Origin of the sequence: Nocardia sp. CWNU-33, assembly GCF_046764895.1 — a bacterium.
GTDB lineage: Bacteria > Actinomycetota > Actinomycetes > Mycobacteriales > Mycobacteriaceae > Nocardia.
The window spans coordinates 61346-117020 of sequence record NZ_JBKOQN010000017.1; the positions used below are offsets into that span (position 1 = coordinate 61346).

The window sequence follows — 55675 nt, forward strand, 5'->3', positions numbered from 1 at the left end:
TGTGTCGACTGGTGGTGGGTCCGATGTGCCTGTGTCGGGTGTGGTGAGTGCTGGTGTTGGGCCTGTCGTACCGAGTGTCGATGCTGGAGCTGTGTCTGCGTTTGGTGTGTCGACTGGTGGTGGGTCCGATGTGCCTGTGTCGGGTGTGGTGAGTGCTGGTGTTGGGCCTGTCGTACCGAGTGTCGATGCTGGAGCTGTGTCTGCGTTTGGTGTGTCGACTGGTGGTGGGTCCGACGTGTCTGCGCCGCGCCTGCCGAGCCCTGATGCCGGAGTCCGGCATGCGCTCGACCTACCGAATACTGATGCCACTGACGTGTCTGCGCCCCCTAAGCCGAGCACCGGCGCGACCGTTGTGCCCGCGCCACGGCGTCGTTGGCGGGCCAGATCTCGTCACCACGATTCCGTGATATCGCGACGACCGACCAGCGCCGGGACCGATGACGCGATGCGAATCGCCCGCGAGATGGCGGCTAAACACGATCTGGAGATCATCGGGTTCGACACGGCCGGCATCTCTGAACCCACCATTCGCGAAATCGCGGTTGCTGTCGACGACATGCTTGCGAAATATCCGATTCCACTGCGCGGCATCGAGATCACCGAAACGCATGACGGCACGCCGTCACGCCTGGTGCGGGAGCAAGTTTCTGAGGGGGAGCAACCGGGGCCCCCAGCGAACTGGATCGTCCTCGACAGGGTCTCCGTCGCGAATCCGATCCGTGCGGCCGGGGCGGTGGCCTCGGCAACCCGGACTCGCGCCGATCGGCACGATTACGACGAGCGGCCGGTGTACGTGACGATCGTTCGCGAATTCGGTCGAGCACTCGATACCGCCGGCAATTTCCGTGCGCACCAAGAAGCGCAGCGAACACTGATCACCGAGAGTTTGCGTGGTGGAGGAAGTTTCGGTCACGGCTTGCTCGACCCCGGCACGGCATTGGTCGAAGGGTTCACCGAGGTCGTGTTGCGGGGAGAAAAGGCAGGAGGGGTGGCGACAGCGCTGCATGGAGCGCTGGTGCAAATGGCAAAGGCCATCTCCGTCGACCCCGATGAACCGTAACCATTGCATTCGAAAACTCGGAATTCCAGTTCACCCATTGATTCTCGGTGATCGCAATATTGCGAAGTCTGTGCAGGCCGAGCTTCTCGAACACCCTGGCCACCGCCGGACCGATCCGCCGGGACACCGATCCGATCGCAAAGATTCAAACCCTCGTGCCGACCGGATAACGGTGCTGGAGTAGAAGGAGCGCCGGGTGCTCGGCCGTGCCCGGCCTCCGATCGACGGGTTCCCCCGACAACATTGGAGCAGCAGCTATGACCACTGTCGATGCCGCGACCGACGGTGTGTCGGGCGGCGATGCACCCGAAGTGGTGGCGCACGCGTCGCTCGCGGTCGCCACGGCCGATGTGCTGTCCGACCGAGCCGCCAACGAAGTGTCGGCTGCGCTGTTCGAGGTGGGTGGAACACGCAGCGTCGCAACGGATCTGAATCTGCACCACTTCTGGCGCAATGCGCGCACGCACACGCTGCACGACCCGATTCGGTGGAAGTACCAGCACATCGGCCGAGCATTGCTGCACGACAAGCCACCACCGCTGCACGGGGTGATCTGACCCCAACCATCAGCCGAAAGTGCCAGAGCGAGACAAGGATACGAAAGTGACAGTGACGGTCGTCGTCGGAAACCCCAAACCCGCCTCTCGAACCCTGACCGCGGCCGCCCTCGTCGCGAAGAGGCTGCGCCCGGACACCGAGCCCGTGGTGATCGACCTCGTCTCCTTCGGTGCGGGCCTGCTGTCGTGGGGCGACCCCGCGGTCGCCGCGGCGGTACGCGCCGTCGCGGCCTCGGAGCTGGTCGTGTTCGCCAGCCCCACCTTCAAGGCCACCTACACCGGCCTGCTGAAGCTGTTCCTCGAACAATTCGACGGCGGCACCGGACTAGCCGATGTCGTCGCTGTCCCGGTCATGCTTGGCGCAGGTCCCGTCCATGCGCTGGCGCCGGATCTGCTGCTGAAGCCGGTACTCGTCGAACTCGGCGCGACAGCGGCCCTGCCAGGCCTCTACCTCTCGGACCGCACATTCCAGGAAGACGGTGTGATCGAGCGCTACGCCGATCGGTGGCGTGCCGTCGCGCAGGCACTAGGCACAAGGACCGCGAATCATGCATGACCTCTTCGAGTTTCCCGCCGACGGCGCGGGCCTGCGCCGCGCCTTCGCCAGCTTCCCCAGCGGCGTGGTCGCGGTATGCGCCGAGATAGATGGCGTCCGGCACGGCCTGGCAGTGAGCACCTTCGTCCCTGTCTCGCTCGACCCGCCCCTGGTTTCGTTCTGCGTGCAGAACAGTTCGGCGACCTGGCCGAAGCTGAGCCGCGCGACCCACCTCGGCCTGAGCCTGCTCGGCACCCATCAGGAAGACGCGGCCCGAGCACTGAGCACCCGCAATGGCAATCGCTTCCACAATGTCGACCTCTACCGTGGCGCTACCGACGCGATTTTCGTCGACGGCGCCTCCGCCTGGATCGAAGGCGTCGTCGAGGTCCAGGTGCCCGCGGGCGACCACGCCGTAGTTCTGCTCCGCATCAACCGCCTCGCCGCCCCCGGCGAGGTCGACCCACTTGTCTTCCACGGCAGCAAGTTCCGCACGCTGCATCCGCACAACGAAGTCAGCGAGATAGCCGGCTGACAGACAGGATCCCCTGATACTCCGAGAACGCCGAAAACAGACCCATGGGTACGACACTCGCATTGTGCGGCCGGGGATTCTGTCGCGCTGGTGAACACTTGCGCAACTGATTGACGGACACGCATGTTCGGGTTTCTAATGAATGGTGGCGCAATTCGTGCGCCGGGATCAACCACACGAAGCGGGGTGAGCGGCAGATGCCGGATGACAGTATCGACGTTTACAGCCGGGCTGCTCTCGCGAAACGGGTTGTGCCCGCTCGTCGTTGACCTGTGCGCGTCGTCCGTGGCCGCGAGTCGTCGGCAGCGACACACATCCAGCAAACCTCTCGACCCGACAGGCCGGTGCCTCGGACCTTCCGAGCGCCCGGTCTATTGCGTTCGGTACGGCCTGGCGAATCTCGCTGTGGTCGGCCGATACCCGGGTGCGGCTCGATGCTGCGCGCAGCCACATCAAGACGACGGCAAGTATTGGAGCCCTACCATGGCTACCCTGTTCGACAAGGTCGAACCACCACATCGCGCACCGAATCTGGAGCGCCAGGCGATCTGGTTCACGATCGGCCTCTATCTGCTGATCAGTGCGGCCCTGCTGACGATGCACTATGTGCATGTGCAACAGTCGGTCGGCGCGTCGTCGGTCTCACCCGCACACTCCTCCTACGGTCAGTAGCCGATGACAACGACCGCCGCGGCCGTGCTCACCGACCGATTCGACACCGAAGTTCTACAGCAGCACTGGATTCCACTCTCCGCCACCGACTCCGACACCGCGGCGGTGCTGCGGGAGCGGCTCGGTGTCGATTTCGCGACGGCGAGGAATCGAGTATGGGAGACGGACGATTTCGTCTACTTGCCGGTCGTCGTCAACCACAAACGTGGCGAAACCATCGAACGCGACACGATCATGTTCGCCCTCGGCAGCGACTTCCTGGTGACGTTGCAACCGGACGGTCCCTTCACCCTGTTCGATAAGGCCGTCGCCAAGATGCGCCGCAATCCGGCGCTTACCGGCTCCCCGCACGGCGTGATGTACGCGCTGCTATGGGCGCTGAACGAGGAATCGGAGCGGGTGATCCACTACGCAAGCGACGCACTCGAAGCGATGAACGACGACATCGAAATGGCCACCAACGGCTACGACCGCCGCGGCCGCGAGATCGGCGTTGCGGACATGCGCGGCACTATGTCCCGGATGAACGCGGCCGAGCAGATTGTCTCGCGCGTCCAGGAGACCCAACTGCAACTGGCCCGCGCTGCCCGCCACCTGATGGCCGACACGCGTGTCGGCGACCTCGAAAGCTTGATCGCCATCCTGATCGCCGATATGGACGGCGTAAAGCAACACGCGGGTTTCGAGCACGACAAGGTGCGCTATCTGCAACAGTCGGTGATGACCTGGCTGGATGTGAAGCAGAATCAGATCGTCAAGGTGTTCACGATCATTACCGCCGTCTTTCTGCCGCCGACGCTGATCGCGACGTTCTACGGCATGAATTTCACCTGGATGCCGGAACTGGAATGGCAGCACGGCCTCCTGGCCACCACAGTGATGACCCTGGTGGCGGCGGTGATTCCGTTGGTCTATATCAAACGGAAGGGATGGTTGCGCTGAACGTTCAGCTCGTGATGACGCCGAACCATGCGGAGGCGGCGATGAGGATCAGCGCGATCCCGATGGCAGCGTGAGTGGTGTAGGCGTGACGCACGGCGACCCCTTCAGGAGAAGTTGAAGCGCTCGGTGTGGACATTCCCAGGGACTCCCACGGCAGATATGTATGCGGATGTTGCGATCGCTGACAACACGCTACTTTTCCGCGCACGCAGCGGGGCGTATTTCGCGCGCGGTGTCGTCGCGGAATCGAAGAATTGTTATCCGTTCGCAGCTGGTGACGGGCGTCGGCTCGGCGTCACGATCGGGATCGGAAGTATGAGCGGTCGGGCGTGATGTGATCGGCGTCGACGAGGACGGCAAATGCGGCCGCTTTGCGGGCACAGCGACGAGTCCGGCAATTCATGTGCTGCTGCATCACCGTGTGCGCTTGGTCGATTGTGAGGGAGGTTTCGGGGGCGGTGTGGGCATTCGCCCGTACCGCGGGAATCGACGATTTGTTATCACGACGAGGACTTTTGTCTCGGCGAGGCGGCGGCGAAGATGGCAGGAAAATGAGCGGTCGATGGAGCAGGGACGGGTGCCAAACGACTACGGTTGCGAACGTAGTCACGACAGTGACCAGGGAAATGTGGAGTGGGGTCATCGAATCGACCGCCTGTCTTGCGGGTGACAAAAACCAGACCGGGTAGCAGGACACCGGGTGGGAGTGCATCGCACTCGGCCGCGGTATCACTGTTGCCAGCACCTGCTCGGTACCGACCGAGACTCCAGCAGGGCCGATCAGTGTGTACGACCAAGAGAGCCGATTGTGTTTGTCAGGCTATGACAGCGTCTGCGCTGCCGCTCTTGTGGAGCGGCCGGCATCCTCGCAGCGTACGCGGATACCAGCCATTGATATGACAATTTGGATATTCCGTTCACAATTGTGTAACCGCCAGGACAACAGACTGTCGGTCGTGCAGTCATCGGTAAGGGGGACTCGAAGGGTAGGCAGGCACCGGTGGCCGGCACGGATTACGGTTCGCCCATGACTACTGACGAGCCTGCCGATCGACCTGTCCGCCACCTGCGGCTGCGGGGCTGGATCGCCCCGATCGCCGTGGTCACGCTGCTCATGGCGCTGTTGGCGACGATGTATCTCGCGTACGTGGTCAATCCCACGAAGAACCTGCACGATTTCCCGGTCGCGCTCGTCAATCAGGACGACGGCGACGTCCTCGGTGACAAGCCGGCCAACGTGGGCAACCAGATCACCGAGGCACTGGTCGCGAACCTGCCATCCGACAAGATCGACCTGCATGTCGTCGGATTCGCCGAAGCCCAGCGGCAGCTACGGCAGGGGCATGCTTACGGCGCCATCGTCATACCCAGTGATTTCACCAAACGGCTGGCAATTCTCGGCGCCGCCGGTGTCGTGCCGGGAGCCGTCGAGCAGCCCGTGATCACCGTGCACACGAACCCGCGCGCCGGCAGCTTCGCCACCGCGGTCATGCAGCGCATTGCCGACGAAGCATTGAGCCGGGTCGACGAAACAGTCGGCAAGCAGCTCATCAATACCGTGCACGCCAAGTTGCAGCCGAGTCCAGGCACGCCCGGGACCGAGCTTGCGGGCGCCAGCCAACTGATGCTCGCCCATCCGATCGAGGTGGTGGTCGCGCCGTATCGTCCGCTGCCCGACGGCACCGGACAGGGTCTGTCCGCGTTCTTCTACACGCTGCTGGTCTTGCTCGCGGGCTTCACCGGCGCGATGACGATCCACTCGATGACCGATTCCGCATTGGGATTCGCGCCGACCGAATACGGGCCGTGGTATGTGCACTATCCGTCGGCCCCGATATCCCGGTTCCGAACCCTGCTGCTGAAGTGGGCGATCCTGGCCATCACCGCACCCATTGTCTCGGCACTTTTCCTCGGCGTCGCCACGCTGTTGGATGTGCCGCTGGACCACCCGTTGGCCCTGTTCCTCTACTGCGTGCTCGCGATTATGGCCGTCGGCGTCACCGCGCTGTCGGTGCTCGCCGCTTTCGGCACCGCGGGCCTGCTGGTCAACCTCATCTTGTTCATCGTCCTGGGCCTGCCGTCTTCCGGTGGCACCGTCCCCATCGAAGCCACACCGGAATACTTCGCCTGGCTGGCTACTTTCGAGCCGATGCACCAGGTCTTCCTCGGCGTCCGGTCGATTCTGTACTTCAACGCCAACGGTGCGGCCGGGTTGTACCGAGGCACCGGGATGGCGATGCTCGGCTTGGCCATCGGGCTGTTGGGGGGCGCTGTGGTCACGCGCTTCTACGACCGAAAGGGGTTGCAGCGCAAACCTGCTATGGCCGCACAGTCCGGTCGTTGACGGACTCCCTCACGAGCCGCCCGCGGCCTCGGCGTAGTACGGCGATAGTCGGAGCATCGCGCGTTCGGCGAACGGGCGACTCAGCGGCATCAAGTGGCGCTTCCAGCCGAGTGTCGCGGCGATATCGGCGGTGATGGTGTCGAAGTCGCAGCGCTGATACCAGAGCATCCGCTGGCTCGCCTCGGTGTCGAGCCAGTCGGTGGCGTAGGTCTTGTCGCTGAACGCCGACTCCGGCAACATCCGCAGCCCCAACGCACGGAGGACACCGGCGACGTACTGTCGGTAGGTGACCTGGCACGCGGTGCCGCCGCCGATAAACATCGTTGTGCCCCAGACCAGTTCGGTCTCCAATGCGTTGGCCATGGCCAACGCGGCGTCTGCGGGGTGGAGCACCTCGATCCGGTTGTCGAGGCCGATCTCGAACATGATCGGCTCTGCCCTGCGCACGCCGATGATCGGCACGTCGGCGAAACGCGGGATGAACCAGGTCAGTCCGCTGCGCCGCACCAGCGCCTCGCCCTCGATCTTGTGTCGGCTGTAGGCATCGGTGGCCCGTAGCGGATCCTCGACGTGGCGCGGCGGCGGCTTGTCCAGCGTGCGACCGTGCACGTCGAAGGTAGACGCGAAGATCAGCCGGGGCGATTTCGACTGTGCGCGGCAGGCGGCGATCACGTTGGCGGTGCCCTCGACATTGACCTGCCTGGCGTACTCGGGATCGTCATCGCTGGCCGGTGGAATCACTGCCGCGAAATGCAGCACCACCTCGACACCGGCCACCGCATCGGCGACCGCGTCCGCGTCACGGATGTCTACCCAGCGGACATCGGTGACGGACACGAATCGCGCCGCACGTCGCTCGTCCGCGGGCGTGCGCGCGGCCAAGCAACGGACCTCATGTTTGCGCCGCAGCAGCTCGGCGAGCACATGTGAGCCGATATTGCCGAACGCTCCGGTGAGCAACAGTTTCACTACCGCACCACATTCTCGCGGGACTGTCTTTCCTGCCACGGTATCTGCTCCGACCTGTCGATGGCCGCTCGCGGCATGGTCGGTTGCCTGTCGGATCAATATTGCAGTTTGTGAAATATTGCAGATCATGCTAAATTCTCTGACATGTCTCAGGCGAAGCGCGACGCGCCACCGATGGGTCTGCGCGAGCAGAAGAAGCGCAGGACCCTCCTCGACCTCAGCCTCGCCGCGCGGCGTTTGGCGGTCGAGCATGGGCTCGACGCGACGACCGTCGATGGCATTGCGAAGGCGGTCGGGGTCTCGCCGCGCACGTTCTTCAACTACTACGAGACGAAGATGGACGCGGTGGTCGGCCCGGTCGGCGAGATCGGCACACCGGAACTGCGGGAGCAGTTCATCGCGGGCGGTCCGACCGGCGTCCTCATCGACGATCTCACCTGGCTGTTCGCCTGGGGATTCGAGCCGGAAAGCGAAGTGCGCGAAGGAATCTCGTTGGTGACAGAGATCATCAAGACCGAGCCGAGGGTGTTAGCGGCCTTCGTCGCCTCCGGTGTCCGGCTGGAGGCCGCCATCGGCGAACTTCTGACGGCGCGGATGGGTGCTGCGGCAACACCCGAATTCGCCGCGCTCACAGCGGGACTCGTGACGACCATCACCTCCAGGGCGGTGATGTCCTTGGCTGATGACCCAACCGGGTCACTGGCGACTGCAATACGCGATCACTGTGCAATGGCTGCTCGGTTGTTCGACCAGCCGGCCGGCTCGAAAAGGAGACATGTCGATGACCACGACGGCTGCTGATTCGCCGCCTACCCCCATTGTCCTGACCCAGAAGCGGATCTGGCTGATCTTCTCCGCGCTGATCGCGGGGATGTTCCTGGCCAGCCTCGATCAGATGATCGTCGGCACCGCGATGCCGACCATCGTCGGCGATCTGGGCGGCATCTCCCACATGGCCTGGACCGCCACGTCGTATCTGCTCGCCACCACCATCGTGATGCCGATCTACGGCAAATTCGGCGATATGTTCGGCAGGCGTTGGCTTTTTCTGTTCGCGATCACAGCGTTCACCGCCGCCTCGATCGGTGCGGCCGCCTCGACGGGCTTCTGGGAGTTCATCGTTTTCCGCGGGCTGCAGGGTGTCGGTGGTGGCGGCCTGATGATCCTGGCGCAGGCCATCATCGCGGATGTCGTGCCTGCCAAGGATCGTGGCAAGTACATGGCTCCGATGGGCGCTGTGTTCGGCATCACTTCGGTCGCGGGCCCGCTGCTCGGCGGCCTCTTCGCCGACCATATCGACTGGCGCTGGTGCTTCTGGATCAACGTGCCGATCGGAATCGCGGCGCTGGTCATCGCATTCCGCTATCTGAACATCCCCAGCCACCGGCCCGAAAGCCGGCCCGACTATCTCGGTGTCGTGTTGATGTCGTCGGCGACCACGCTGCTGATCCTGATCACCGATTGGGGTGGCAAGCAGTACGCCTGGGGTTCGACGGTGATCGTGACGATGATGGCCGCGCTCGTGGTCGTGGTCGCTGCGTTCGTGATGGTGGAGGCGCGCGCCGAGGAGCCGATGCTGCCGCTATGGCTGTTCCGTAACCGGACCTTCGTGCTGACCTCGGTGATCGGATTCCTGGTCGGTCTCGTGATGTTCGCGGCGCTCGCCTTCATCCCGACCTACCTGCAGATGGCTACCGGCGCCTCCGCGTCGGTCTCCGGCCTGCTGTTGATACCGATGATGGTCGGGCTGATGCTCACCCTGATGACGTCGATGGCCGCGATTACCAGGACCGGCCGATACCGGGCCTACCCGCCGCTGGGTGCGGCGCTGATCGCCCTCGACATGCTGTGGTTGACCCGCTTGGACGCGAATACCGCGATGTGGGTTGTTTCGGCGATGCTGTTCGTGATGGGCGCCGGACTCGGCTTGCTCATGCAGATCATCGTGCTCGTCGTACAGAATGCCGTGGCGCCCAATCAGATCGGCACCGCAACCAGTGCCAACAACTACTTCCGGGAAATGGGCGGGGCGCTCGGGGTAGCGATCTTCGGCTCCATCTTCACCAGTCGGCTGACCGCCGGCCTCACCGAGGTGTTCGTAGCGCACGGGCCGGAGGCGGCGGCGTCGAAACTCGATCCGGGCGCGCTGGTGCCGTCGGTGGTCAAGCACTTGCCGGACAACCTGCACGACGCGATCGTCGGTGCGTACGTCGACGCGCTCGTACCCGGCTTCTGGTACCTGATCCCCGGCGCGTTGCTCGCCTTGCTGCTCGCGTTGTTCATTCCGCACCTGAAACTCTCCGATGAGGCGGGCATGGTCGCCCGCGGCGAAGCGGTGATGGCGGAGGCCGACGATCGTGAGCCGGACCCGGAGCTGGTAGCCGAACGCTGAGATCACCTGCGCGACACCGCCATCGGATACGACAATGTCGTGCTCGATGGCGGTGTCTGCCAGTGTCTGCCGCACCTACCCGGGCGCGCGCTGAATCATTACCTCCGGCGTAATCGACTCGCCGACCGGAACCGGGCATGGTTGAGGCATCCGGTTCGAGCAATCGAACTGGAGGACCAAAACCGTTACGACAGAGGAGAATTCAGCATGTCGCAGTATGAGGATGCGGTGGGCCGGTATTTCACGGCGTGGAATGCCACCGACGACGAGGCACGCGCCGCGGCGGTCGCCGCCGCATGGACCGAGGACGGGTCCTACACCGATCCGCTTGCCGACGTCAGCGGGCATGGGGATCTGGCCGCGGCGATCGGGGGCGTGCAGCAGCAGTTCCCCGGTTTCGAGTTCCGTGTGGTCGGCGCTGTGGACGGGCATCATGACACCGCTCGGTTCTCGTGGGAGTTGGTCTCGGTGGCCGACGGGAGCGCGCCGGTCGCCGGGTCGGATGTGATCACGCTGGCACCGGACGGGCGCATTGTCGGTGTATACGGCTTCCTGGACCGTGTGCCGTCGGCGTAATCGGATCCCGATCCGCAGCACGAGGGCGCGGCGGAGTCACCCTGGCATCGACGATGACTTGCGCCATATGGTGCAAGCGCGGGCACAACGACACAGGGCCCGCCGCTGACCGCACCCCTGCTCGAGCGTGCCGAGCAGGGTTTCGCCGCGTGTTGCACGGATCGGCGTTGACCTCGTCCGGCGGCCCCGATTTGCGCCGGCGGCGAACAGGGTGCGCAATCGGCTGCGAAAGGCGCATCCTGGTGAGGGCAGGTTATGAGTCGGGCAGCAGGATGGGGGCCGTCGTGGACGACGAGTCGATTCGGTCCTCGGCAGAACGGGCGGAAAATGCTGCGATGGACGCCTATTCGCGGACAGTGATCGCGGTCGCGGCATCGGTGACGCCGCACGTGGCGAGCGTGCGGACGCGGCGGGGGTCCGGGTCGGCGGTGGTGTTCACCGACGACGGCTTCCTCTTGACCAACGCGCACGTAGTCGGCTCGGCCAGTAATGGCGAGGTGGTCTTCGCCGACGGAGTGGAATCGCGGATCGACGTTGTCGGCATCGATCCGCTGTCGGATCTCGCGGTGCTGCGGGCCCGTGGCGGAGCGCCCGGCGCGGTCGTTCTCGGCGACGCCGACAAGCTGGTCGTCGGCCAGCTGGTGGTTGCGGTAGGAAGTCCCCTGGGGTTGGCGGGCTCGGTCACCGCGGGCGTGATCAGTGCGCTCGGCCGTGCCGTGCCGGTCGCGTCGCGGCGGGCGGGGCGGGTGATCGAGGACGTGATCCAGACCGACGCCGCACTGAATCCCGGCAATTCCGGTGGTGCGCTGGCAGATTCGTCGGGTCGAGTGGTCGGGGTGAATACCGCGGTGGCGGGCGTCGGCCTCGGCCTTGCGATTCCGATCAACACGACGACCCGGCGCATCATCAGCACCTTGCTCAGCGAGGGGCGGGTGCGCCGGGCCTACCTCGGTCTGGTCGGGGTGCCCGCGCCGCTGCCGGCGAATGTCGCCGCGCGTACCGGGCAGCCTGCGGGCGTGCGCGTTGTGGAGGTGGTACGCGGCGGTCCCGCCGACCATGCCGGATTGCGCCGCGGTGATCTGGTGCTCAGCGTGGCGCGCTCGGAAGTGCGTGATGCGCAAGGCATTCAACGTCAACTGTTCGCCGAAGCGATCGGGGTCTCGTTACCGGTGACGGTGCTGCGCAACGGAGCGATGGTGGACGTGTTCGCGGTGCCGATCGAGCTGACCGTGGACTGACGCGCTGTGCCGTCGTCGGTGCCCTACTCGGACACCGAGACCTGCGTGGTGGCAGCCGCTGCGGGGGCGGATTCGTGGGTCTGCGGCCATCGCGCATCGATGACGAGGCCGACGATCCCGACGGCAATACAGACGGCCGACACCACGAACATGGCGGGATGGGTGCCGCCGGTGAGCGCGTCGCCGAGGATGACGGTGCCCACGGTGCCGGGCAGGATGCCGGCGACGGTGGCGACCAGGTAGGGCCAGAACCGGATCGAGGACAGCCCGCAGCAATAGTTGATCACGGAGAACGGTGCGAACGCGATCAGCCGCAGCGAACCGACGGCCAGCCAGCCGCGGCGTTCCAGACGATCGTCGATGGCGCGCACGGCCGGGTGGGTGAGGTGCGCAGCCACTCGGTCCCGATCGAGCGCGCGCACGAGCAGGATCGCCAGGGCGGCGCTGACGGTGGTGGCCGAGACCGCGAGCGCGATGCCGAGTGCGGGACCGAAGAGCACCCCGGCGCTCACCGTCAACACCGTGCGCGGCACCGGCGCTACGGTGACCAGTGCGTGCACCACGAAGAACAGCAGTGGAAAGAGCGGACCGACCGTGCTCGCCCATTGCTGCATCTGCTGCGGGCTCGGTAGCGGGACCAGCATCGCCGCGACGAATAGCACGCCGCTACCGACGAGCAGCGCGACGATACGCGGGTCACGGATCAATCTGGTCACCCGTGCGAGGTTACCGGTTGGTAGTGGCAGCCACGCTCAACCGACCGGATACCTCCCGCTAGCATCAAAGGAAACGGGACGAATGCTCGTTAACCTAAGTGCTCGCTGAGCTGGGCGAATACGACGGTATCGGGCGCACACAATGGGTGCGCCCGTAATCGAGTGGAAGAGGAAAAGCAGTTATGGCGATTGCTTCAGATCCGACGGCGGATCCGGTGCCCGAATACGCCGCATGGCGCAAGGGCGTGGCCGGGGTGCTGGCGAAGGCCCGCAAGATCGACCCCGCCGATCTTCCCGACGACCCCGAGCGGCTGCTCGCGGAAACCACCTACGACGGGCTGACGGTCAACCCGCTCTACACCCGCCGTGACGAGCGGCCCGAACAGCCGCTGCCCGGTGCCTTCCCGTTCGTGCGTGGCCGGGATGCGACCCGTGACGTGAACCGTGGCTGGTACGTGAGCGCCTACGTAGGCGCACACGATGCCGCGGCGGCGAACCGCGAGATCATGTTCGGTCTGGCGAATGGCATCAGCGCGGTGTGGCTCGGCGTCGCTGAGCGTGGCGTGCCGGTGGCCGAACTGCCCGCGGCCCTGTCGGGGATGCTGTTCGAGCTGGCTCCGCTGACGTTGGACGCCGGTGATGCGGCTACCGCCGCTGCCACGCAGATCTTCACTGTTCTCGATGGCTACGCGCTGTCCGCGCGCGCGGACATCCAGGTCGGACTCGGGGCGGCCCCGCTCACCAGCCGTTTCGCGTCGACCGCCGATGTCGACCTGGCCGAGGCGCTCGGCCTGGCCGGGCAGGCAATCGCTCGGGCCGAGACCGTCCGCGCAATCACCGTGGACGGCACCGTCTTCCACGATGCGGGCGCCTCGGACGCTCAGGAACTCGGCGCCGCGGTGGCAGCCGGTGTGGAGTATCTGCGTGCCCTCACCGAGACGCAGGACATCGCGGATGCGCTGGGTCAGCTCGAGTTCCGCTTCGCCGCGACCGACGACCAGTTCGCCACCATTGCGAAACTCCGTGCGGCCCGCCAGCTCTGGGCCCGTGTCGCGCATGTCTGCGGCGAGCCCGCCTTCGGTGGTGCGCCCCAGCATGCCGTGACCTCCGCGGCGATGATGACCCAGCGCGACCCGTGGGTGAATATGCTGCGCACCACGCTCGCGGCGTTCGGCGCGGGTGTCGGTGGTGCGGACACGGTGACGGTGCTGCCGTTCGATTCGGCCCTGCCCGCGGGCGAGCTCGGCGTCTCCAAGCCGTTCGCCGACCGCATGGCTCGCAACACGCAGCTGCTGTTGCTCGAGGAATCACGCATCGGTCATGTGCAGGATCCGGGCGCCGGTTCCTGGTACGTCGAAGATCTTACCGCCGCGCTCGCCGCGAAGGCGTGGGAGTTCATGCAGGAACTCGAGGCCGCGGGCGGCTACCGGACCGCGCTGGACTCCGGTCTGCTCGCCGAGCGGATCGCCGCGACAAGGGCGGCACGGGATTCCGATGTCGCGCACCGCAAGACCGCTGTCACCGGGGTGAACGAGTTCCCGAACCTGGCCGAGCAGCCGCTGTCGGAGGCCGCGCGTCAGGAATCGCCGATCGCCCGCTACGGAGCCAGGTTCGAGGCGCTGCGCAATCGCTCGGACGCTTACCTGGCGGCCGAGGGCTCCCGACCGCGTGCGCTGCTCGTGCCGCTCGGCTCGGTGGCCGAGCACAATGTGCGGGTCACCTTCATCGCCAACCTGCTGGCCTCCGGCGGCATCGAGTCGATCAATCCCGGTCCGCTGGCAGCAGACGGAATCGGTACGGCGGCAACGGATTCCGGTGCCACGATTGCGGTGCTGTGTGGTTCGGACAAGCGCTACGGCACCGATGCGGGCGCGGCGGTCGAGGCATTGCGTGCGGCCGGCGTCGAGACGGTGTTACTGGCAGGCTCGCAGCAGGCAGTCGCGGAACTGAGCGGCGCGCAGCGCCCGGACGGTTACCTCGCGGCCCGTATCGACGCGGTCGCTGCCCTATCCGGCCTGCTGGAGAAAGTAGGAGCCTGATGACCACTCGCGAAATCAAGCACGCGATCGGCAGTTTCGCCGATGTGCCGCTGGCCGAGCATCCCGCGGAACCCGCCGCGGTGGTCGCCCCGCAGGTCGATGCCTTCGTTCAGGGGGCGGCCGAGGCGAACAACTACGCCCCCGAGCAGCTGGTGTGGTCGACGCCGGAAGGCATCGAGGTACCACCGGTGTTCACCAAAGCCGATCGGGATGCCGTTGCGGCGGAAGGGTATCCGCTCGACAGCGTGCCTGGTATCGCACCGTTCCTACGCGGCCCGTACCCGACGATGTACGTCAACCAGCCTTGGACCATTCGGCAGTATGCAGGCTTCTCCACCGCCGCCGACTCGAATGCCTTCTACCGCCGCAACCTGCAGGCCGGGCAGAAGGGGTTGTCGGTCGCCTTCGACCTGGCGACCCACCGTGGCTACGACTCCGACCATCCACGCGTCCAGGGTGACGTCGGAATGGCGGGCGTCGCCATCGATTCCATCCTCGACATGCGTCAGCTGTTCGATCACATTCCGCTCGACCAGGTCAGCGTCTCGATGACCATGAACGGTGCGGTGCTGCCGATCCTCGCGCTGTATGTCGTGGCGGCGGAAGAACAGGGCGTGACACCGGAACAGCTGGCCGGAACCATTCAGAACGACATTCTGAAGGAGTTCATGGTCCGCAATACCTACATCTATCCACCCAAGCCCTCGATGCGGATCATCTCCGACATCTTCGCCTATACGAGCGCGAAGATGCCGAAGTTCAACTCGATCTCCATCTCCGGCTACCACATTCAGGAAGCGGGCGCGACCGCCGACCTGGAGTTGGCCTACACCCTCGCCGACGGTGTCGAGTACATCCGCGCCGGAATCGCGGCGGGCATGGAGGTCGACAAGTTCGCGCCGCGGCTGTCGTTCTTCTGGGCCATCGGCATGAACTTCTTCATGGAGGTCGCCAAGCTGCGGGCCGGACGTCTGCTGTGGAGCGAGCTGGTCGCGAAGTTCGAGCCGAAGAGCGCGAAATCGCTGTCGTTGCGCACCCATTCGCAGACCTCGGGCTGGTCGCTCACCGCGCAGGACGCCTACAACAATGTGGCGCGTACCTGCATCGAGGCGATGGCCGCGACCCAGGGGCACACTCAGTCGCTGCACACCAATGCCCTCGACGAGGCGCTCGCGCTGCCGACGGACTTCTCCGCCCGCATCGCACGCAACACCCAGCTGCTGATTCAGCAGGAGTCCAACACGACCCGGCCGATCGACCCGTGGGGCGGCTCGTACTACGTCGAGTGGCTCACCCATCAGCTGGCCAACCGGGCCCGTGCCCATATCGCCGAAGTGGAAGCACACGGCGGCATGGCGCAGGCCATCGGCGAGGGCATCCCGAAGCTGCGCATCGAGGAAGCCGCCGCCCGCACCCAGGCGCGTATCGACACCGGCCAGCAGCCGGTGATCGGTGTCAACAAGTACCAGGTCGAAGAGGACCAGCAGGTCGAGGTGCTCAAGGTCGAGAACTCGCGGGTGCGCGCCGAGCAGATCGAGAAGCTGCAACGGCTACGCGCCGAACGCGATTCGGCGGAGGTCCAGCGGGCGCTGGCCGAATTGACCCGTGCGGCAGCCTCCTCCGAGGGCGGCATGGAGAACAACCTGCTCGCGCTGGCCATCGACGCGGCGCGCGCCAAGGCCACCGTCGGCGAAATCTCCGACGCACTGGAGCAGGTGTACGGTCGCCACCAGGCCGAAATCCGTACGCTCTCTGGTGTGTACCGCGACGAGGCTGGGAAGGTGACCAACATCAGCAAGGCGATCGATCTGGTCGAGGAGTTCGCCGAGGCGGAAGGCCGTCGCCCCCGCATCCTGGTCGCGAAAATGGGCCAGGACGGGCACGACCGAGGTCAGAAGGTGATCGCAACGGCCTTCGCCGACCTCGGCTTCGACGTCGATGTGGGTCCGCTGTTCCAGACTCCGGAAGAGGTGGCGCAGCAGGCGGCCGACAACGACGTGCATGTGGTCGGTGTGTCCTCGCTCGCGGCAGGCCACCTCACGCTGGTGCCCGCCCTGCGGCAGGCACTGGCCGATGTCGGGCGGCCCGACATCATGGTCATCGTCGGCGGCGTCATCCCGCCCGGCGACTTCGACGAGCTGTACGAGGCAGGCGCGGCGGCCATCTTCCCGCCGGGCACCGTCATCGCCGACGCGGCGATCGGTCTGTTGAAGAAGCTCGCTACCGAGCTCGGACACGAGATCGGTAGCGGCGCTGTGGACTCCACCAGCGCCGAATGAGCAGACGCGTCATCGACGTCGACGCACTCGCCGAGGCGGTCCGCAACAACGAGCGGGCCGCCGTGGCGCGGGCGATCACGTTGGTCGAATCGACACGGGCCGATCATCGGGCCCTGGCGCAGCAACTGCTGCTGCTGCTGACTCCCGAGGCCGGCTCCGAGAACGTCGTGGTGTCGAATCGTGTCGGTATCACCGGTGTTCCGGGTGTCGGCAAGTCGACCTTCATCGACGCGCTCGGCATGGATCTGATCGGCAAGGGGCACCGCGTCGCGGTACTGGCGGTCGACCCGTCCTCCACCCGGACCGGCGGCTCCATCCTCGGCGACAAGACCCGCATGGCACGACTGTCGTTGGAGCGCAATGCCTATATCCGCCCGTCACCGACGGCGGGCACCCTCGGCGGCGTCGCCAAGGCGACGCGCGAAACCATCGTCCTGCTCGAAGCCGCAGGATACGACGTGATCCTGGTCGAGACCGTTGGCGTCGGCCAGTCCGAGGTGACGGTCGCCAATATGGTCGACGTCTTCTGCTTCCTGACCCTGGCCAGGACCGGAGATCAGTTGCAGGGCATCAAGAAAGGTGTCCTCGAACTCGCCGACCTGGTCGCGGTGAACAAAGCCGACGGCAAACACGAACTCGAAGCCAAGGCCGCCGCTCGCGAACTGGCGGGCGCGCTGCGCCTCATCCACCCGCACGACGCGCTGTGGCGCCCACCGGTTCTCACCATGAGTGGTCTGGAAGGCCATGGCCTGGACAAGTTCTGGGACACTGTCCTCGAACACCGCCGAGTTCTCACCGACGCAGGGGAATTCGACGAGAAGCGCCGCCGCCAGCAGATCGACTGGACCTGGACCATGGTTCATGACCAGTTGTTGCGCCGCCTCGCGGACAACCCGAACGTGAAAGCCATTCGGGCCCAAGTGGAGAAACAGGTCCGCGACGGCACTCTTACCGCAGCGCTGGCCGCCGAAGAGATACTCGACGCCTTCGACAGCTGAGGGTCGACGGGTCGGCACGTGCTCGGTCGCGTCCTAGGATACTGCCAGACGATCGGACAGCCGTACGACGAGGTGCGGTTCTCGATGGCGCTCGTGGCCGGGTGGGGTCGCCGTGGGTGCCCACAGTATTCCTCGCCGAGGATGTGTGGTCAGAGGCCGTCGACGATCGCCGCGACCTCGCGTGCGCAGCCGTAACCGATGGTGATGCCGGATCCGCCGTGACCGTAATTGTGGATCACGGGTGTTGGGGTAGAGCGGTCCAGCTCGAGTCGAACCTCGCCGCGGCCCGGCCGCAAGCCGACAAGCGTTTCGATCACCCGACTGTCGGCCAGTTGCGGGGCGAGATCGCGGCACCTGTCCAGGATCGACTGTGTCAGTGCGGGATTCGGAGTCAGGTCCCACTCGTCCGCATCGAGGGAGCCGCCGAGGATGCAGTCGTTTTCGCGCGGGTGGACGTACGCACGACCGAGTGGATGCGCTTCGTCGCGGACCGATACGGTCAGCCCGGGGTTGGTTACGCGAACGATTTGCCCGCGAATCGGATAGATGGTCGGATCGTCGACCAGTTCTCCTGCACGCAATCCGGCACAGTTGACCACGACGTCGGGTGCCAGGTCGGTGACATCATCGAGTCGGCGCACCAAGCGCCGGATCCACCGCGCCCCTGCCGCGCCGACTTCGTCGTGAAGATGCGGCAGAAACACGGGCATCTCGACGAGCGGAACGGCGAATCCGAACCCGAACCCATAGCCGGGCGGGAGCTCGTCGTTGTCGGCGGCGCGGAAGGCGCGCACGGTGCCCGACCAGATGGGCGTCGGGGGTTCGCTCCGATACAGCGCCAGCGATTCGCACATGCGTACCCCGGGCGTACCGGCGGCGGCGCGGGCTTCCAGATGAGCGAATGTCTGCATGCTCCACGCGCCGACACGCTCGGCCGGACCCGCCGCAGTCGGAAACCATACGGCCGCAGCAAGAAACGACGTCGTGGCGCTGATCGGTTCCGCGCTCACGACGGTGACCTCGTGCTCGGCGCGGAGCAGCTCGGCCGCTGTCGAGAGACCCGAGATCCCCGAACCGATGACGACGACATGCATCTGGCCGAGCCTACCGTTCGAGGCGGGTGCGGCACTGCCGTCGGTGCGAGGTGCGTGTCATTCGTCAGTCGGGCTGTTCGGCTCGGCGGGTTGCCTTCGGGCCGGCCCGAAGGTGTGCGCGTTCACCCTGCTTGCCGAACAGGCTGAGGAACTCGACAGGTTCGGCGTCGGCGGCGCCGAACCAGTGCGGTACGCGGGTGTCGAGTTCGGCCGCTTCGCCGGGTGTGAGTACCAGATCGTGTTCACCGAGGATTGCCCGCAGCCGTCCGTTGAGGACGTAGAGCCATTCGTAACCCTCGTGGGTCTGTGGGTCGGGCTCGATGCGGTGCCTGCCGCCGGGGATCACCAGCTTGTAGGCCTGGATGCCGCCTGCCCGGCGGGTCAGCGGCAGCATGGTCATGCCGTGGCGGGTGACCGGACGCAGGTGGATGCGGGGGTCGCCGGTGGGTGGCGCGTCGACGAGTTCGTCGAGCGTGACGCCGTGCGCTCTGGCCAAGGGCAGCAGGAGTTCGAGGGTCGGTCGCCTGCTGCCGGATTCCAGTCGGGACAAGGTGCTCACCGAGATGCCGGTCGCGGTCGACAGGTCGGCCAGGGTGATGTCGCGTTGCCGGCGTAATGCACGTAGCCGGGGGCCGACTGCGTCGAGTGCGTGATCGAGGTCGTCGTCCATGTCCTCCAGTTTGCCATATTGGCAAACAATCTTGCCGAAATCGTGTGTTGTTTCCCATGGTGGAACCGAGGAGGTGGTCATGGTGACCGTCGGCTGAGTGATGGCTATGACGTGGTGATTGTCGGCGGTGGCGCTGCGGGGTTGAGTGCAGCACTTATGCTCGCCCGAGCACGGCGGACGGTGGTGGCGATCGATGCGGGCACCCCGCGCAACGCACCGGCCGCGGGCGTGCACGGGCTGTTGGCGCGGGAGGGGATTGCGCCGGGCGAATTGTTGGAGCGCGGTCGGGCCGAGGTCCGCGGTTATGGCGGACATGTCGTCGCCGGAGAAGCCGGCGCGGTCGGCCGTGCGGCCGAGGGGTTCCTGGTGGCGCTGACCGACGGTAGGTCTGTGCGGGCGCGGCCGCTGGTGACCACCGGGCTGGTCGACGAGCTTCCCGACCTACCCGGCCTGCGTGAGCGGTGGGGCCGGGATGTGGTGCACTGTCACGGCTGGGAGGTCCGCGACCAGGCCATCGGTGTGCTTGCCTGCGGTCCGATGGCGGTGCATCAGGCCTTGCTGTTTCGTCAATGGAGCGCCGAGGTCACATTCTTCTCGCACACCATGCTGCCGCCGACCGGCTCGGAGGCCGAGCAACTTGCGGCCCGCGGCATCAGGGTGGTGCAGGGCGAGGTCGCCGCCTTGGAAGTCGTCGAGGACCGCCTCACGGGAGTGCGACTGAGCGACGGCACCGTGGTCCGTCGAACCGCGCTGGCGGTCCAATCGCGGATGGTTGCGCGGGTGGCCATGCTCGCCTCGCTCGGACTGCATCCGTCGCAGCATCCGTCGGGAATGGGTGAATTTCTGCCCGCCGACCCCACCGGCCGCACCGAAACGCCCGGGGTGTGGGTAGCAGGCAACGTCACCGACTTGACCGCCCAGGTGGGTGCCGCGGCGGCGGCAGGCGCGGCCACCACGGCCCAGATCAACGCCGACCTGGTCACCGAGGACACCAGACAAGCCGTTGCCGCATATCGGGCCCGGCAGGACTCGTTCTCGCCCGAATCCGAAGCACAACTCGGTGAACTGGTGATGGGCGACAGACGTCACGGCTGAGCATGGTTCTGCTGCGGTGCAATGGCATCCGTGCCGGCCGATGCGGGTGCTCAATGGTCCGGTGCTGTTCGTGTCCCGAAAGGTGGCCGGAACTGGTGCCTGCTGCGCAGGGACAACCGAATGACCGGGCCCGCGAAGATCCCGGCGAGGCGGGTGTAAGGCCACATCGCGATGAGCAGCAACAGGATAAGGCCGCGAGCCTGATAGATCAGCGGCGCGTGCTGCATCGCCTCGGGGTTCGGATGGAGCGTGAACAGCGAGCGGAACCAGGCGAACAGCGATTCGGCGGTCCGGTATCCGTTGTCGGAGGAGTTCGGGTCGAATCTGATCATCACGCCGGACAATAGGCCCGCGACCAAGACCGGCACTGTCATGCGGTCCACCCAGGTGATCGCGGGCCGAGCGGGGCTGGCGATCAGATCGGGAACGAACAGCAACACCGCGCCCGTCGCCGCCAGCACGCCCGCAATCATTTCGACGACGAGGATGGCGACATAAATGGTGCCTTCGGGGCGGCTGTGTGCTCCGGCGGAGATCATGTCGGTAATGCGTGCCGCAACCACGATGCCGAAACCGAGGGGAAACACGATCGATCCGAGGCGTTGTGCGCGGTCCATGTCCTGGTTCGCGAGGTAGGAGCGGAATCGGTCGCGTCGGTATCGCCATAGGTGGCCTACGGCGAAAGAGAGAAAGGCGCTGTAAGGCAACATGATCCACAGCAGCGACATCACCGTCGAGTTCGCCCACTTCCGCTTTCGTGCTGACGGGCAATCACTTTCGCAGACCGGTGGACGGCGAACAAGAGGCCAGAGACTCTTTCGGCAGCCGCATCGGCGAGTCGCGCACCTAACCGTAGCCGAATACCATGTGGCGGTTGGCTGTTGGGCGCGTGATATCGAAGTCGTAAGCATCCGCGCCGTGCAGAGCGGTGACTCTGCCGATGGCCCGATAAGACATGACCACGCAGATCGGTGAAGTAGACGTGCACCCTCGCCGGCAGTGCAGCCCACTGCTGGGCAGGCCTGAGCCTGGCTACCCGCGCGCCGCTGTGAGGAAGGCGCGGATCAGGTCCGGGGATTTCACGCCCCGCTCGCTTTCCACCCCGCTCGACACGTCGACACCCCACGCTCCGGTCGCTTCGGCGGCATGACGGACGTTGCCGGGGTGCAAGCCGCCTGCCAGGAGCCACCGGCCGGTCGGCACTGTGAACTCCGGTGAGGCCCAGTTCCACGGCCGACCCGAGCCCGGATCCGGTGCGTCGAGGAGCAGGAGGTCTTCGCCGAGCTCACCGCATCGGACGGGCACCTGGGTGGCGGCGGTGGCGCGGATGAGGGTGCGGCCGGGCGCGCGCAGCGCCGCGTAGTACTCCGGGCCCTCGTCGCCGTGAAATTGGACGGCGCGGATTCCGCTGTCTCGGGTCGCCTGCACGACCTCGTCGACGGACTGGCCGCGGAAGACCCCGACGGTCAGCACCTGCGCGGGCACGCGCTGCGCGAGTCGGCGGGCGGTCGCTGCGTCGACCTGGCGTGGACTCGCCGCGAAAACGAAGCCGATCGCGTCGGCCCCGGCCGCCACCGCGGTGTCCACATCCTGTTCGGTGCGCAGGCCGCAGATCTTGACGAAAAGATCGCTCATGCCTCTGAGTGAACCAAACCCCGCTCTGCACGCAGCTGGGTGGTCAGCGCGGTGGCGAGTTCGCTCGCCGCCGCGGCGTGTAGCGCGGTCGGCTGGAACAGGATTCGGTACCAGAGCACACCGAAAGCTTGTTCTACGACCGGCTCGACAGCGGCGTGCGGGGGGATGTCACCGCGGGACTTGCTGCGTTCGATCACCTCGGCGAGGACGGCGCGGCGGCGGGCCAGGAACTCGTGCAGCGACTGTTCGATATCTGAATCATCCTGGGCGGCAATGACTGCCGCGATCAAAGCCTGGCGGTTGCGCTCGATCCCGGCCGTGGCGAAGGTCTCGCGCAGGAAGAGATCGAGATCGCTGCCGAGGGTGCCGGTATCCGGCATCGGCACCGCCTGCTGGGCCGAATGGACCAGCGCGTCGAGCAACACCGCGTCCTTGGAGGACCACCAGCGATAGATGGTCTGCCTGCCGACCCCGGCGTGCGCGGCGATGCGGTTGATGGTGACGCCCGAACTCCCGTGCTCGGACAACAGTTCGGCGGCCGCGGTGAGGATCGCCTCGCGTGCCGCTTCATTGCGGCGCGATCCGGTGTGCGTGCGGGTGCTTGTCGTTTCGGGCATGCAAATATTCTAGCTTGACGAGACTGTCAGTCTCGACAATGCTCGAATCATGACTTCCCAGACTTCGAATTCGTGGCGTCTTCGGCTCGATCACGCCTTCCACCGTCGCCTCGCCAACCCGATCACCACCCGGATGCGGGACCAGATCCTGCTGGAGACAACCGGACGCAAGTCTGGTGCGCCACGCCGTACGCCGGTGGGCGGGAAGAAGGTGGGCGCGACCTTCTGGATGGTCTCCAATCATGGCGACCAATCCGACTATGTCCGTAACATCAAGGCGAAACCCGCTGTGCGCGTGCGCATCAAGAACCATTGGCACGACGGCATCGCACACCTGATGCCCGAGGATGACGCCGTTGCTCGACTTGCCACGCTGCCGCGCATGAACAGCACGATGGTCCGCGCCTTCGGCACCAACCTGCTGACGATTCGGATCGACTTGGCCGACTGAGCAATCCGGCCACCACCGTGAACCCGGTGGCGCGTGCCGAATCAGGCGGTATCGCCGAAGGTTTCGAGCAGTGTGTGCAGCGTTTCGGCGAGCGCATCGCGTTGGGCGTCGGACAGCGGCGTCAGTAGTCGTTTTTCGGTCGCCAGGTGGTCGGGGAGCGCGGCGTCGATGAGTTCGCGCCCGGCCTCGGTGAGTGTCACCAGGATGCCACGGCCGTCGTGCTCGTTGCGGGCGCGGCTCACCAGGCCGCGTTCCTCTAGGCGGTCCAGGCGTTGGGTGATGGCGCCGGAGGTCACCATGGCGGAGCGCATGAGCTCGGTGGGGGTCAGGCAGTGTGGGGGATCGTTGCGGCGCAGCGTGGCGAGCACATCGAACGATGCGGCGTCGAGTCCGTGTGCGGCAAAGGTTTTGCGCAGTTCGGCGCCGGCCAATTGGGAAATCCTGCTGAGCCGTCCGAAGACTGCCATCGGGGAGACGTCCAGGTCAGGGCGTTGTGCTTGCCACTGCATGAGCACATGTTCGACATGATCGGCCACCTCTTCAGCCTAGCGAATACCTCAGCGGTGAGTTATCTCATAGAGATTTTGCTTATCGCTAAGCTATATTTCTTAGGGCTAAGTAATCCCGGCGGGCAATGGCCCGGAGGAGGCAGACATCATGCGCATCACAGTGTTCGGCGCGGCGGGTGACGTGGGTAGCCGGGTGGTGGCCGAGGCGCTCGCGCGAGGTCATGAGGTTGTCGCGGTGGTTCGTGACCCTGCGCGCGCGGCAGCGGTGCCTTCCGGAGCGGAGCTCCGCACCGGCGATGCCTCGAATCCGGCCGACGTCGAGATGCTCGGTGCCGCAGCGGATGTGATTATCACCGCGACGCGACCGGCGTCGGGTCGTGAACACGAACTGCCCGCGCTCACCACAGTGCTGTTGGCCGGTTCGGCGCGGACTGGCGTTCGATTGCTGGTCGTCGGGGGCGCATCCACCCTGACCGTGCCGGGCGCCGATGGTGCGATGCTGCACGAGATCCCCGATTTCCCGGCCGAGCTGCAGCCGATCGCGCAGGCGTGCGCCGATCAGCTGGCGATCTGCCGCGCCGACGCCGACGCGGACTGGACCTACGTGAGCCCGCCCGCCGAACTGGTGCCGGGGCAGCGAACCGGCGCCTACCGGCTCGGCGCCGACGAACTGCTCGCAGGCGCGGAGGGGATCTCGACGATCTCCATGGAGGATTTCGCGGTCGCGCTACTCGATGAGGCCGAGCGTCCGGCGCACTCCAGGACCAGGTTCACCGTCGCATCTGCCTGACGACTTCGACGGTCATTCGATCCCGAAGAGCAGGCCCGCGTTTCGATAGCAGACCTGCTGCAGCCAGGTGTCGCCGAGTTCGAGCCGCTCCAGCGCATAGATCGAATGACCGTAAGGGTAGGGGATATTCGGGAAGTCACTGCCGAAGAGGATGCGGTCACCGAAGTCGTGCAGCCTGCCGCGTTCGGTGGTGGGGAAGGGTGAATCGGCCTCGCTGAAATCGGTCCACACCATGGTGGTGTCGAGGCGGATGCCAGCGTAATCCTGTGCCAGATCAAGGAATTCGGAATACTCTGGTGTGCCCATGTGGGCGATGATCAGCTGCAGCCGCGGGAAACGTTGCAGCAGTGTGGCTATGGGTTCGGGTCCGGTGTATCCCCCGGGCGCGGGCCCGGAACCGCAATGGATCAGGACCGGGATCTGTGCGTCCTCGATCAGCCCCCAAACCGGATTGAGCAAGGGATCGGCGGGATGAAAGTCGCCGACCTGGATGTGCACCTTGAATACCCGGACGCCGCGCTCGATGGCCGCCTCGACGTAGCTCGCGGCGTGGTGTTCGGGGTAGAAGGTCGCGGTGTGCAAGCAGTCCGGGGTCCGTTCGGCGAAGTCGGCGGTCCATTCATTGAGCCACGCCGCCATATCCGGTTTGTGTGGGTACACCAGCGAGGTAAAGGCGCGAACACCGAAGCCGCGCAACGTTTTGAGTCGGACCTGCTCGTCGTCGCGGTAGGCGATCGGCCATGGTTTGCCGGTCAACGGACCCGCGGAATCGAAGTATGCCCACACCTTGCGCATCACCTGCTCCGGCATGAAATGTGTGTGCACGTCGATGATTCCGGGCAGGTACAGCCGGGTGCAGAAATCGGCGAGATAGGAATTGTCGTCGTTGCTGTCGCCGATCATCACGCATCCTCAGGTGTCGTTGGCGGGTAAACGGCTCGGGCAAAGTCGCCGATCCTGGTGATCATTCGTTCGAAGAATGCCGCGGGATCGGTGCCGATCACGATGTCGGCGTTGGGTTCCCGGCCCCACATCCCGGCCCAATCGGCCACCGTGGTTGCCCGGGTGAGCGTTCCGATCAATTCGACATCGACCGTTGCCGGACGGGTGGCGGCGAGCACGGGGTCGAGGGCGATCGCCGCCGCGAACGGGTCGTGCATATGTGCCAGGTACCCCTGGTCATAGGTGCGGTGGAAGTCGAAGTAGAAGCGCACCGCGTCGGTCAGGTGGCGGACGATGGGGTTGCTCGTGCCGGAGCGAGCCTCGGGCGAATCGGTGTCCGACACTTGCTCGACCGGCAGGCTGCCCGCGCGTTCGGCCAGCAGCGCAAGGTGGACGGGATACATCTCGATGGTCTCGGTGACATCGAGCGCGCACACGATCGGTCGGCGGTCGGGCGGCGCGGCCGAGAAGGCATCGAAGACCTCCTTGGCCGCCTCCGGGTCGACGTGCACGTTCCATTCGTTGGTCGGCGTCGTGTTGCCGGGGTGGTTGAACGCGCCGCCCATGATGACCAGTCGTTGCAGCAGTCGGGGCAACTCGGGCTCGCCGCGGAGGGCCAGCGCGAGATTGGTCAGCGGTCCGGTGCACAGGCCGACGATCTGCCCGGGGCGCTCGCGTACCAGCTCGACCCACATCTGGGCGGCCGACCGGTGCGAAAGCGAACGTGCGGATTCCGGCAGTTCCGCGTAGCCGACCCCATGCGGCCCGTGCGTGTCCTCGGTGGTGCGCAGTGGGATGGCCAGGGGCTCAGCAGCGCCGAGCGCGACTTCGATGTCGGGCGCTCGGCACACATCCAGCCACGCGAGATTGTTCGCCGCCACCCGCGGTGCGGGCACATTGCCTGCGGTAGCGGCGATGCCGACGATGTCGGCCTCCGGGGAAGCCAGCAAATAGAGCAGCGCGAGGGAATCATCGATCCCGGTATCGACGTCCATGATGATCTGCTGCCGCACACTGCGAGCGTAGCGAGCGGCGTCGCACCGTCCGGGTCGAGGCTCAGTATGTGGGCAGCTCGTAGTCGTCGGTGTCGGTCATCATCTTCATCATCACCGGTCGGAACAGTCGTGAGGTCATCAGCTTCATGCTGGCGCGGACCATCCGGGTGCCAAGGCGCGAGTTGGGCAGCATGATCTTGATGCCGCCGCCGGGCAGGTCCTTGGCCTTGGCGAGAAACGGCGTGACGATGTTCTCGTATCGGGCCAGCGCGCCGGTGAGATCGTCTGGGGTGGCGGCGATTTCGCCGGCGAGCACGTAGGCGCCGACGATGGCCATCGCGGTGCCCATGCCGGTCATCGGGGAGCCGCAGAAGCCGGCGTCACCGAGTAGCGTGACCCGTCCTGCCGCCAGGGTCGGCATATCGACGCGAGCCAGCTCGTCGAAATAGAAGTCCGGCGTTGTTGCCATCGCGGCGAGCACCGCCGGGGCCTCCCAGCCTGCCTCGGCGAGCATGCCCCGGATGAGCTGCTGCTGCGCGCCGACATCGCGACGCAGTGCCGGATCGGCGTCGGTGCGCAGGGTGATGATCGCCTTCGAGGTGGTGGGCTCAGCGTCGGGACGGATCGCGACCGCGGCGCGGGGGACCGTGTGCATCTTGAACCAGCCGGGCTCGGAACCGGCGGGCGTCGGCATGGTGAAGAAGGACATGTAGCCGCCGAGGTATGTCGCGAACTGTTCTTCCGGACCGAATGCCAGCCCACGTGTTGCCGAGTGCACACCGTCCGCGCCGATGACTAGATCGAAGCGTTCGGTGGCGCCCGACCCGAAGGTGACCTCGACGCCCGTGTCGTTCTGCTCCAGGCCCTCGATCCACTCCGCGTAGCGGTAGTCGAGTTCGCCTCCCGCAGTGGCGAGTTCGGTGAGCAGCACCTGGTTCAGATCGCCGCGAGTGATCTCGATTTCGGCGACCGGGCCTTTGCCGTCGAACATTTCGGCGGGCATCCTGGCGTATTCCTGGCCGTTCCTGTCGACATAGGCCATGCCGCGCTCATCGAGCTGGTATTTGCGGATGCCCGGCATCAATCCCATTCGCTCGGCCACCTCGCGGCTGGGTCCGCGAAGGTCGACGGCCTGGCCGCCGGGTCGCGGCTCGGGGGCCCGCTCCACAATGGTGGTGCGGATGCCCGCGCGCAGCAATTGCAGTGCCACCGCGTTGCCTGCGATTCCGCCACCGCTGACGAGGACGTGGAGTGTGCGGGTGGTGCTCATAATCCCGATCCCTTCTAAGGACATTTGTGTCAGACGAATGTCTAACACATCTTTGGCACGGCTGTCTAGTACGTGTGTCTTAGACGTTGTATGGTGAGAGGCATGGGAAATCGAGAAGATCTACTGGCGGGAGCACGTAAGGCCATCTTGGAACGCGGTGTTGCGAAGACCACCGCGCGGGATATCGCTTCGGCGGCGGGGGTGAGTCTGGCCGCGATCGGCTACCACTTCGGCTCCAAGGAGCGGCTGATCACCGAGGCGCTGACGGAGGCGCTCGGCAGTGACATCGGCGACAGCATGGAGGCGCTGATCGGCGCCACGAGCGGCAAACCGCTGCTAGAGGCGTTCGCTCAGATGTGGGACGGCATGGCGGAGGTGTTCGAGAACAATCGTGAGGGGATGCTGGCCAGTCTGGAGAACCTGTTGCGCGTCACGCGCTCACCAGAGTCGCAGGAATTCATGACCGACAGCCTCACCGGTGCTTACGCCGACATCACGCGTGCGCTCCAGGAGGCACATCCCGAACTGGATCAGGACGTCGCTCGGGCGATCGCGGAGCTGTATTTCGTTCTCACCCAGGGGTTAGGTGTGCTGTGGATGATCACCCGTGGCAAGAATCTGCCCGACGGCGCTCGGCTCACCGAAGCCATTGCGGTGCTAGCCCAGGATCTGCGCACCTGACCGGTCAGTCCTGTTCGAGTGTACGGGCGGAATGTGACGCAGCCGAACCATCGCGATCACCGAAATCGCCAGTGCGGCAATAGCGGCGATGGCCGCTGTGACATGTACGCCGTGCAGGAACGCTTCGCGCGCCGCCAGCAGGACCGAAGCGCCGCCGGGCTCGGTCAGCGCGTGCGCACGGGCCACGCGGCCGCCCCCGCACCGTAGGCGGGAGCAGGCCAGGCGTAATCGGGATACTCGGGCAGCGCGGGCGCGGCGGTGACCACATTTCCGTGCATCACGGTTGCGGCGGGGTTGGGCGCGGCGGCTGGTGGATGGCTCGGCATGCGGTCCGGTGCGTCGAGCAGCCAGGAACCGGTACGCGCGAGGGCAACTCGGACATCGCGGCCGATACCGTCGGAGGCTCGTGCGACGAGCGCGTCGATGACGCCGGCGGCGAGCAGGTAGCCGGAGGCGTGGTCGAGGGCCTGCGCAGGCAGTGCGCCGGGGACTGCCGCAGCGCCCTCGATGATCGAAATACCCACTGCGGCTTGCACAATGCTGTCGAAACCGCGGCGGTTGCCCCAAGGACCGGATTCGCCCCACGCACTGACCCGGCCGTGCACCAGTCCGGGGCGCGCGGCCGCACGGAGCCCCGCCTGTTCGAGTGTGCCGGGCCGGTATCCGGTGATCAGCACGTCGGCAGAGGCCAGCAGGTCATCGAGCACAGCGAGCTTGCCGCGCACGTCGAGCAGGGTGGAGTGTTTGCCCTGGCAGGTGTCGGCGAACTGCCACGGGATCTCGGGCAGCAGCGGCGGATCGACACGCAGCACCTCGGCGCCGAGCAGCGCCAGCGTGCGGGTCGCCACGGGTCCGGCGATCACGCGGGTCAGATCGAGCACACGGACGCCGCGCAGTGGCTGCAAAGGCGTTGCGCCGATGGGCAATCCGGACTCGCCACGGTCGTCGCGCAAGTCGATCGCGACCAATGGTCCGGCCGCGGCGGCCTGTCCCTGCGGGCTCTCGGCCCATTCCTGTTCTGTGCGGACCCGCACGGCGATCGCGCCCACCTCGGCGGCCCGCTCCTCGATATCGGAGGCGCGGCTCATCGCCATCTGCGCGACGGCCAGATCGATCGGGACGTCGGTGGGCAGACCCAGTGCGGCGAGCAGCCCGACGTGGTGGTGCGAGTAGTTGGCGTGGGTGCGGACCCAGCCGTCGAAAGTGGGGAAGAAGCCGGACAGCTCCGCGAACATCGTCGGCGGCTGTCCATCGATGCGCAACAAGCGTTCGCTGGAGAATGCAGCGGTGATGCGGTCCGGGTCCAGCCGATACGCCACCGGGTGCAGGCCATGCGCGACCCTGATGCGGTTCGCCGCGGTGTTCAGCGCCGCGACCGATCCGGCGGCCAGCGCCCAGACCGGCAGGGTGGCGGCGAGATATCTGCCGGGAACAAAGGGCGGCGCAATGCTGGAGCCGGGGACACCGATGCCGGATTCGTAGTCGTGCAGCAGCCGTTCGTGCGCGTTCACCGGATCGAACACTCTAGCTGCAGCGGCTTTACGACTCACGAGTGCCCATACTGTCACAGCACACGGTTGTGGTCTCGTTGGCCCCCAACGACTTCGCGTGCCTGGATGATGATCTCAGGGGCGCTGCCATGATCACCTCGCGGATTCAGAATACGGTACTCGACTGTCCGGAATCTGCGCGCAAAACGCAGCAGCTTTGTGGCGGAATCGGCGATGACGTGCCACACGCATGGCCTCTACACCACAACGAGGACACCTGTTGTTGGGGTGGCATCCAACTGCCACTGGCGTCCGGCCGCAACGCAGCGGCGGAGGGGGTCCTTGTCGGGGTGTCGTCGATGGGTGTTCACTGGAAACAAGTGGGGCACCCGGACCCGAGTCGAGGTGTGCATGCCGGTGTGGCGATTGCGCGACTTTCGCGATGACGACCTGGATCAGGCGATCCAGATCTGGGATCAGAGTCGAAATCCCGGGTCGGCCGAACCCGTCTTCGCCGTTGCGGAGGTGATGGCGGCGGCGCGGAAGGGGCTGTCGGCGGTGGTTGCCGAGGTCGGTACCGAGATGGTCGGGATGGCGGTTGCCGAGGTACAGGGCGAGCGTGCCTGGGTGCTGTTGGTTGCGCTGGGGTCGCGCTGGAGGGAACGCGGTATCGGCAGCGCTTTGCTCGCCGAACTCGAGCGGCGACTGCGGACCGCCGGTGTCCGGCGGATCTGCGCCCTGCTCCCCGCGGGGGCGACGGGCGCTGTCGCCTTCGAAAACTCCGGATACCTGCGCCGCGACGGTTTGGTCTACTACGAGATGCGCGAGCGCCTCGGTCCTGAGCAGAGCAGCCTGCTCACCGAGTTGGGTGGGCGACTGCTGCCCCCGGGGCTGTGGCAGTCGATGGCAGGCATGGACCGGGAGAAGGACGTCATTGAACGCCGGATCGTGCTGCCGCTTGCGAATAGGGACATCGCCGAACGTCATGGTGTGCAGACGCCCAAGAGCGTGATTTTGTTCGGGCCACCCGGCACCGGCAAGACGAGTTTCGCGAAAGCAGTGGCCTCGCGCCTGGGCTGGCCGTTCGTCGAGCTGTTCCCCTCGAGGTTGGCCGCGGCCGCGTCGGGCGGCTTGGCGGCCTCACTGCGAGAAACGTTCGACGAGATCGCGGAACTCGACGAACTTTTGCTCTTCATCGACGAAGTCGAGGAGATCGCCGTTGCCCGCTCGGGTGCGGCAACCAGCGCCGCGCACGGTGTCACCAATGAGCTGCTCAAGTTGATTCCGGCCTTCCGGGAGAAGGACAGTCGCCTGCTGGTGTGCGCGACGAACTCCGTGCGTTCGTTGGACTCGGCCCTCCTGCGGCCGGGTCGTTTCGACTACGTGATCCCGATCGGTCCGCCGGATGTGCCTGCCCGCAATGCAATTTGGCTTCGGTATCTCGGGCCTGCCAGCAATCGCATCGACCTCGACCGATTAGTCAGCGCGAGTGCACTTTTCACTCCCGCCGATATCGAGTTCGCGGCACGCAAGAGCGCCCAGACTGCATTCGAACGTGAGATGCTCAGTGGTAGTGGTGAACCCGCGAGCACCGCGGACTACCTTGCGGCCATCGCCGACACTCGTCCGACACTGACGCCGGACATCCTCACCGCGTTCGAGCAGGACAACGAGAACTATACCCGGCTCTGAGGGCAGCGCGGTGCTCGGTCAGTCACGTAATGCCTGCTCGCGCAACGTGTTGAGGGTTTTGGACAGGATGCGGGAGACGTTCATCTGGGAGCAGCCCAGCTGTTCGGCGATCTGGGCCTGGGACATGGACTTGAAGAAACGCATGATCAATACCTGACGCTGCTGCTCGGGCAGCGCGGCAATGAGCGGTTCGACCGCCAAATAGTCCTCGACCGTGCGATAGCTCGGTTCGTCGGCGCCGTAGGTGTCCAGTACCGAGGTCGTAGGGCTGTCATCGCCGCCGCTGGGCGAGGGGTCGAGGGGTGCGGTCTGGTAGGCGTTGCGTGCGATGAGCGCCTGGGTGACCTCGGTCAGGTCGGCGCCGATTTCCTCGGCGATCTCCCTTGCCCTCGGTATGCGGCCGAGTCGCTGCGCCAGCTCCTCGGTGGCCGGGCCGATCGCCTGTTGAATTTCCTTGAGCCGCCGGGGAACTCGTAAGGCCCAGGTGTGATCGCGAAAGTGTCGTCGTACTTCGCCCATGATGGTCGGCACGGCGAAGGACAGGAACGACGCACCGAAGGCGGGGTCGAACCTGTCGATGGTTTGCACCAGGCCGACTCTGGCGATCTGCAGCAAGTCGTCGAAATTCTCGCCACGGCCGCTGAATTTGCGCGCGATGTTCTCGGCGAGCGGCAGGCAACGCTCGATTACCCGCTGGCGCAACACCTCTCGGTGTGGATCGTCTGCGTGAACAGCGGCGAGTTCGGTGATCAGTGGTTCGATGTTGTCATAGGGATCTGTGCCTGGGCGAGCTCGCTGCGGTCGCGGCGCCGGTGACGAGACCTGCTCATCGACCATCGGAGCCGCCCCGCACCCAGTGGAAATCGACAATCGTCGGATAGCCGCCGGTGGCGGCGTCGAGCGGGGCCTGTACGGCGTGCACGGTGTCGGTGAGTGTACGCACAATATGCCATCCGAAACTACCCTGGCCCGGTACAGTATTCGACGCGGCGACGGAGGAGACCCGCACGAGCATCGCGGACTCGCGATAGGTGAACCGGCAATCGATGGTCGTGTCCGCAACGGCGTCGAGAATCAGCTCCGTGGCGATCTCGTCGAGTGCCAGCCGAATGTCGGTGACCTCATCGAGCCCGAAATCCGCGATAAGAGCGACGGTTTCGGCGAGGGCCCGCAGCATCACCAGTTGCTCGAGCAGTGCAGGCACCCGAATCTCGATGGTGGTCGATCCACTGTCCTGCTCTGTCGTCCACTCCGTCATGCCTACCGCCTCGTCGATACGAACAGCTCACCGGAGCGGCAAGAATAACCCGCCACACCCGACCAGGGGCGGCCACATCGGCCCACACCGCGGCGCGAACTTGCTACAAAGGAATGTCCGCTCACGAGCTGTTCCGACCGAGAAGGAGATCGACGTGCGCCGAACCATCGCGGCCACGGACTGGTTGCGAGTGCTGCGGGCCGACGCCGCGGCGCGACACCAACTGGTCTGCATGCCGCCGGGCGGCGGGTCCGTTACCGCGTACCGGACGTTGGCCGCGAAGCTCGGCCCCGGTATTGCCGTTGCCGCCGTGCAGTATCCGGGTCGGCAGGATCGGCTCGGCGAACCCCTGATCTCGGATATGGAGACGCTGACGAGTCGGATCGCCGAGGAGATCTTGCGTCAAGGGCCGGTCGAGCGATTGGCGCTGTTCGGCCACAGTATGGGAGCGACGGTGGCATTCGAAACGGCTCGCCTGCTCGAGCGCGCAGGCCAGCCGGTGACCACGCTGTTCGTCTCCGGTCGTCCCGCGCCGACTTACCTGGAACCGGGGCGTCTGCACCTCGCGTCGGACGACGAGCTGATCGGTGATCTGGAGCGGTTGGCGACCGACCCGGCATCGGTGCGGATACTGCGCGACGACCCCGGTCTCGCCGAGCTGGTGTTGCCTGCTGTCCGCAGCGACTATCAGGCGGTGGAGACCTACGTCTACTGCGCGGATGAGCCACTCGCCGGGGATATCGCCGCGCTGGTGAGCACCGAGGATCCCACGGTGGTCCCGGCGCAGGCCGACGAATGGCGCGATCACACCGCGGGAAGGTTCGAGCGTGCGGTGTTCGCGGGTGGGCATTTCTATGTGGACGAGAAGGTCGCCGAGGTGGCCGACCTGATCACAGCGAGCTTGGCACGCCACCACCCGGTGGCGTGAAACCCTTCGGGACGAGTCCATTCCGGGTGTCGGGCCGATGCGATCATGGCTATCCGGAAGTTCGTACGCGGCTGCCCGCCCGCTGCCGCGACAACCACGCGAATCCGGACCACGACACCGCGACACACACCGCAACCAGCACCCGCACCAACCCGAGCGCGCTCTCCGGGTAGATCACTCCGGTCAGGTAGTGGTCGATGAACCCACTCGACGGGAGCCCGGCCACACCGGCCCGGTGGCGCGCCCAATTCTCCAGATAGGTCAGCGGACAATCGACTCCGAACAGGACGGTGCCGAAGCCCCATCCGAATGCGATCAAGTGCAGCCAGATGGTGCGCGGCCAGCGCCACGCGAGAAATCCGCCGACCACCACGTAGGCCACGAACGCGAAGTGCACGGCGGCGGTAACGTCGGCCAGCAGCCGATACAGCACGTTTTCAGCGTAGTCGTTCAGGCGGTGCGGTGCAGGCGCGCAGCGGCAGCGCACAGTTCGCCTGCCGGCACGGCACCTGCCCGGTGACGGCGTTCAGCCCAGATATTCGGACTCGAGCACCAGGTCGGTTAGCAGCGACTGGTATTCGACGTGAGTCTTGTGTTCGATGGTGCGCCAGGAGGTGCCCTCCTGCTCACGCAGGTAGCGCCGATAACACGGTGCGCCGGGCACTTTGACGTTATCGGCCACCACGATCGTCCCCGGATGCAGCCAATTCGCTGCGATGATCGTTTTCAGGTCCGGCAGATATGCGGTCTTCCAATGATCGATGAACACGAAATCCAGTGCGCTGACGGCGAATCCGTACTCGTCGAGCAGCCGCTGCACCGTTGTGCCGCCGTCGCCGATCTTGCCGACCACCACGCTGACCCGATCCGTCAATCCGGCGTGTTCGATGACAGCGCGGGCGATCTCGGCATTGGCGGGGCTGGCCTCCACTGACACCAGCCGCGCGTCCGCGGGTATCAGCCGCCCCGCGCGCACCGCGCTGTAGCCGCAGTAGGTGCCCAGTTCGAGCAGCAGTGTCGGGGCGGCCCGCCGGACCGCCGCATCCAAAAGCAGCCCTTTTTCGTCTCCGATATTCATCGGCATGCTGCGATTGCGGGCGAAATCATCGATGGTGGCGAGCACGCTCTCCGGATCACCCGCCGTCGCGTTGGTGAGCACGTAGTCGCGTAGCGCGGCCTCGCGACCGTCGCCGACCTGCCCCGTGCGCAGCAGACTCAACCCGCCCAGCACGAAGCGGATGTTCGACCAGCGCAGCAGTGGCAACCGGTCGCGCACCAGCGCGCCGAGCCCGCCGTGATTCGCCATGGTGCCCTTTGGGGTTGTCGGATCGGTCTCGATGCGATTCTGCCCGCGTCGGAGGTCACGCGGCGGCGATTCACCAGGGCGACGGTTGGTAGTCCTTGAGGAAGCAGCCGTACAGGTCGGTGCCGCTTTCACCCTGGACGATCGGATCGTAGACCCGAGCTGCCCCGTCGACCAGGTCGAGCGGGGCGTGGAAACCTTCCTCGGCCAGGCGGACCTTCGTGTAGTGCGGGCGCTCGTCGGTGATCCAGCCGGTGTCGACGGCGGTCATCAGGATCGAATCTTCCTCGAGCATTTCCTTGGCGCTGGTGCGGGTGAGCATATTCAGCGCGGCCTTGGCCATATTGGTGTGCGGATGGCCGGGGCCCTTGTACGCGCGGGAGAACTGGCCCTCCATGGCGGAAACGTTGACGACGTACTTGCGTCGCGCCGGCGACGCGGCCATGGCGGGACGTAGCCGGGACACCAGAATGAACGGCGCGACCGAGTTGCACAGCTGTACCTCGAGCAGTTCGGTCGGATCGACCTCGGCGACGGTCTGCACCCAGCTGTTGGTGTGCGCCAGATCCGGCACCAGACCGCCCGCGTCGATCGCAACGCCGCGCGAAATGCGTTCTGGTGTCGCCGATCCCGCGACCAACGCCAGTTCGGCGACGTCCGTGGCGGTCAGACTCGGCGTGAGCGAGGCAGTCAGCGCGGTCGGATGCGCCTGCATCGTTTTGCCGAAGCTCACCATGTCCGGCAGCGCGCCCGCGGGCAGCGGACCGGATTCGGCATCGACGAGTGCGCTGTAGGCGCCGGGGGAGCGGCGCACGGTCTGCGCGGCATTGTTGATGAGAATATCGAGCGGGCCCTGTGCGGCGACATCGTCGGCGAGAGCGACTACTTGGGCGGGGTCACGCAGGTCGATGCCGACGATCCGCAGTCGATGCAGCCAGTCCGCGCTGTCGTCCATGGCGGCGAAGCGGCGGATGGCATCGTTGGGGAAACGTGTGGTGATGGTGGTGTGTGCGCCGTCGCGCAGCAGTCGTAGCGCGATGTACATGCCGATCTTGGCGCGACCGCCGGTCAGCAGCGCGCGACGGCCGGTCAGATCGGTCCTCGCGTCTCGCTTGGCATGGCTGCCGGCCGCGCACTCCGGGCAGAGCTGGTGGTAGAAGGCGTCGACGCGGGTGTAGCGCTGCTTGCACATGTAGCAGGGGCGCGGCCGGAGCAGGGTGCCCGCGCTCGCGCCCGCGGCGTTCGAGGTCAGCGGGATGCCCGCGGTCTCGTCATCGATCCGATTGGGCGACCCGGTTGCCGTCGCCGCGACCACCGAGCGATCCGCGGCCGCAACCGCGTCCCTTGCCTCGCTGCGACGGCGGAGCTTGAGCTTCTTGAACATGTGCCCCACGGCGCGCTGCACGGCGATCGAATGGGGATCGTCTTTGTCCAGCTGCCCGGCCTGTTCCAGCACACGCAGGCAAATGGCCAGTTCGGCCGGGTCGATGGCCTGGGTATCGGGCGAGGTCGACGCGGTGTTCTCGGCCATCGGAATGCGGGTTTATCCTTCGTGAACTGGGGCGGTTGACGCATTCATTGTCGCATCGCGGCCGCAGCCCGCCTGCCGCACCCCGGCGGCCATCCTCGGTGGGCTACCCGCGCAGCACCTGAGCCGCCGCCACCCGACCGCACTCGGTTGCGCGCTCGGCGAGTCGAGTCGGCAGGGCCGCCGGAATCTCGGCACGCACCTCGGTGAATGCCTCCCATACGACACGCGGTGTCTCCGGGGTCAATGCGGCGAGGAAATCGTCGAGATCGTCCATTCCGTCGATGAGCTCGAGCACGCCGGTCCGCCCCGCCGGGTCCTGGGCAAGTGCTATCTAGACCAGGGTGCTCTTTTGTTGTCGGGTCGCGGCTGTGGCGAGCGGCGGCTCATCGGCGATGGATCGTCGCGTCGGAGGTGTGCAGGTCTTCGACGAAGTTGGCGATGGCCTCCGCGACGAGCAGCGGCTCGGTTACCGGTAGCCAGTGGTCGGCGGGAATCGCGCAGCGCCACAGGCGATCCACCCAAGGTGCGCTGCTGTCGTAGAGGAATGGCGGGACGAATACATCGGTGGTGTCGACCACCATCTGGACCGGCACCGCTGTCTGCCGCGGCCTTGGTCGCAGCAGATGGTGCAGCAGGTTGGCCCGTACGATGCGACTGCCTGCGAGCAGGTCGGCGCGCCAGGTGGCGGCGATCGGCGCGTACGCGCGCGGGACGCCGCCGAGCCGCTCGATGAGCCAGGAGCGGACCCGGGGCGGATAGGCGATCCGTTGCGCTGCGGCGGGCGCCGACCCGGCGCTGCGCAGCCACCACGTCGGGTCGGTGGCCAGTCTGCGCAGGTGGTGCGACGGAGAGGCGATGTCGCGCAACAGCATTCCGACATGGTCGAGATTGGGGCCGGAGATCGCGGTGAACGAGGCGACGCGGGTGTTCGCCCGCGGATCGCATACTGCTTCCCAGGCCTGCACCGCGCCCCAGCCGTGGCCGCAGACATGCACCGGCCCGCGCGGGCTGACCGCGTCGATCACGGCGTAGAAGTCCGCTGCGAGTCGGTTCAGTCGATAGTCCGATGTTGCCGTGGGTTTCGCCGACCGACCGTGGCCGCGTAGGTCGTAGGTGATCACGCGGAAGCTGTCGGCGAGCAGTGTCGCCACTTCGGCCCAGACGCGATGGGTGTCGGTGATGCCGTGCACGAGGACCAATGGTTCGGCGGCGGGATCGCCCCATTCGAAGACAGCCAGCTCGGTGCCCTCGACAGGCACGGTCGACTGCCGGTCCGGTCGTCGGAGATCGGTGCTGTCGGGCTGTTCGGTCATGTTCGCGCCTCGATCGATGAGCTGTCGCAGATGCTGGTGTACCGCCGGTACGTGCTCCGATACTGGCAGTACGAGGCATCGGAAATCAATGGGCCATAGCGTGCGTGGATATGAAGTAGATCACGTGTACTGCAGGTCAATGGTGGATTGCGCCCGCATACGTCGCCACGCCGCATGCGTACTACCGGTACGTGTAGGCTCCCGGATGTGCCCCGATCCGACACCAGATCCGCAGCGAGGACGATCACCCGCGAGGAAATCGTCGACGCCGCCATCCGGGTGATCGACAGGGATGGTCCGCGGCCGAGCATGGACGACATCGCCCGCGAGGCCCGCATCACCAAACCTCGGCTGTATCGCCAATTCGCCGACAAGGCTGATCTCTACACCGAGATCGGCAATCGGATGGCCAAGGCAGCAGGCGCTGCCGCAGGCAATGATCTCACCCTCATGCTGCAGCCGCCGCGCACTGCGCTGCACCGCGTCCTCGCCGGTTACGCCGACAGTATTCTCCAGCACCCCAACGTTTTTCGATTCCTCGGGCAAGCGCACGTCACGCAACACGCCGATGGTTCGGTGCTCCAATTCGACCTCGGTCGCGCCGCGGCGGGCCGCTTCGCCGCGCAGGCGCGTGAGGTAGCCGAATCCATCCAGATCGACGCGACCGGCATCGAATACTTGGCTCGCGCGGTCGTCGGAGTCGTCGTCTCGATCACCGATCTGTGGCTCGGAGATTCGGAGGTCCCGCGCCCCACGACGACGGTCGAATTCGTCGAGCAGGCTACCGAATTCGTCTGGGGCCTCATCGACGGCTTCCTGCGCCGCCAGGGCATCTCGGCAGACCCGGACATCCCGATCTTCACGTCCTTGGCGGCAGTCAACCAGTCACAACAGCCCGCAACCTGACCGGGCTCCCAGCAGACCGTGTGGCTGTAGCGCGGGCGGTGTTCCCAATGTAGGGGAACGATTGTCGACCCGCTGTTACGTCATACTCCAATCTGTCGTTGGTGCCGGGCCGTACGTGTGCGGCCCCCAAACCGCCCGGTGAGTGAGGATGCGATGCCACTGTTCGTGTGCCCGATAACATGTGGTGTCCGCGTCGACAGTGGTCGGGTGACGAGGTGACCGCCAAGGCCAAGCGATGGATGCCGGAGGGTATAGAACCTCCCGCGGGCGCGACAGCGGGCCTCATCGAGGTTGTTACGACTGCGCGGGTGGTGATTCAAACGTCGGCAGATCAGTTGGCGACCGGATCTTCGGCGGATCCGCCGAACCTGATGAAGCTCCTGTCCGACAAGAAGCTTGTCGATACGCAGAACAAGTCTGTCATGGTCGACTCCTATTCGTCGCGCCTGGATGAGGTTCGCGCGATCAAGTCCGACATAAAGAAGCAGGACGAGGGCATCGACATGTCCTCATATGGCGTTTTCGACGTCTCGAGCCAGACATTCACCAGTATCAAAGACGAGGCCAAGGGCCTGGCCAACGTCTTGGCGGCCGCTCCTGCGCTGCGCGAGAAGCAGGAGTATCTCACCGCGTCTCAGGAAGCACCGCTCATCACCGCCGCCTTGAATGCGTCAGAGAGTGTGCGCAAGAAGGTGGAAGGGGCGAACAAGCAGGTTGACGACCATAAGAAGGAAATCGAAAAGGCGACATCCACGTATGCCTCGAAGCCTGGCTACGTGCCGAGCTATTCCGGTCGTTCCGGTGGTGGTCGACGGGGTTCCTCGTACGGTCCGTACAGGGCCCCGTCGGCTTCCGACTACGCGAAGTACACGGGCACCACTACGGTCAACCAGGCCATTGAGGGTGCGCTCGATGCGCTCGGGATCACCGATCCGGTGGCTCGCGAGAATTGGCGGAAGGGCTATCTGGTCCTGATCGAACGCGAATCGAGCAACAACCCCAACGCCATCAACCTGGAGGACAGCAATGCCGACGCTGGTCACCCCTCTGAGGGTCTCGCTCAGTGCATTCCGAGCACATTCCGTGAAAACCATGTCCCCGGGACCTCCAACTTCATCAGAGATCCGGTCGCCAACGTCGCCGCCAGCATGAACTACGTGATGCGCACGTACGGTGTCTCGAGAGATGGCAGTAATCTGGCGGCCGAAGTTCCCCAGGCCAACCCCGCTGTTGCCGGGCACGGATACTGAGCGCACCTGCGGCACGGAGATTCGACGCGGGTTCGTCGATATTTCCACTATTGGGCCGACGTGTACACGCCTTGTTGACATCATGCCAATAGTGGTGGAATCTGATGTCGACGAGCCGGCGGCGAGGCCGGCCCGAGGCGAGCAAAGGATCGGACGATGGCACGCGCCGCGTGGAGTGATGACGAGGTCGAAGCGGTACGAGACCTGGCCAAGAACTTCTTCGAAAAAGAAGTCGTCCCGCATGAGGAGAAGTTCGTCGCTCAGGGGCATCCCGATCGCGCGCTGTACAACCGCGCAGGCGAACTCGGTCTGCTGTGCACCGCGCTGCCGAGTGAATACGGCGGCGGTGGAGGCACTTTCGCGCACGACGCGGCCGTCATCGAGGAGCAGGCGTCCGCAGGAGACGGCGCGCTCGGCATGCCCGTGCACAGCTCGATCATCGCGCCCTACCTCAACGAGTTCGGGTCCGAGGAACTGAAGCGGCGGGTGCTGCCGAAGGCCGCAAGCGGCGAGATGGTGCTGTCGATCGGTATGACCGAACCGGGCACCGGCTCGGACCTGCAGAACATCAAGACCAGGGCGGTCCGTGAAGGCGACGAGTACGTCATCACAGGCTCGAAGATCTTCATCACCAACGGCTGGTTGTGCGACGGCATCATTATCGCCGTGAAAACCGACCCGACCAAGGGCGCCGCAGGCGTTTCGCTGATTTTCGCCGAGGTCGGCGACGACACCCCGGGATTCAAGCGGGGTCGCATCCTGAACAAGATCGGCGGCAAGGCCCAGGACACCGCCGAGCTGTTCTTCGACGGCTTGCGGGTGCCCGCCTCGAACCTGCTCGGGGAGGCCGAGGGCCAAGGCTTCTATCAAATGATGCAGCTGCTCGCCCAGGAGCGACTGGTGACCGCGATCATCGCGGTAGCCATGATGGAGAAGGCCGTCCAGCTGACCGTTGACTACACCAAAGGCCGTGAGGCATTCGGCAAGCCGCTGTTCGCGATGCAGAACACCAAGTTCGAACTGGCAGAGTGCGCGACCATCGCCACGGTGAGTCGCACCTTCCTCGACGATTGCATCGTCAAGCACCTGCGCGGCGAGTTGGACATTCCCACTGCTGCGATGTCCAAGTACTGGCTCACCGATCAGCTGGGTATCGTGGTTGACCGCTGCCTGCAACTGTTCGGCGGCTACGGCTACATGACGGAGTATCCGATTTCCCAGCTCTACACCGGCGCCCGCGTCCTGCGCATCCTCGCGGGCAGCAACGAGGTGATGAAGGATCTCATTGCCCGGTCTCTCTGAAGTCAGGGGTGAGGCGGCTTCGTCGGCGGCCGCGTCCTCCGACGAGGCGCAGCCGCGCAGGCGCAGGCTGGAACCCGATGAACGGCGCGCGCAAATCCTCGCCTGCGCGATCGACATGTTCGGTGAGCGTCCCTACGCGGCAGTCTCGACCGCCGAGCTGGCTCAGCGCGCAGGTGTGGCGCGCGGCCTGATCAATCACTACTTCGGCAACAAGCGCGACCTCTACCTCGCCGTGGTGCGCCGGATGGTCACCTTGCCGCGGCTCGACGACATGGTGACGCCGAGCGGCACCGATCGCGAGCGAGTCGACGCCAGCGTGCATTGGCTGCTGGACGTGATCTCCGAACACGGCAGCACCTGGGTGAAGGTGACAAGTCACGAGGGCGTCGGCAACGACCCCGAGGTGCAGCACATCCTCGACCAAGCCGACGACGCGGCCGCCGAGCGCATGCTGCTGATGGTCGGACGCGCCGATTCGACACACAGTGCGGAATTGCGCGCGATGGTCCGTGCCTTCGGTGGTCTGGTGAAGGTGGCCGGACGGGAGTGGATCACCCGAGGCACACTCACCCGCGAACAGGTGCACGTGTTGCTCGCGGACATGCTGATGACGTTGATGACCGAAACGATGCCGAAAGTGGACCCGCGCCGGTGAGCGCGGAGGCGGCCCGTTCGAGGTGCTAGGTCAGCTCACGGGCCGGCTCGCCCGATGTCGTGGTGCCGCGTGGCGCGGCGCCGTAGGGAACGTGCCGGACATGTCCTGGCGCGTGCCCCTGTCTGCCGTACTTCAGCTCGATCACTTCCTCGCGCCGATGCTCGACGACCAGCGCGCCGATGCCCACTATCCACAGCATGGCGGTTGCGATCGCGCCGATCTGCGTCCAGCCGGTGAACCCGTATCCGGCTGCGGTGAGGGTGCACGCCATCGCCACGATGCCGAGAGCGCACAGGATCAGGCCGGGCACGTTGTAGTCGTCGCCGAGCAGATCGCCCGCATGAGCGTGCCACGGCCGCCCTTGGGTCGAATCCGTACTACCGAACATGTCTCCTCCTGGTTTCGAGTCAGCACATGATCAGCGATTTCACCTTGTGATCAGCATGGACCTCGGCTGCGCGATCCGCGAGGGGTGTTTGCTGGTTCGTTATTCCGGGGCGGGCGCAGCGGAAGTCGTACTGTTCCCACCGCTGCGAAATGTTGCTCCGGCTTCGTTATTACGCTTTGATGACGGCCGATTGGACGTTTCGGATGATCCTGCGGCTGTTCGCCCCTATTCTGTGTCGATATCGGGGCGGGTCCGGGCAGTCCGAGGCTCCTGCGCGGTTGTGGTGTGGAGAGGGACGGACCTGGCATGGCACGGATGGAACGCCGTGAGATCGAGCGCTGGCCAGAGGCGCAGCACGAGGAGAACTGGCAACAGGAATCGGAATCCGAGGAGCGTTGGCCCGAGGCGGACGCCGAGGGACGCTGGTCGGAGGCGCCGCAGCCCGGTCGTCGCCGGACGGGTCGGTTGCGGGTGGAGATTCCGCCCATCGTGAACCCGTATGCGATCGTCGCGCTGGTTGCCGCGTTGCTGGGGTTGTTTCCGGTGGCGATTGTGTTCGGTTTCATCGCCTTCAGTCATCCACGTGGCAAGGCGATGGCGGTGTCCGCGCTGCTGATCGGGGTGGCCGAGGCGACGGCGCTCGCGGGATTCGTGGCGTTGTCCGGAACGGCATGGACCGATTCCGTGTCGCGCGCGAACAAGGTCACCGAGGTATCGACCGTTGCCGCGCCGCCCGTCGTCGTGACGACGGTGGCGCCGACCACGGTCGCGCCGCCGCCGGTGACCACGACCTCCGCGTCGACCAACCTGGTCACTCCGAAGAAGGGCACGGCATGTTCGGACCCCGCGCTCATCGGTACAGGCGCGGACGGGAACACCCTGCTATGCCTGGCCACTCCGGCGAGTGGTGGCTACCAGTGGGCAGGGCCTTACACCATCGCGACGGCCGTGCAGCAGGCCGGGACGAAATGCGAAGTTTCCGGCACAACCAAGAGTGCACGCACCGCGGACGGTCATGCGCTGGCGTGCGAGAGCAAGGTGTGGGTGCTGTGGACGGAGTAGCGCCGCGGTAGCTGTTAGTCGGCCTTCTTGGCCCGGCTCGGCTGCACGCGGGGCGGCTCGTTGGGCATCTTCGGATACTGCGGCGGCCACGGCGCGTCCATCAGGCCTGCGGCCATATCGCGTTCGGACATCGTCAGCAGCGATTCGATCGATTGCGGGGCACGGTCGGCCCACGGATCGCCGAGCGCGGCCAACCGCGCGGGCACGGTGGCGATGGTGAGTTCGTCGGGGACGATGGTGTCGAGTTCGGACCAGGCGATCGGCGTCGACACCTGGGCACCGACCTTCGGACGCACGCACCAGGCGCCGAAAACCGTTTTGTGCGGGGCGTTCTGGTTGAAGTCGATGAACACGCGACTGCCGCGTTCCTCTTTCCACCATTGCGCGGTGATCTCGTCGGGATGGCGGCGCTCGAGCTCGCGAGCCAAGGCCACAGCGGCGGCGCGAACCTGGTAGCCATCCCAATTCGGTTCCAGCGCAACATAAATGTGCAGACCGCGAGAACCGGAGGTCTTGATCGAGGATTCGATGCCGAGTTCGGTGAACAGTTCGCGGGTCAGCACGGCGGCATGCTTGAGATCGTCGAAGGTGATACCGGGGGAGGGGTCCAGGTCGATGCGCAGTTCGTCGGCGATCTTCAGATCGTCCACCTGATTGGGCCAGACGTGAAAGCCCAAGCAGCCCTGGTTCACCGCCCACAGGATATGCGCGAGATCATGCGCGACAAGGGCGTCGCTGGTGGTCCCGTTGGGTGTGGAGACCTCGACGGTGTGCAGCCAATCCGGCGCGGATTTCGGAACCCGCTTCTGGAACCACGATTTCCCCGACGCGCCGTCGGGATAGCGCTCGAGCAGCAGCGGTCGATTGCCGACCACCTTCAGGAACGGTTCGGCGACCGCCTGGTAGTAGTGCACCAGATCAAGTTTCGTTTCGCCGCGCTTGGTGAAATAGATCTTGTCGGGATTGCTGATGGTGACGGTTCTGCCGTCCACCTCGATATCGACGGACGCGCTCATCACTTTCCCTGGATTTCGGTGAAGAGGGTGCTCAATTCGGCGGGAGCGACCTCGTCGAGCTGGGCGTAGGTGCATGATTCCGGGGTCCGGTCGGCGCGGAAGCGAACCAGCCGGCCGCCGTGGCGCAAGCGGCCCGACTGCACATGTTCGTAGCGGACCTCGGCGACCAGCTCCGGGCGCAGCGCCTCCCAGGACAGGTCCTTGCCGCCGGTCCATCGGCTCACCCCGCCCGGCATCTTGCCGTCGGCCTTCGCCTGCGCGGCAGCATCGGCCCACTCCCGCCACGGATGGTTCTCCAGTGCATGCTCGCGCAACGGTTTCAGCTCCTCGACCAGCGACTTGCGCTTGGCCGCAGTGAAACTGCTCGCCACCCCGACATGATGCAGGTGCCCTTCGTCATCGAAAAGACCGAGCAGCAACGAGCCGACACCCTCGCCGTCCTTGTGCCAGCGGAAGCCGGCGACCACACAGTCAGCGGTGCGCTCGTGCTTGATCTTGAGCATCACCCTTTTGTCCTGCAGGTAGGCCAGATCGTTCGACTTGACCATGACGCCGTCGAAGCCCGCGCCCTCGAACCGGGTGAACCAGTCCTCGGCGATCTCTGGGTCCTCGGTGATCGGGGTGAGGTGCACCCTGGCGAATTCGGTGTCGAGAATGGTCGCCAGTAGTCGCCTGCGTTCGGCGAATGGTTCGCCGGTCAGATCCTTGTCACCGAGCGCAAGCAGATCGAAGGCGACGAAACTGGCCGGTGTTTCCTTGGCCAGCTTGTTCACACGCGAGGCCGCCGGGTGCAGACGATTCTGTAGCGTATCGAAATCGAGGCCCTGATCTGTGACCACGACGATTTCGCCGTCCACCACGCATTTCTCCGGCAGCGCCTGCTTCAGCAATTCGGCGACCTCGGGGAAATACCTGGTCAGCGGGCGGTCGTTGCGTGACCCGAGTTCGATCTCGTCGCCGTCGCGGAAAACGACGCAGCGAAAGCCGTCCCATTTCGGTTCATAGCTCAGGCCCGGCTCACGCGGTACCGACGGGGCTGTTTTCGCCAGCATCGGCCGGACTGGTGGCATCACCGGTAGGTCCACGCGCTCCTCCTCGGTTTGTTCCTCACCCATGTCGACGCCGTCGCCGACGAAGATTCATCGGTTATCGCGGGCTGAGGCTCCGGCTCGATCGTAGGTCCCAGGTCCGACAACATCGTGAACTTCGGGCAACCGGGCCGCGGTGATGTCGGGCCGGGCAACCGGTGCGCGCAGGTCTGGAGCTGCGGTGATCGGCCGCAGTTCCATCGCGGCTACCTTCGTGTTCGGTCCGAGCTCATTCGAGCCAGCCGTGCTGGTCGGCATAGGCGGTGAGGCGATCGCGGATCGTCAGGATTTCGCCCGCGGTCAATGCCGGGCTCGCGTCCAGGAGCAGCTCGGTGATCTGGCGCTTGTGCTCGGCGGCCGTCAGCTGGCCGGGGGAGGATGATCGGTCCTTTTTGTGTCGAGGGGGAGGAGTCGATGCTGCCTGCTGGCCGCCGACCACGGTCAGATTGACCGCTTTGGGTCCACGGTCGCCCTCGGTCACCTCGAATTCGAACACCCGACCCTGGCGCAGCTCGTCCTCGTCGAGACCGATGTCGTTCACGTGGACGAACACATCCGGTCCACCGTCATCGGGACGAATGAACCCGAACCCCCGAGAGCTGTCGAACGACACCAATTTCCCGATGGACACCAACACCCGCTCCTCGCCGTTGCTATTCGGCCACTTTAGCTCGCATTTTCCCCGTCGTTGGATGAAAGCGCCTTTTGTAACGAATTGAAGACGGTGAGCCCTTGACCGACCATTCCGTTGACCAATTCCCCGACGCCGTCCGGCCCGTTCAGGACCGTCAGGTTCGCGTTCGCCAGTCCGTTGGACGCCTGCTTGACGATCTCCGGCAACTGCTCGATCAGCAACTGGTCCAACGCGATTCGATTGTTCGATGCGGCCGCATCGGCCTGGATCCTGGTCCGGTCGGCCTCGGCCTCGGCCAGGATGCGCACCCGTTCCGCCTCCGCGAGTGCGGGTTTCACCACCTCGGCCTGCAATTGTTGTTCGCGCAGTTCGGCCTCCTTACGGGCCTGTTCGGCCTGCGCGGTCAGCACCTCCTGCATGGCCTTGGCCTCGGCCAGCGGCCCTGCCTGCGCCGCCTCGGCATTGGCTTTGTCGATATCGCGCTGATACTGGGCCTTCAGGATCGCGGTCTCGCGCTGGTACTCGGCCCGTCGGCGCAGCGACTCCTGCTCGGCCTCCGCGGCGAGTTGCGCGGCTTGTGATTGCGCGATCTGCGCGTCACGCTGCACCGCGGCGTTGTGCGGGGCCGCGAGTGCGGTGATGTAGCCGAGGTTGCCGTCATCGATGGACTGGATCTGGAAGGAGTCCACCCACAACCCGATATTGCTCATCTCGACTTTGGACGCGACAAGCACTTCGTCGGCGAGGCGCTGCCGTTCGCGAATGATTTCCTCGACCGTCATCGAACCGACGATCGAGCGCAGATGACCGGAGAAGATGCGCCCGGTGAGCACCGACATCTCCCGCTCTTGTTCCGACAGGAAGCGTTGTGCCGCATTGACGATCGACTTCTCGTCATTGGCGACCTTGAACGCGATCACCGCGCGCACCTCGAGTTGGATGGCCTGCTTGGTGACGCAGCGCTCCTTGATTTCCGCCTCGAACATCGCCAGCGACAGATAGCTCACCTTGCGGAAGAAGGGCATCACCCATTTGCCGCGTCCGATCACCACCCCGAACGGCACATCGTCCTTGCTCTTGGCGCCACTGACGAGCATCGCCTCGTCCGGATCAGGTACGTGATACCCCAGCACGTCGACTCCCTACTTGTTTACATTTTCTCGGGTAGATCCGTCTGCAACGGAATCCACGGAACCACATCGACGATGCGCCCCGGATTGACGGTGATGATCAACACGGTGGTTCCCGCCGGAATCGGCTCCTCCGCCCGTGCGATATAGAGCTCCGTCCCCCCGCGAATCGCCACCAAAACCTCCCCCAACATTCCGGCACCCCGAATCGCCGCCGTCAGCGTACCCGTCAAACCCCGCACGGGGTCGGTCATCGCGGTGAACTCCTCGGACTAGACACCAGGGCTGTCAGCCTACGCGTCGGAGCGGAATTCGGCCCTGGAGTAAATGGCGTCGGACCGTCGATTACGGGTGTCGCTGTTCGCTCAGCGCTTCGGCGACGATATGGCCGACCGAGCGCTTGGTGAGATAGTGCGTGGCGTCGTGCGGTTGTGCGCCATTGTCGATGGCGGGATGTGTTGTCGGCACGACCGTGCCGCCGGGGCCGGGTGGGAAGAAAGGGGCCAGGTCCAGGTGCGCGGCGACGATATCGTCACGGTCGGCGATATTCTCCCAGCGGGCGAGCGCGGGTGGAACGGTCGGCGGCTGCGGCCGCAGGCGCGGGTAGATGATCGACTGCAAGGCGAGCGGCGAACCGAGGGTGATCAGCGTGACCGGCCCCGGGGCGTGGTGCAGGGCCTCGTAGGCGACCACCGAACCGAGCGAGTGTCCGATGACCAGCCTGGTCTCTGGTCCGATCAGGTCGAGCACCTGCTGCTGGGCATGCTTGCGTACCGCTTCGTCGCAGAGGTACCGGGTGACCTGCGCCAGCGACCGGTTGACGAACTTTTCCGCGAGCCCGAATCCGGAGGGCGCGAACCACTTCAGCCTGGTGAGCGCATTGGTGGCGAACCTGGCCTTCGCCCCGATTCCCTGTTGGCCCACGTCGCCGAGCGCGGCGTTGTCGAGGTAGCGCTGTGCTTCCATCTGATCTCGCGAGTTGCCGGCCTGCGCCGCCGCCGTCGCGAGCCAAGCCGCGGCGAGCTGTTCGCTGAGTTCCTGATCGTCATCGCTGATCGGAGCGGCGCCACCCTGAGCGCCGGGATCCAGAAAAGCGTTGCCGTAGAAGGCCATCCGAACCTCGGGGGCCCCCGGCAGCAGCCCGCGCCACAACCGATCGGCCAGTTCGGGATGCCCGGCCGCGCGAACTCCGCCCGCCAGTGCGGGGATCCACTGGGCCTCCAGCACATCCGCCGCATATTGTTCCTGCGCGATGCCATGCACGAGCACTATCGCTGCCATATTTCACGGCCCCCGGTTGTCACTCGCCACGGTGTGACGTTCTAGTACGTTCCTATCACGGCGGGCAAACCGCGGTGGTCGTCCGCGCAAAAATATGAGGTCCGGTAGTCGGGTTCCCGAGGGCGGTAGGTTTCCTGAATGGGAGGAAGGCTCGCGCTGGTTGTCGGATCCGAGTGCGTTGCGCTGGGGGAGTTGGGGTTCACCGGCGCTGCGGGCACGGCAGCGACCATAGGGCGACGTTGGAAGACAGCCAATGCGGGGTTCCCGTTTCGCGAGGGAAGGTAGGTTGCCTGAATGGGAGGAAGGCTCGCGCTGGTCGTCGGATCCGAATGCGGGGCGCTGGGGGAACTGGGGTTCACCGGCGAACTCGCGACCGGTCTGTACGAGAGTTTGAAAGCGGCCGGTGGTTGGCAAGCCGCGACCGATGCCGACGGGCCACTGCTCAATCCGACTGCAGCGCAGCTCAGTTCGGCGGTCGGAGTGGCATTCGCAGCCGCAGCGCAGCAGCAGGCCACACTGTTGATCGGGTTCATCGGGCACGGGACGGCGACCAGCGCCGAGGACTTCTTTCTGCTCGGTCAGGATTCGCCGTCGATGCCGGACTCCCACACGGCATTTCATCTCACCCAGGAGATTCGGGAGCGACTGAACAGGTCGGCGCTCGATGGGCTGGTGGTGCTGGTGGATGCGTGCGAGACCGAGCAGGGCCTCTTCGGCGCGGCCCGTCGATGGCCGGAATTGCTGGCCAGGGCGGCGGGTCGGATGGAGCTGTTGGTCGCCGCGGGTGACGGCCCCGCGTATGCGGGCTGCTTCACTCGAACGATGTTGTCCACCTTCGCTTCCGGGCTGCCATTGCGTGGCGAGAATCTGCTGCCGTCGGATCTGGTCGACCCGATTGCGACGGTGTGCATTAGGCAGCAGCCCGAACATCTGTCCTTCACCTCGGGCACTGTCACCGTCAGCGAGGGCGGTGACCCCGGCCTGTGGCTGGTGCCGAATATCGCACGCCGCCGCGATGCGGTCACCGGCCGGCCGGCCGCAGGTTTCGTCGACCAGCTGACCAGTAGGTTGTTGCTCACCGCCGCGGTGAGGGAGACCCTCGACGACATCATCGAAGCCGGCAGCAACCGATTGCGCGGCGTCATCGGCCCGCCGGGTGTCGGCAAGTCGACCCTGCTGGCCATGCTCATCCGGCCCAGTCTCGTCGACACTCTGCCCATCTCACCCGAATACATCACTGCCGCTATCTTTTTGACGGTGAACAGTTCGGTCGACGCGGTGGCCGCCGAGCTGTCGGCGCAGTTGACTGCCAGGGTGCCCGGGTTCGCCGCGGCCGCGCGGACCGCACGCGAGCTCGATGAACACAACGGCATCGCTCATGACGTGTTCGACATCGAGGTTCGACATCCGTTGGCGCGGTTGGCAAAAGACGGTAGACGGGTCACCATGATCGTCGACGGGCTCAACCATCCGGAAGTCGGCACCCGACAATTGCTGATCGATGTCTTCGCTGATCTGACGCGCGGCGATGACCTTCGTCAGGTGCGGGTCATCCTCGGTATTCGGCAGGGCATGGGGATCGAGGATGCTCCGGCGCTCGCCCACATGCACCGCATCGTGGTCTCCGAGCCGGTCGCCGAGGACATCGCCGCCACGGTGGAGTCGGCGCGGGACAGTCGTATGGTGCTCGACGAGCGCGAGTGGACAGCATGGACGGATGTGCTCTTGGCCGAAACACCTTCGACCCGTGGTGATTCCGACTCGGTGACAGCCGGCTGGCTGATGGCTCGGCTGCTGACCGAGATCCCCGGTGCGGTGGCCGATCAGGCGATGGTGCGCGACGTCGGCCTCGACGATGTGGTGGCCTTGCGCATCGGGGCCGCCCTGCAGGTCGCGGGTGCGGCAACGGCCGGGACGATCGGCGCGCTGCTCGGTGTCCTCGCCGCCGCGGGCGTCGGGCCTGCGCTGCCGATCGAACTGCTCGACGCGGCGATGACGTGGATGGGCCACCAGACCAAGATTGCCCGCCTGCGTGACCTCACGGTCGGTCTCGGCTCGTTGGTCACTCGTAGCCGACCGGGCACCGCCCGCGAGGCGGTCGGCGTGACCCATGCCGCGTTGCTGGCCGGACTGCGGGCCGAATGCCGCAGGCTCGGAGCGGAACTCGACGCCGGCCACCGGGCAATCATCGCGGCGATCGAGGACAACGGCGCGAAGAGTGCCACCACTTACGCCCGCGGCGCGGCGGTGCGCCACTACCTGGCCGTCGGCAATTCCGCGGCCGCCTTCGACTTCCTCGAGCAACTGCAGACGCCGCGCGCCGCCGACAATCGCGACCTGTGGTCGGCGTGGCTGCCGAGCTTCACCGCGGTCATGGGCGCGGATCATCACGACACCCTGCGCGTGCGCAACCGCCTTGCGAACAGCCGCGGCCGCAGCGGCGACATCAATACCGCCATCGAAGAACTCGAGAACCTCGGCCGTGATCAGGCGCGAGTGCTCGGCGATCAGCACATCGACACCCTCACCACTCGCCTCCACACCGCCGACTGGCGGGGGCATACCGGCCGTTTGGAGCGCGCCGTCGCCGAACTCGAACGGCTCGTGATCGATTACATCCGCGTGTGCGGCGCCGACCATCCGTGGACCCTGCGCGTGCGCAACAGTCTGGCGTATTGGCGCAGCGAACGCGGTAGCCTGCGCCGCGCCATCACCGAATTCGAGCAGATCATCGAGGACCAGTCGAAAATTCTCGGCACCGCCGACCCCGAAACCCTGCGTACCCGACATGATCTCGCCCGCAGCCGAGCGATGGCAGGTGAAATCGACCGCGCCCTAGCCGAGTTCGAACAGCTGCTCACCGACCTGAATCGCCTGCTCGGCCGCGACCACGCCCAAACCGTGCGCACCCGCAACAGCATCGCTCGATGGTTGCGGGAGGGCGGCGAAACATCAAGGGCAATAGCAGAATACGAGTCGTTGCTCACCGACCAGATCCGTATCTTCGGCCCTGACCACCCCGATACCCTCTACACCCGCAACTGTCTGGCCGCCTGCCACGGCGAAGCAGGTGACATCACCCGCGCGATCGCCGAATACGAACAACTGCTCGCCGATCAGGAACGCGTCCTCGGCCCCGATAACGCCCACACCCAACTGACCCGAAGCAACCTCGACTACTGGCGCGCCCAATCGGGCCGATAGCCCTGTGCCCGAGGGCGAGTGGCACCTGGTTGTGGCTGCGCGCGACGGGATCGGCAGTGATGCGGTCGGAATCGGGTGTCGTAGTCGTATAACCGATCGAGGGTGTCGCGTGAGGGGTAGGAACGCAACAGGGTCATGCCCGCGCATCGCCCGCTGTCTCGGGCACCGAGATGTGCCAGCCGACGCTGGTCACCGACGGCTCCAGGCTCAGCCTGCTCACCGCCGACTCCATCTGCCGGTCATCGCGCTGGTCACCGGTCAGCTCTGCGCGTACCTCCACCCGGCCTGGAACGTCGGTGTTCGCACTGGCCACCGAAACCAGCTGGAAATCGGTGCGCGTCAACGCCTGCACCAGCAGCGCGCGGACGTGTGCCTCGTGCTCGTCGTTGGTCACGGCGACGAAGGCGTAGGAAGCGGGCTGCTCATCGGATGCGTCGGGCCGGCGATCCACGGCCCGCCCGGCCGCCCGCAGGGCGATATTGACCACGACGATCGCCACGGTGCCCGCCAGCGCGGTGCCGAGCATCCCCGCGCCGGCCAGTGCGCCGACAGCCGCCGAACACCAGAGTGTCGCAGCGGTATTCAACCCACGCACGTTCAATCCGTCGCGGATGATGACGCCCGCGCCCAGAAAGCCGATTCCGGACACGATCTGGGCCGCGACGCGGGTCGGGTCGGCGGTGGCGCCCTCGAACCCATTGGCCGACAGCAGGACGAACAGCGTCGCGCCCGCGGAGACGAGGGCATTGGTGCGCAGGCCCGCACCCCTGGCCCGGTACTGCCGCTCGAAGCCGATCACCATGCCGAGGCCGACGCCCGCGAGCAGCCGAATGATCATTTCTACCGTTGACATCACGCACTCCCTGACTGGTCGGCGCACCATCGAACAGCAGGCTACGGGGCTCGTCCCGTTCCGAAATCGGCCGTGAGGGTGTCGCCGGGTGAATAGTTGGCTAACAGGGTTCTCGAATTATCTCCGCCGGGCATCCGGCTCACCTCCTTCGGCTGTTGTGCGCACGGCAAAGCCGGGCGCGGTATCGGCAATCGCTGCGGAGTACGCGTGGGGATCCCGGCAAAACTGCCGGTGGAAGCCCTCCTCGTAAGACCTTTGGCACTTCACGGCGTAAACCCGACAGGTGTCGGGAGCCAATCGGGATCACCCCTTAATCCGGGGAGACCTGTCCTGACCCGGGGCGTCTCTCGACGTTCGGGGTCGCTGGCCTGTATCCGTGAAGGAGCCTCAGCGAACGATCGGCACCTTGCGCTGGCCAGTAAACACCCAAACGGAAGTATTGGCAATGCGACGTCCGGGCATGCGTCCGTCCGGCGCTTTCCAGGATTTATCGCCTACAGCTGGCTGCCTGCGTCCAGGAGGGTCTATCGCTGTCCGTGGTGGGCCCTATGTGTTCCTGAACACAGCGTCAAGACCGATAGAGGCAGCGGTAGGCCGCGATCGTTTCGGCGCAGTGGTCGATGACCTCTTCCCTGGTGGCGCGCAGCGAACCATTGAGCCATGCGGAGAACATGCCCGCATTACCGCTGGCCATGGTGACCGCGGCCAGGCGGCGGCGGACCGGGTCTTCGATGTGGGCGAACAAGTGGTCCTGCATCAGGCGGGTGAACACCGGCATGACCGCGATGGTGGTCTGGCCGAGTCCGGTGCTCGAATACGGCTCGACCAGAAACAATCGCGACTTGCGCGGATCCGCGAGCACCTTATCGACGAGTACTTCGGAAAGCGCATGGTCGCGCGCCGGATTGTCGGTGGCGGCGAATGCGGTCATCGGCTCGAGGAACTCGTCGGCCACTTGGCGATAGAGCTGGTCGAGCAGTTCGTCGCGGCTGGCGAAACTCTCATAGAAGTACCGGTCGGTGAGATTGGCCCGCCGACACACCGCGCGCATGGTGACCCCGGCAGCGCCGGATTCACCGATCAGGTCCAGCGCAGCTTCGAGCAGCGCGGCCCGCCGCGCCTGCCTGCGCTCGGTGAGCGTCGTGCCGCCCCAGATCCGGGGACCGGCGTCGTCGTCTGATTCCTGCCCTGTCTGCACCGTCTCACATTAGTAGGCGTCGAGGCCACCGCGTCTTTCGCGGCTGCCCGGTGTCCGGAAAGTGCCGGAGTGATGCGCCGGTGCCTGCGGACTCAAGCGCCGCGCTCCAGGGGCAGACCGGCGTCGCGCCAGGCGACGATGCCGCCGGCCAGACTGTAGGCGTCGAAGCCGGCGGCGCGGGCGGTGGTCGCGAAGCGCAGCGAGAGCTCGCCGACGGGGCACACGAAGACGACGGGGCGGGAGCGGGGGAAAGGAATACCGTGGGTGAACATGTCGTCGAGTTGGTCGTCGCGAATGTTGATGGCGCCGGGGACGTGACCGATGCGGTAGGCCATGGCCCCTCTGGTGTCGACGACGGTCGGTCGGGCGGTGCGATCGAGATCTGCGAGTTCGTCGGGGGACAGCACCGGTGTCGCGGCCAATTCGGTCGCGGTGGGCTGCGGCCTGCGGTCGGTGCGGTCGAAGAGATCCGGCCTGCGCTTCTTGATATAGGACAGGTACGGTTCCAGGCGATCGCAGACGATGAAAACGGCGATGACGGGGCCATCGGTGATGGAAGCCGCTGTGATGCGCAAGGTTTCGAGTGCCGCGGTATAACTGGCGCCACTGGTCGGGCCCGCGAGAATGCCGTAGCCGGTGGCAAGGCGCAGCGTCGCGTCGACGGCGCTCGGGGCGTCGACGGTGACGATACGGTCGTAGAAGTCGGGTTGGAACAGACCGACGTCCCACATTTCGCTCTCCGAGCGGATGCCGGGGATGAAGTCGGTGCGGTCGGAAACCACGGCGATGGTGCGTAATTCGGGATTGTGTTTGCGCAGGTAGGTGGCAGTGCCACGGGTGGAACCTGTGGTGCCGAGACCGCCGATGAGGTAGTCGACACGCGTGATGCCGTCAGCGGCGAGATCCTCGTGGATTTCGCGGCCGGTCCCGTGGTGATGGGCCTCGATGTTCTTCTCGTTGGTGTACTGCGAGGCGTGGTAGTACGCGTCGGGATCCTTGGCCATCGTCGCCTCGATGACCGAATACACGTCGTTCGGTGTAGTCGGGTCCGGGCACTCGGACAGTCCGGGCAACTCCACGATGTCGGTGCCGAACAGCTGCAACAGATCCCGCACCTCGGCGACCTTGATCCGGTTGGTGACCGCACGCAGCCCGACGCCGTACACCGCGCCGAGTATCCGCAGCGCCTTGGCGGTATTGCCGCTGGACGCCTCGATGAGGGTCTGCCCGTTTGCCCGGATCTCGTCGAGATCGTCGCGAATCATGCCCCACGCCACCCGGTCCTTGACCGAGCCGAAAGGATTGTGCGACTCCAGCTTCGCGTACAGCTCGACGTTCTCCAGTCCGTGCACGGCTGGATCGAGGCGCAGCAGCGGAGTGTTCCCGATGAGTTCGGTGATGTGGTCATAGCGCATTACGGCGCTCCATCGTTGTCGGCGTGGGAGACTTGGCGCAGCACTGGCGATCGGTGCGGACCCCGTGCGGCAGACGGGTGCGGCGGCAGTCCGACCGGCACAGGCGGTTCATAATCGCCGTCGCGGCACGCCTGGAAACTGCCCGCGTGGTGGGTGACGGCAAGCTTGGTCGGCACC

The 55675-nt window shown here is 65.7% G+C and carries 55 protein-coding genes, 1 pseudogene and 1 riboswitch (1 of these 57 only partly in view); of the genes and pseudogenes, 26 read left to right on the forward strand and 30 right to left on the reverse strand.

The window, feature by feature from the left end:
- Positions 1-445 precede the first annotated feature (445 nt).
- The 7 genes and pseudogenes from ACLMAL_RS22760 (at position 446) to ACLMAL_RS22790 (ending at position 6645) form a co-directional block, all read left to right on the forward strand.
- Positions 446-1060: a hypothetical protein gene (locus tag ACLMAL_RS22760; RefSeq protein WP_412000918.1), complete on the forward strand. Its 615-nt coding sequence runs from the start codon at positions 446-448 to the stop codon at positions 1058-1060.
- A gap of 251 nt (positions 1061-1311) precedes the next feature.
- Positions 1312-1617, forward strand: a pseudogene (locus ACLMAL_RS22765) (SfnB family sulfur acquisition oxidoreductase); the annotation flags it as partial.
- 46 nt (positions 1618-1663) lie between these two features.
- Positions 1664-2173 (forward strand): NADPH-dependent FMN reductase, encoded by a 510-nt coding sequence (locus tag ACLMAL_RS22770; RefSeq protein ID WP_412000919.1) that lies wholly within the window; start codon positions 1664-1666, stop codon positions 2171-2173.
- The gene (locus ACLMAL_RS22775; protein WP_412000920.1) at positions 2166-2687 is read left to right on the forward strand and encodes a flavin reductase family protein; all 522 of its coding nucleotides are present in this window, start codon (positions 2166-2168) and stop codon (positions 2685-2687) included. Before ACLMAL_RS22770 ends, ACLMAL_RS22775 begins: the two co-directional genes overlap by 8 nt.
- A 483-nt stretch (positions 2688-3170) precedes the next feature.
- Complete coding sequence (locus ACLMAL_RS22780) at positions 3171-3359, forward strand: hypothetical protein (RefSeq protein ID WP_412000921.1); 189 nt, start codon at positions 3171-3173, stop codon at positions 3357-3359.
- Between the two features lie 3 nt (positions 3360-3362).
- A complete protein-coding gene (locus ACLMAL_RS22785; protein WP_412000922.1) occupies positions 3363-4301 on the forward strand; it encodes a magnesium transporter CorA family protein in 939 nt (312 codons plus the stop codon).
- Between the two features lie 1027 nt (positions 4302-5328).
- Positions 5329-6645, forward strand: coding sequence for a YhgE/Pip domain-containing protein (locus ACLMAL_RS22790; protein ID WP_412000923.1), 1317 nt, complete (start codon positions 5329-5331; stop codon positions 6643-6645).
- 9 nt (positions 6646-6654) lie between these two features.
- Here ACLMAL_RS22790 and ACLMAL_RS22795 read toward each other — a convergent pair whose 3' ends face one another.
- Positions 6655-7653, reverse strand: coding sequence for an NAD-dependent epimerase/dehydratase family protein (locus ACLMAL_RS22795; protein ID WP_412000924.1), 999 nt, complete (start codon positions 7651-7653; stop codon positions 6655-6657).
- 105 nt (positions 7654-7758) lie between these two features.
- On the opposite strand from ACLMAL_RS22795, the gene ACLMAL_RS22800 reads away from it, so the two are divergent.
- The 4 genes from ACLMAL_RS22800 to ACLMAL_RS22815 all read left to right on the forward strand — a co-directional run bounded on the left by ACLMAL_RS22800 (position 7759) and on the right by ACLMAL_RS22815 (position 11820).
- Positions 7759-8415, forward strand: a complete 657-nt coding sequence (locus ACLMAL_RS22800; protein WP_412000925.1) for a TetR/AcrR family transcriptional regulator — start codon at positions 7759-7761, stop codon at positions 8413-8415.
- The gene (locus tag ACLMAL_RS22805; RefSeq protein ID WP_412000926.1) at positions 8396-10006 is read left to right on the forward strand and encodes an MDR family MFS transporter; all 1611 of its coding nucleotides are present in this window, start codon (positions 8396-8398) and stop codon (positions 10004-10006) included. Before ACLMAL_RS22800 ends, ACLMAL_RS22805 begins: the two co-directional genes overlap by 20 nt.
- A gap of 207 nt (positions 10007-10213) precedes the next feature.
- Positions 10214-10582, forward strand: a complete 369-nt coding sequence (locus ACLMAL_RS22810; protein ID WP_412000927.1) for a nuclear transport factor 2 family protein — start codon at positions 10214-10216, stop codon at positions 10580-10582.
- Between the two features lie 335 nt (positions 10583-10917).
- Positions 10918-11820, forward strand: coding sequence for a S1C family serine protease (locus ACLMAL_RS22815; RefSeq protein ID WP_412000928.1), 903 nt, complete (start codon positions 10918-10920; stop codon positions 11818-11820).
- Between the two features lie 23 nt (positions 11821-11843).
- Here ACLMAL_RS22815 and ACLMAL_RS22820 read toward each other — a convergent pair whose 3' ends face one another.
- Positions 11844-12536 carry a TVP38/TMEM64 family protein gene (locus tag ACLMAL_RS22820; RefSeq protein ID WP_412000929.1) on the reverse strand — a complete coding sequence of 231 codons (693 nt, stop codon included), beginning with the start codon at positions 12534-12536 and terminating at the stop codon, positions 11844-11846.
- Positions 12537-12718: 182 nt separating this feature from the next.
- Between ACLMAL_RS22820 and ACLMAL_RS22825 the strand changes: the two genes are divergently transcribed.
- From ACLMAL_RS22825 to meaB, 3 genes are read left to right on the forward strand one after another with little or no spacing between them, the layout of a single operon-like run.
- Positions 12719-14575 (forward strand): methylmalonyl-CoA mutase family protein, encoded by a 1857-nt coding sequence (locus ACLMAL_RS22825; protein WP_412000930.1) that lies wholly within the window; start codon positions 12719-12721, stop codon positions 14573-14575.
- A complete protein-coding gene (scpA, locus tag ACLMAL_RS22830) occupies positions 14575-16854 on the forward strand; it encodes a methylmalonyl-CoA mutase (protein ID WP_412000931.1) in 2280 nt (759 codons plus the stop codon). The genes ACLMAL_RS22825 and scpA overlap by 1 nt, the downstream gene beginning before the upstream one ends.
- Positions 16851-17852, forward strand: a complete 1002-nt coding sequence (gene meaB, locus ACLMAL_RS22835) for a methylmalonyl Co-A mutase-associated GTPase MeaB (protein ID WP_412000932.1) — start codon at positions 16851-16853, stop codon at positions 17850-17852. The genes scpA and meaB overlap by 4 nt, the downstream gene beginning before the upstream one ends.
- Before the next feature lie 149 nt (positions 17853-18001).
- On the opposite strand, the gene ACLMAL_RS22840 is transcribed toward meaB, so the two are convergent.
- Both ACLMAL_RS22840 and ACLMAL_RS22845 read right to left on the reverse strand, forming a co-directional pair.
- Positions 18002-18946, reverse strand: a complete 945-nt coding sequence (locus ACLMAL_RS22840) for an FAD-dependent oxidoreductase (protein WP_412000933.1) — start codon at positions 18944-18946, stop codon at positions 18002-18004.
- Positions 18947-19010: 64 nt separating this feature from the next.
- Positions 19011-19616: a helix-turn-helix domain-containing protein gene (locus ACLMAL_RS22845; RefSeq protein WP_412000934.1), complete on the reverse strand. Its 606-nt coding sequence runs from the start codon at positions 19614-19616 to the stop codon at positions 19011-19013.
- A 93-nt stretch (positions 19617-19709) separates the two neighbouring features.
- Here ACLMAL_RS22845 and ACLMAL_RS22850 point away from each other — a divergent pair, with 93 nt between their 5' ends.
- A complete protein-coding gene (locus tag ACLMAL_RS22850) occupies positions 19710-20711 on the forward strand; it encodes an NAD(P)/FAD-dependent oxidoreductase (protein ID WP_412000996.1) in 1002 nt (333 codons plus the stop codon).
- 50 nt (positions 20712-20761) lie between these two features.
- On the opposite strand, the gene ACLMAL_RS22855 is transcribed toward ACLMAL_RS22850, so the two are convergent.
- From ACLMAL_RS22855 to ACLMAL_RS22865, 3 genes are all read right to left on the reverse strand, one after another.
- Positions 20762-21439, reverse strand: a complete 678-nt coding sequence (locus ACLMAL_RS22855) for a respiratory nitrate reductase subunit gamma (RefSeq protein WP_412000935.1) — start codon at positions 21437-21439, stop codon at positions 20762-20764.
- 304 nt (positions 21440-21743) lie between these two features.
- Entirely contained in the window at positions 21744-22346 is a 603-nt protein-coding gene (locus ACLMAL_RS22860; RefSeq protein WP_412000936.1) for a phosphoribosylanthranilate isomerase, read from the reverse strand.
- On the reverse strand, positions 22343-22963 hold the full coding sequence (locus tag ACLMAL_RS22865) for a TetR/AcrR family transcriptional regulator (RefSeq protein WP_412000937.1): 621 nt from the start codon (positions 22961-22963) through the stop codon (positions 22343-22345). Before ACLMAL_RS22865 ends, ACLMAL_RS22860 begins: the two co-directional genes overlap by 4 nt.
- A gap of 49 nt (positions 22964-23012) precedes the next feature.
- On the opposite strand from ACLMAL_RS22865, the gene ACLMAL_RS22870 reads away from it, so the two are divergent.
- Positions 23013-23414, forward strand: coding sequence for a nitroreductase/quinone reductase family protein (locus tag ACLMAL_RS22870; RefSeq protein WP_412000938.1), 402 nt, complete (start codon positions 23013-23015; stop codon positions 23412-23414).
- 41 nt (positions 23415-23455) lie between these two features.
- Here the strand turns inward: ACLMAL_RS22870 and ACLMAL_RS22875 are convergent, their stop codons facing one another.
- Positions 23456-23950 (reverse strand): MarR family winged helix-turn-helix transcriptional regulator, encoded by a 495-nt coding sequence (locus ACLMAL_RS22875; protein WP_412000939.1) that lies wholly within the window; start codon positions 23948-23950, stop codon positions 23456-23458.
- Between the two features lie 121 nt (positions 23951-24071).
- On the opposite strand from ACLMAL_RS22875, the gene ACLMAL_RS22880 reads away from it, so the two are divergent.
- Entirely contained in the window at positions 24072-24713 is a 642-nt protein-coding gene (locus tag ACLMAL_RS22880; RefSeq protein ID WP_412000940.1) for an NAD(P)-dependent oxidoreductase, read from the forward strand.
- Positions 24714-24725: 12 nt separating this feature from the next.
- Here the strand turns inward: ACLMAL_RS22880 and ACLMAL_RS22885 are convergent, their stop codons facing one another.
- From ACLMAL_RS22885 to ACLMAL_RS22895, 3 genes are read right to left on the reverse strand one after another with little or no spacing between them, the layout of a single operon-like run.
- Positions 24726-25616, reverse strand: a complete 891-nt coding sequence (locus tag ACLMAL_RS22885) for an amidohydrolase family protein (protein ID WP_412000941.1) — start codon at positions 25614-25616, stop codon at positions 24726-24728.
- Positions 25616-26668, reverse strand: coding sequence for a nucleoside hydrolase (locus ACLMAL_RS22890; RefSeq protein ID WP_412000942.1), 1053 nt, complete (start codon positions 26666-26668; stop codon positions 25616-25618). The genes ACLMAL_RS22885 and ACLMAL_RS22890 overlap by 1 nt, the downstream gene beginning before the upstream one ends.
- A 43-nt stretch (positions 26669-26711) precedes the next feature.
- Positions 26712-27920: an FAD-dependent monooxygenase gene (locus ACLMAL_RS22895; protein ID WP_412000943.1), complete on the reverse strand. Its 1209-nt coding sequence runs from the start codon at positions 27918-27920 to the stop codon at positions 26712-26714.
- A gap of 102 nt (positions 27921-28022) precedes the next feature.
- Between ACLMAL_RS22895 and ACLMAL_RS22900 the strand changes: the two genes are divergently transcribed.
- Positions 28023-28601, forward strand: coding sequence for a TetR/AcrR family transcriptional regulator (locus tag ACLMAL_RS22900; protein WP_412000944.1), 579 nt, complete (start codon positions 28023-28025; stop codon positions 28599-28601).
- Positions 28602-28765: 164 nt separating this feature from the next.
- On the opposite strand, the gene ACLMAL_RS22905 is transcribed toward ACLMAL_RS22900, so the two are convergent.
- Complete coding sequence (locus tag ACLMAL_RS22905) at positions 28766-30112, reverse strand: CoA transferase (protein ID WP_412000945.1); 1347 nt, start codon at positions 30110-30112, stop codon at positions 28766-28768.
- A 390-nt stretch (positions 30113-30502) separates the two neighbouring features.
- Here ACLMAL_RS22905 and ACLMAL_RS22910 point away from each other — a divergent pair, with 390 nt between their 5' ends.
- Complete coding sequence (locus tag ACLMAL_RS22910; protein ID WP_412000997.1) at positions 30503-31783, forward strand: ATP-binding protein; 1281 nt, start codon at positions 30503-30505, stop codon at positions 31781-31783.
- A gap of 18 nt (positions 31784-31801) precedes the next feature.
- On the opposite strand, the gene ACLMAL_RS22915 is transcribed toward ACLMAL_RS22910, so the two are convergent.
- Together ACLMAL_RS22915 and ACLMAL_RS22920 are read right to left on the reverse strand one after the other, a co-directional pair.
- The gene (locus tag ACLMAL_RS22915) at positions 31802-32620 is read right to left on the reverse strand and encodes an RNA polymerase sigma factor SigF (protein WP_412000946.1); all 819 of its coding nucleotides are present in this window, start codon (positions 32618-32620) and stop codon (positions 31802-31804) included.
- On the reverse strand, positions 32610-33041 hold the full coding sequence (locus tag ACLMAL_RS22920; RefSeq protein ID WP_412000947.1) for an ATP-binding protein: 432 nt from the start codon (positions 33039-33041) through the stop codon (positions 32610-32612). The genes ACLMAL_RS22915 and ACLMAL_RS22920 overlap by 11 nt, the downstream gene beginning before the upstream one ends.
- Positions 33042-33195: 154 nt before the next feature.
- Between ACLMAL_RS22920 and ACLMAL_RS22925 the strand changes: the two genes are divergently transcribed.
- On the forward strand, positions 33196-33969 hold the full coding sequence (locus ACLMAL_RS22925) for a thioesterase II family protein (protein WP_412000948.1): 774 nt from the start codon (positions 33196-33198) through the stop codon (positions 33967-33969).
- Between the two features lie 49 nt (positions 33970-34018).
- On the opposite strand, the gene ACLMAL_RS22930 is transcribed toward ACLMAL_RS22925, so the two are convergent.
- The 5 genes from ACLMAL_RS22930 to ACLMAL_RS22950 form a co-directional block, all read right to left on the reverse strand.
- Positions 34019-34402 carry a DUF2784 domain-containing protein gene (locus tag ACLMAL_RS22930; RefSeq protein WP_328402600.1) on the reverse strand — a complete coding sequence of 128 codons (384 nt, stop codon included), beginning with the start codon at positions 34400-34402 and terminating at the stop codon, positions 34019-34021.
- Between the two features lie 93 nt (positions 34403-34495).
- Positions 34496-35275, reverse strand: a complete 780-nt coding sequence (locus tag ACLMAL_RS22935) for an O-methyltransferase (protein WP_412000949.1) — start codon at positions 35273-35275, stop codon at positions 34496-34498.
- A 70-nt stretch (positions 35276-35345) separates the two neighbouring features.
- Positions 35346-36803 carry an SDR family NAD(P)-dependent oxidoreductase gene (locus tag ACLMAL_RS22940; protein WP_412000950.1) on the reverse strand — a complete coding sequence of 486 codons (1458 nt, stop codon included), beginning with the start codon at positions 36801-36803 and terminating at the stop codon, positions 35346-35348.
- A 103-nt stretch (positions 36804-36906) separates the two neighbouring features.
- Complete coding sequence (locus tag ACLMAL_RS22945) at positions 36907-37098, reverse strand: hypothetical protein (protein ID WP_412000951.1); 192 nt, start codon at positions 37096-37098, stop codon at positions 36907-36909.
- A gap of 88 nt (positions 37099-37186) precedes the next feature.
- Positions 37187-38116 (reverse strand): alpha/beta fold hydrolase, encoded by a 930-nt coding sequence (locus ACLMAL_RS22950; protein WP_412000952.1) that lies wholly within the window; start codon positions 38114-38116, stop codon positions 37187-37189.
- Positions 38117-38323: 207 nt separating this feature from the next.
- Here ACLMAL_RS22950 and ACLMAL_RS22955 point away from each other — a divergent pair, with 207 nt between their 5' ends.
- The 4 genes from ACLMAL_RS22955 to ACLMAL_RS22970 all read left to right on the forward strand — a co-directional run bounded on the left by ACLMAL_RS22955 (position 38324) and on the right by ACLMAL_RS22970 (position 42229).
- Positions 38324-39022 carry a TetR/AcrR family transcriptional regulator gene (locus ACLMAL_RS22955; protein ID WP_412000953.1) on the forward strand — a complete coding sequence of 233 codons (699 nt, stop codon included), beginning with the start codon at positions 38324-38326 and terminating at the stop codon, positions 39020-39022.
- A 215-nt stretch (positions 39023-39237) separates the two neighbouring features.
- Positions 39238-40272 (forward strand): transglycosylase SLT domain-containing protein, encoded by a 1035-nt coding sequence (locus tag ACLMAL_RS22960; RefSeq protein ID WP_412000954.1) that lies wholly within the window; start codon positions 39238-39240, stop codon positions 40270-40272.
- Between the two features lie 156 nt (positions 40273-40428).
- Positions 40429-41574, forward strand: coding sequence for an acyl-CoA dehydrogenase family protein (locus ACLMAL_RS22965; protein WP_412000955.1), 1146 nt, complete (start codon positions 40429-40431; stop codon positions 41572-41574).
- Complete coding sequence (locus ACLMAL_RS22970) at positions 41558-42229, forward strand: TetR/AcrR family transcriptional regulator (RefSeq protein ID WP_412000956.1); 672 nt, start codon at positions 41558-41560, stop codon at positions 42227-42229. Before ACLMAL_RS22965 ends, ACLMAL_RS22970 begins: the two co-directional genes overlap by 17 nt.
- A 25-nt stretch (positions 42230-42254) precedes the next feature.
- Here ACLMAL_RS22970 and ACLMAL_RS22975 read toward each other — a convergent pair whose 3' ends face one another.
- Positions 42255-42617, reverse strand: a complete 363-nt coding sequence (locus ACLMAL_RS22975; RefSeq protein WP_412000957.1) for a hypothetical protein — start codon at positions 42615-42617, stop codon at positions 42255-42257.
- A 306-nt stretch (positions 42618-42923) separates the two neighbouring features.
- Here ACLMAL_RS22975 and ACLMAL_RS22980 point away from each other — a divergent pair, with 306 nt between their 5' ends.
- A complete protein-coding gene (locus ACLMAL_RS22980; RefSeq protein ID WP_412000958.1) occupies positions 42924-43679 on the forward strand; it encodes a DUF4190 domain-containing protein in 756 nt (251 codons plus the stop codon).
- A 14-nt stretch (positions 43680-43693) separates the two neighbouring features.
- On the opposite strand, the gene ligD is transcribed toward ACLMAL_RS22980, so the two are convergent.
- From ligD to ACLMAL_RS23010, 6 genes are all read right to left on the reverse strand, one after another.
- On the reverse strand, positions 43694-44695 hold the full coding sequence (gene ligD / locus ACLMAL_RS22985) for a non-homologous end-joining DNA ligase (protein ID WP_412000959.1): 1002 nt from the start codon (positions 44693-44695) through the stop codon (positions 43694-43696).
- Positions 44695-45780, reverse strand: coding sequence for an ATP-dependent DNA ligase (locus tag ACLMAL_RS22990; RefSeq protein ID WP_412000998.1), 1086 nt, complete (start codon positions 45778-45780; stop codon positions 44695-44697). The genes ligD and ACLMAL_RS22990 overlap by 1 nt, the downstream gene beginning before the upstream one ends.
- A 232-nt stretch (positions 45781-46012) precedes the next feature.
- Positions 46013-46420, reverse strand: a complete 408-nt coding sequence (locus ACLMAL_RS22995) for a cold-shock protein (protein WP_412000960.1) — start codon at positions 46418-46420, stop codon at positions 46013-46015.
- 29 nt (positions 46421-46449) lie between these two features.
- Complete coding sequence (locus ACLMAL_RS23000) at positions 46450-47550, reverse strand: SPFH domain-containing protein (protein WP_328402575.1); 1101 nt, start codon at positions 47548-47550, stop codon at positions 46450-46452.
- A gap of 17 nt (positions 47551-47567) precedes the next feature.
- Positions 47568-47801: a hypothetical protein gene (locus tag ACLMAL_RS23005; RefSeq protein WP_328402573.1), complete on the reverse strand. Its 234-nt coding sequence runs from the start codon at positions 47799-47801 to the stop codon at positions 47568-47570.
- A gap of 91 nt (positions 47802-47892) precedes the next feature.
- Positions 47893-48828 (reverse strand): hypothetical protein, encoded by a 936-nt coding sequence (locus tag ACLMAL_RS23010; protein ID WP_412000961.1) that lies wholly within the window; start codon positions 48826-48828, stop codon positions 47893-47895.
- A gap of 294 nt (positions 48829-49122) precedes the next feature.
- Here ACLMAL_RS23010 and ACLMAL_RS23015 point away from each other — a divergent pair, with 294 nt between their 5' ends.
- Entirely contained in the window at positions 49123-52032 is a 2910-nt protein-coding gene (locus tag ACLMAL_RS23015) for a tetratricopeptide repeat protein (protein WP_412000962.1), read from the forward strand.
- A gap of 133 nt (positions 52033-52165) precedes the next feature.
- Here the strand turns inward: ACLMAL_RS23015 and ACLMAL_RS23020 are convergent, their stop codons facing one another.
- From ACLMAL_RS23020 to ACLMAL_RS23035, 4 genes are all read right to left on the reverse strand, one after another.
- Positions 52166-52885, reverse strand: coding sequence for an MgtC/SapB family protein (locus tag ACLMAL_RS23020; protein WP_412000963.1), 720 nt, complete (start codon positions 52883-52885; stop codon positions 52166-52168).
- Positions 52886-53119: 234 nt separating this feature from the next.
- Positions 53120-53291, reverse strand: a riboswitch (M-box (ykoK) riboswitch).
- Positions 53292-53453: 162 nt separating this feature from the next.
- Positions 53454-54083, reverse strand: a complete 630-nt coding sequence (locus ACLMAL_RS23025; RefSeq protein ID WP_406230877.1) for a TetR/AcrR family transcriptional regulator — start codon at positions 54081-54083, stop codon at positions 53454-53456.
- A gap of 92 nt (positions 54084-54175) precedes the next feature.
- Positions 54176-55498 carry a pyridoxal-phosphate dependent enzyme gene (locus ACLMAL_RS23030; RefSeq protein WP_412000964.1) on the reverse strand — a complete coding sequence of 441 codons (1323 nt, stop codon included), beginning with the start codon at positions 55496-55498 and terminating at the stop codon, positions 54176-54178.
- Positions 55498-55675: the end of a decarboxylase gene (locus ACLMAL_RS23035; protein WP_412000965.1), read on the reverse strand. It continues 1418 nt past the right edge of the window; only the last 178 of its 1596 coding nucleotides appear in the window; its start codon lies off the right edge, out of view; its stop codon occupies positions 55498-55500. The genes ACLMAL_RS23030 and ACLMAL_RS23035 overlap by 1 nt, the downstream gene beginning before the upstream one ends.

Excerpts from the sequence above, each read along its gene's own strand:
- ACLMAL_RS22915 (WP_412000946.1), bottom strand. The coding sequence starts at position 32,620 with ATGGTCGATGAGCAGGTCTCGTCACCGGCGCCGCGACCGCAGCGAGCT.
- ACLMAL_RS22840 (WP_412000933.1), bottom strand. The coding sequence starts at position 18,946 with ATGCATGTCGTCGTCATCGGTTCGGGGATCTCGGGTCTCTCGACAGCG.
- ligD (WP_412000959.1), bottom strand. The coding sequence starts at position 44,695 with ATGAGCGCGTCCGTCGATATCGAGGTGGACGGCAGAACCGTCACCATC.
- ACLMAL_RS22790 (WP_412000923.1), top strand. The coding sequence starts at position 5,329 with ATGACTACTGACGAGCCTGCCGATCGACCTGTCCGCCACCTGCGGCTG.
- ACLMAL_RS22865 (WP_412000937.1), bottom strand. The coding sequence starts at position 22,963 with ATGCCCGAAACGACAAGCACCCGCACGCACACCGGATCGCGCCGCAAT.
- ACLMAL_RS23015 (WP_412000962.1), top strand. The coding sequence starts at position 49,123 with ATGGGAGGAAGGCTCGCGCTGGTCGTCGGATCCGAATGCGGGGCGCTG.
- ACLMAL_RS22975 (WP_412000957.1), bottom strand. The coding sequence starts at position 42,617 with ATGTTCGGTAGTACGGATTCGACCCAAGGGCGGCCGTGGCACGCTCAT.
- ACLMAL_RS22900 (WP_412000944.1), top strand. The coding sequence starts at position 28,023 with ATGGGAAATCGAGAAGATCTACTGGCGGGAGCACGTAAGGCCATCTTG.
- ACLMAL_RS22895 (WP_412000943.1), bottom strand. The coding sequence starts at position 27,920 with ATGAGCACCACCCGCACACTCCACGTCCTCGTCAGCGGTGGCGGAATC.
- ACLMAL_RS22920 (WP_412000947.1), bottom strand. The coding sequence starts at position 33,041 with ATGACGGAGTGGACGACAGAGCAGGACAGTGGATCGACCACCATCGAG.
- ACLMAL_RS22885 (WP_412000941.1), bottom strand. The coding sequence starts at position 25,616 with ATGATCGGCGACAGCAACGACGACAATTCCTATCTCGCCGATTTCTGC.
- ACLMAL_RS22780 (WP_412000921.1), top strand. The coding sequence starts at position 3,171 with ATGGCTACCCTGTTCGACAAGGTCGAACCACCACATCGCGCACCGAAT.
- ACLMAL_RS22950 (WP_412000952.1), bottom strand. The coding sequence starts at position 38,116 with ATGACCGAACAGCCCGACAGCACCGATCTCCGACGACCGGACCGGCAG.
- ACLMAL_RS22775 (WP_412000920.1), top strand. The coding sequence starts at position 2,166 with ATGCATGACCTCTTCGAGTTTCCCGCCGACGGCGCGGGCCTGCGCCGC.
- meaB (WP_412000932.1), top strand. The coding sequence starts at position 16,851 with ATGAGCAGACGCGTCATCGACGTCGACGCACTCGCCGAGGCGGTCCGC.
- ACLMAL_RS23010 (WP_412000961.1), bottom strand. The coding sequence starts at position 48,828 with ATGGCAGCGATAGTGCTCGTGCATGGCATCGCGCAGGAACAATATGCG.
- ACLMAL_RS22965 (WP_412000955.1), top strand. The coding sequence starts at position 40,429 with ATGGCACGCGCCGCGTGGAGTGATGACGAGGTCGAAGCGGTACGAGAC.
- ACLMAL_RS22845 (WP_412000934.1), bottom strand. The coding sequence starts at position 19,616 with ATGGACGACGACCTCGATCACGCACTCGACGCAGTCGGCCCCCGGCTA.
- ACLMAL_RS22910 (WP_412000997.1), top strand. The coding sequence starts at position 30,503 with ATGCCGGTGTGGCGATTGCGCGACTTTCGCGATGACGACCTGGATCAG.
- ACLMAL_RS22825 (WP_412000930.1), top strand. The coding sequence starts at position 12,719 with ATGGCGATTGCTTCAGATCCGACGGCGGATCCGGTGCCCGAATACGCC.
- ACLMAL_RS22785 (WP_412000922.1), top strand. The coding sequence starts at position 3,363 with ATGACAACGACCGCCGCGGCCGTGCTCACCGACCGATTCGACACCGAA.
- ACLMAL_RS22940 (WP_412000950.1), bottom strand. The coding sequence starts at position 36,803 with ATGGCCGAGAACACCGCGTCGACCTCGCCCGATACCCAGGCCATCGAC.
- ACLMAL_RS22980 (WP_412000958.1), top strand. The coding sequence starts at position 42,924 with ATGGCACGGATGGAACGCCGTGAGATCGAGCGCTGGCCAGAGGCGCAG.
- ACLMAL_RS22800 (WP_412000925.1), top strand. The coding sequence starts at position 7,759 with ATGTCTCAGGCGAAGCGCGACGCGCCACCGATGGGTCTGCGCGAGCAG.
- scpA (WP_412000931.1), top strand. The coding sequence starts at position 14,575 with ATGACCACTCGCGAAATCAAGCACGCGATCGGCAGTTTCGCCGATGTG.
- ACLMAL_RS23005 (WP_328402573.1), bottom strand. The coding sequence starts at position 47,801 with ATGACCGACCCCGTGCGGGGTTTGACGGGTACGCTGACGGCGGCGATT.
- ACLMAL_RS23020 (WP_412000963.1), bottom strand. The coding sequence starts at position 52,885 with ATGTCAACGGTAGAAATGATCATTCGGCTGCTCGCGGGCGTCGGCCTC.
- ACLMAL_RS22880 (WP_412000940.1), top strand. The coding sequence starts at position 24,072 with ATGCGCATCACAGTGTTCGGCGCGGCGGGTGACGTGGGTAGCCGGGTG.
- ACLMAL_RS22815 (WP_412000928.1), top strand. The coding sequence starts at position 10,918 with ATGGACGCCTATTCGCGGACAGTGATCGCGGTCGCGGCATCGGTGACG.
- ACLMAL_RS22810 (WP_412000927.1), top strand. The coding sequence starts at position 10,214 with ATGTCGCAGTATGAGGATGCGGTGGGCCGGTATTTCACGGCGTGGAAT.
- ACLMAL_RS23030 (WP_412000964.1), bottom strand. The coding sequence starts at position 55,498 with ATGCGCTATGACCACATCACCGAACTCATCGGGAACACTCCGCTGCTG.
- ACLMAL_RS22870 (WP_412000938.1), top strand. The coding sequence starts at position 23,013 with ATGACTTCCCAGACTTCGAATTCGTGGCGTCTTCGGCTCGATCACGCC.
- ACLMAL_RS22805 (WP_412000926.1), top strand. The coding sequence starts at position 8,396 with ATGACCACGACGGCTGCTGATTCGCCGCCTACCCCCATTGTCCTGACC.
- ACLMAL_RS22860 (WP_412000936.1), bottom strand. The coding sequence starts at position 22,346 with ATGAGCGATCTTTTCGTCAAGATCTGCGGCCTGCGCACCGAACAGGAT.
- ACLMAL_RS22760 (WP_412000918.1), top strand. The coding sequence starts at position 446 with ATGCGAATCGCCCGCGAGATGGCGGCTAAACACGATCTGGAGATCATC.
- ACLMAL_RS22855 (WP_412000935.1), bottom strand. The coding sequence starts at position 21,439 with ATGTCGCTGCTGTGGATCATGTTGCCTTACAGCGCCTTTCTCTCTTTC.
- ACLMAL_RS22935 (WP_412000949.1), bottom strand. The coding sequence starts at position 35,275 with ATGGCGAATCACGGCGGGCTCGGCGCGCTGGTGCGCGACCGGTTGCCA.